This window comes from Paenibacillus algorifonticola (assembly GCF_050481745.1).
In the GTDB taxonomy this organism is placed as follows: Bacteria; Bacillota; Bacilli; order Paenibacillales; family Paenibacillaceae; genus Pristimantibacillus; species Pristimantibacillus algorifonticola_A.
This window is the reverse complement of sequence record NZ_JBCNGR010000015.1, coordinates 1-57,671: the sequence shown is the minus strand read 5'-3', so window position 1 is coordinate 57,671 and position 57,671 is coordinate 1. Positions and strand designations below refer to the sequence as shown.

Below are 57,671 nucleotides of genomic sequence, written 5' to 3'. Positions count from 1 at the left end.
TTATGAATGCGTTGGAGCAAAAAACGACTTCGCTCGTTTCGGAGAAAAGCAATGCCGAGCTGCTGATGCTAATGGCGAGCGAGAGCGAGCAGACGAAGCTGCTTGGCGATGCGCTGGAAACGATTCTTTCCGATACCTCGACCTACAAAGTGAGTGCTGTATTGGTCAAGCTGGACATTACGAAAAAAGACATGGTAGATACCGTCACCAATTTCCGCAAGCAGCTTAAAAAGGAAGTTCCAGCCATCCGCTCCATGATGATTGCTTATATGCGATCGGGTGCGAAGGAGACGGTGCAAATCGACCATGAGGGCCGAAAGCATACGTACAAGCTCTCGATTTTTGGTCGTGAGGTTCCAAAGGAATTGCTGACCTGGTCCAAAACGGCGGGCAGCAAAGATGTAAAGGTTGCGCAGTCAGGCGTGGTGACGATACCAGGCTCGGTCGTTTCCGCGAAGGCGACGCTGCGGGCAAGCCTGCTCGGCAAAGTGCTGTTCGAGAAGGAAGTGACGCTTGGCAAGGAAGAGCCTGAGGTGCCGGAGGACGACCTTCTAGCCGATTACCGCAAGGAAATGAATACGATCATTGCGCAGTGGTCGCAGTCGACGTCTGAGCAGCAGCAAGTGCTGCTAGGCCAGGCGGTAGAACTGCTGCAGACGACCTGGAAGCAGGAAAACACATTCGATGTTACACCATATATTACGGTGGACAAGGGCTATATCATTTTCAAGCCGCCGGTTGAAGCGATGCAAAACTATTTGACTCGCCGCGAAGCGGTATGGAAGGTGCTCGGCGAAAGCTTCGCTAAGCTGGAAACGGGCAGCAGCATTGACCAATACATTGTGAATACGCCATATTTCAATTTCAGCGAATATTTGAGCGGCTCGACATCAACAGCGGGAGCGCAGGAGGGGATTTTGCCTGTTGAAGCGCCCAATCTTGTAAATCCGGACGTCGGTCAGGCTGTTGCCGAAGCTGCGACAGATGCTGTAACAGAAGCGGTGCTGGAGGATACGCTTGAAACGGAGGTTTCGATTGTTTATCCGGTCGATCAAGCGGCGGCCCTTGTAAACCCTGCCCCCTCATCCTTCCAAGATCTGGACAGCGTATATGCATGGGCAGGCAAGGAAATTGAGGCGATAGCAGCCAAAGGCATTATTGACGGTGTGGAGGATTCGCGCTTTGATCCGGGCAAATTGGTGACGCGGGCGGAATTTGCCAAAATGCTCATTCGGTCGCTCGATTTTAAAAATGATTCCACAACCAGCACGTTCAAAGACGTGCCTATAACCCAGTGGTATGCGTCATATGTCGGCGCAGCCGTGGAGAAGGGCCTTGTACAAGGCCGAAGCGGCAATCGCTTCGAGCCGGAGGCGACCATTACACATGCTGAAATGGCGACGATGATTGCAAGGGCGGCGAAGCTGTCCAAGGGACTAGAAGAGCCTTCCGACGTAAAAGCCGCACTTGCCGAAGTGAAAGATGCGGACAACCTTCATCCATCGTTGAAGGCGGGCGTTGCCTTTGCGGCGGCGAACAGCTTGCTTCCACTGGAGCAGGGCAGCTTTCCGGTCAATGCCAATACGACTCGCGCCGAAGCAGCGGTCATGCTGTATCGTTTGATCAATCTATAGCTCAATCTATAGCTCAATCTATAGCTCAAGCTATAACCCTAGTTTTAACCTGCAGCATGATGGCCCAAATGCCGGATAAAGGTGATCGCACCTTTGTCCGGCTCTTTTCGCGTAAGAGAGGATGGATACAGGATGAAAAAACGCATTTGGAAGACGATTTTAATAACCGTTGCAACGATCACTGTTCTGCTTATCGGTACGGTCGGTTTCTTCTATTGGAAAATCAGCTCGATCAGCTTGGAGGATATCCAGCAGCGGCGTGCCGCTTTAGTGGCTGGGCAGGATGGCATGGCGCCAGCCTCTGAAGGGGCGGGCAATCAGGCGGAGCTGCCGTCTTCACTGGATAGTGCGGTTGGCAAAGCGGAGCAGATCGCAGGCAAGACCATCAAAAGCGATGACGCGCTGGATGTGGCTGCTATTTTGCTAAACTCCGGGCTTTCATTCCGCGAAATGTATATTTTGCTGGGGCAATCGGATGAGGAGCTGACGACGGAGGAAAAGCAAGCCATACGCGATTTGCTGCTGGCAAAGCTGACGACGGAGGAAATTGACGCCCTGCGCTCCATTACGAAGCAATATGGCAAGTATTTGGCGATTGTGGATACGAACTATCCGATTGAAGCGGTTGGCGAGAAGGACGATGCAAAGCGCAAGGCGATTTTGGAAAAAGCGAAGCAGGCCAAGGAGGAAGAAGAGGGCAAGCAAGCTGCAGAGGCGAACGGTCAAGAGACGGCATCCTCCCAGGCAGGCTCGGCTGGCAAGACGGACGGAACTGCAACAACGGATGAGCCAGGCAAGCCGTCAGGCGGGAAAGCGAATACGGCTACGGACAACAAGACAGCAAGCCAGACGAAGGATACTCAAAGCAAGACCAAATCTCTGAACAGCAAATATGAGTCACAGCTTTCGGCATTAAAAGGAAAATGCGTCAGCAATGCCAATCAGCTAATGACACAGGTTGTTGCGGCGATAAACAAAAGCTCGGAACTGGATGAAAAGGCGTTGCAAGGGGAGCTGCTGGGGAAAATTGCTGCTGCAGAGGCTTCTTGCGATAAACAATACCAAGCATTAATTAACAAGGCTGAAACAGAATATAAGGAAGCTGGCATAGCCTTTGCTAAAAAATCAACGTGGACGCAGGAATATCAATCCATTAAAGCGGAAATTCGCAGCAGCGCCATCAACAAACTGAACGCTGTTCAAGCAAGCGGATAAGGGTCACCGACTAGGAAGGATTTTGCGAAGGGTCGCCGGATGAAGTGCGGTCGCGCACAACGCGTTCAAGCAGCATCCGGACAAGCTCTAAATCCTCCTGCTCCAGCGGAACGCCGTCCCAATGAAGCTGCTCATGATTGAAAAACTCCTTGGCGTTGTTGCTCGGTTCCTGTTGATCAGGATAGTCCGTTAATCCTAGCAAATAATCGGATGTCGTATTCAATTTCTTCGCAATGCTTTGAATGGTCTCCAAAGTAGGCTGCCGATAGCCGGATTCATAGCCTGCATAGGTACTCTTAGCCACGCCTACGGTATCCGCTAGTTGCTGCATGGAGTATTTTCTTTTTTTTCTGAGTTGTTTAAGGCGTTTAGCAAACATGAGGACCTCCTATTAACCTTCGGTAACTACAAACATTTTACAGATATTAAAAACCAATTACAACCGATGCCAGCAGTGCCGAAAGGCGTGAAAGGCTAGATTTTTCAACGGCTGATCATTTAGGCCTATGTCTAGATTAACAACCTCAGAGCAGCAACACAAGTCTTGTAATTTGAACAATTTCTTGAATAAATATATTTTTTGAGCATAGTGAAAAATAAAGTATATATTATTACAAATTATGACACGATATTCGATTTTCGACACGGCTTTTTGTCGCTAATGGTCGTTTAATGCTTGCGAAAAAAATAGCCTGAAAAACGAAACAACCTGACATTATGCCTTCTGGCGTCAGGTTGTTTCGTTATTCTACATTTATTTATTCAAAAAATATTGGTGGGAAACGATTATGCTCGCCTTCTTCGTCCAGCCAAGATCAGGCTGAGAATGAACACAAGCACGACTGCGCCAATTAAAGCTGGAATGAAATAGAAGCCGCCGATGACCGGACCAAGCTTGCCGAAGATCAAGCCTCCGAGCCATGCGCCGATAAAGCCTGCAATAATATTTCCAATGATCCCTCCGGGAACATCACGTCCTACAATCATTCCTGCGAGCCAACCGATAATGCCTCCTATAATTAACGTCCATAAAAAACCCATATTGATCACTGCCTTTCTCTTTGTGTTTTTGCTGTTCACCAATGTGTAGCTTGTGTCAGCTGTTGTAGTATCTTATGTTATCTATGTAACCATAATTACGCGTCGCTAATCACAAATCATTCAGGAAGGTTTTGGTTAAACTAATCGGAGCCTAGTCTATTGACATGAAACCAAAAGGTTTCGTATAATCCGAAATGAAACCAAAAGGTTTCGTATGTATAGACATGACTTGAAGGAGGAAGCGGGATGGCGGATGAGGGGCTGCTGAAAAAGCTGCGTTATAAAGAGGGACAGGCTGCGAAGGTATGGAATGCCCCGGAGGGCTATGCGCCTGGAATTGCGGACAATACGAGTGGTGCAGGCCCATATGGCTTTGCCCAGCTTTTTGTTCATCATGCTGCGCAGGTGAGGGAACAGCTGCCGATCATTTTGCCGCAGCTTGAAGAAGACGCAGTATTCTGGATCACGTATCCTAAGCAGAGCGCGAAGGCAGGGGCAGATATAAACCGCGACAGCTTGGCGGCGCTAGTCATGGAGCTTACACCATATAGGCCTGTGAGCAATGCCGCTGTGGACGAGGTGTGGTCAGCACTGCGATTTCGCCATACGGACAAAGTAAAGAAGAAATAACTGTCCTCACGGACACAGAATCCGCTATTTGTGATAGAAAGCGAACTTATTTAGGGCAGCGGACAGGAGCGCCGTTATTTGCCCGGCAGAGCCGTAAAATGAGGTTGAAAAGCACAAATAAGCGCGCTGGTGTCCGACAGAATACGGAAATGTATGATTTTGCGTATATAACGGATCTGGTGTCCGCAAGGACTTAGATGATAAAGCGATTATATGAGGAGACGATTAATAATGAGCAGCGAAGCGGCAAATACGCTGCCGGATATCCGGCAGACGCTGGTGCTTAAAGCACCAATAGACAAAGTGTGGAAGGCAGTTGCGACGTCGGAGGGCATCGCCGCATGGTTTATGCCCAATGATTTTCAGCCGGAGGAAGGTTATGAGTTTCAGCTGGAAGCTGGCGCGTTCGGAAAGTCTCCCTGCAAGGTGACGGTCATCGATCCGCCGAATCGTCTCTCCTTCAATTGGGGCAAGGACTGGACGCTCTCCTTCGAGTTAAAGGCAGTAGGAGAAGACACGGAGTTTACGCTCATTCACAGTGGCTGGAATGCGGATACGGTGACGGAGTTTGGACAGCCGCATGAAATCGTGCGCGGCAATATGGACAAGGGCTGGACGGGCATTTCGCAAAGGCTGGCTTCGTATGTCGAGGCACAATAGCAGCGAGGCGGCGGAGCCGAAGGCTGAGGTGTTCCAAGCGATTGCCGATCCTACCCGCCGCAGCCTGCTTCGGCTGCTTGTAGATGAGGAGATGCCAGTCACGGTCATCAGCAGCCATTATGAGATGAGCCGGACTGCGGTATCAAAGCATTTGCGAGTTTTGGCCGAGGCAGGATTGGTCAAAGAGCGCAAGGTTGGCCGGGAAACCCGCTACCGGCTAGATGTGGAGCCCTTGCAGCAGCTAAAGCGATGGATCGCCTTCTATGAGCTTTATTGGGAAAATAAGCTGGGTGCGCTTAAGCGTTGCGTAGAGGAGGATGGCCAGGGGGAGGGAGCGGATGCTTTTCCGGCTCCAGCAGTCGTGAAAGCGCCAGCTGCGAAGCGGGACTGAAGCAAAAGTTCTGCTCGTCTGGCTGCCCTGGCTGCTGGATCCGGCTTCAACGGAGCCAGTCTAACCAAGCTTGACTGAACCTCCTTAAAAATGCTCCAATAGCCACTCCAATAGCCTGATGCTTCCGTCTTTTGGTCTCTGGGGATATGTACAAACGATAGATGAGTTGACAATTTCCTGATTTTTCGTCATACATATAAAGAGCAAGGAAGTGCATGGGAAGCAAGGAACCGGAGGTTATGGACAATGGGCAGGAAAATTATGTTTACAGGTGGAGGCACGGCAGGCCATGTGACCGTTAACTTGGCGCTGATTCCCCGTTTCGCGGAAGCCGACTGGCAGATCCATTATATTGGATCGGAAAACGGCATTGAGAAGCAACTTACTGCTCCGCTGGAGCAGCTTACATATCATGGTATAGCGACAGGCAAGCTTCGGCGCTATTTGGACTGGCAAAATGTGAAGGACCCTTTCAAGGTCATTAAAGGGGTTTTTCAAGCTTATCGGCTCATTCAGCGGGAGAAGCCGAACGTGATTTTTTCCAAGGGCGGCTTCGTTTCCGTTCCGGTTGTGCTGGGCGCGTGGCTTAATCGGGTGCCGGTGCTTATTCATGAATCGGATCTGACCCCGGGACTGGCGAATCGCATTGCGATCCCTTTCGCGACGGGCGTGTGCACGACTTTTCCCGAGACGGCGCAGCATTTGCCGTCAGGCAAGGCGCATTACGTTGGCGCAGTCATCCGCGATGAGCTGGGGAAGGGGGTTGCCTCGCGAGGCAGAGCCTATTGCGGTCTGCTGCCTGCCTCCGAAGCAATTGATGCAGCAGCCTCAGGAGCAGCAGGCAGCTCACAGACGCTAAGCAAGACGCCGCAAGGGCAGGCGTCAAAGGAAAGCGCCGCCTATTCGGCTAACCCTGCCAAGCTGGTCGTGAACATTTCGGGAAAAAGCGTGAGAGCAGAAGAGTCTGCCGCAGAAACAGCGAAAGTATCAGCAGCGTCAGCAGCAGACGAAAAGGTGGCATCGCGCGCAGAAACAGGCGGAGCGAAGCCCGTCCTGCTCATTATGGGCGGCAGCCTGGGGTCGCGGGCGATTAATAAGGCGGTGCGCAGCGCGCTTAGCGAACTGACCCGCAAATTCAGCATCGTGCATTTATGCGGCAAAGGACAGGTTGAGCCTGCCCTTGAGACGGCGGATTACAAGCAGTACGAATACATTAATGAGCAGCTTCCCGATGTGCTGGCGATGAGCGATATGGTGCTTTCCCGCGCGGGCTCTAACGCTATATTTGAGTTTCTGCATTTGCGCAAGCCGATGCTGCTCATTCCGCTTACGAAAGCACAAAGTAGGGGCGACCAGCTGCTTAACGCAGATTCGTTTAAGTCTTCTGGCTTTTGCGAGGTGCTCCATGAGGAGAAGGTTACGTCGGAAACGCTGCTGGCGGCGATTGAAGACGTCTACCAGAACCGCGCCGCATTCATTAAGCGGATGGAGCAGGAGGAGCGCCGCGACACCTTGTCGCAGCTGTATGAGCTAATTGTATCGTCCGCACGGAAATAACAGGCAAATCGCGCAGCGCGGAGCGGGCATTTCGGCGATGAAATACAGGCCATATTTCAATAATCCATTCGATTTTAACCGGAAACGATGATATGATGTTACAAAAGAATGTCGGAGGGATTACCCGGTGGAGTATATTAGCACAAGAGGAAATGTTGGCAAAATCGGATTTATCGACGCTTTTCTAATGGGACTTGCAGATGACGGAGGCTTGCTCGTTCCGAGTGAAATTCCTGTTTTTTCAGCTGAAAAGCTTAAGGCGTGGCAGAACCTGTCTTATCAGGAGCTGGTGCTGGAGATTTTCGGTTATTTCACGAATGATGAAATTCCGGCGGAAGATTTGCGGGCGATGGTGAATGCCAGCTATGGAACATTCCGCGATCCAGACGTAACGCCTGTTCGTCGCTTGAAGGACAACCTGTATTTGCTGGAGCTGTTCCACGGCCCAACCTTTGCATTTAAGGACATTGCGCTGCAATTTATGGGCGAATTATATACGTATGTATCCCGCAAGCAGAACAAGACGATCCATATTCTTGGCGCGACATCCGGCGATACGGGCGCATCGGCGATTCAAGGCGTACGTGGCAAAGAAGGCATCAAAATTTGTATTTTGCATCCGCATGGCAAGGTCAGCAAGGTGCAGGAGCTGCAAATGACGACAGTGCCGGACGACAACGTCTTGAACCTGTCGGTCGATGGCAATTTTGACGACTGCCAGCGCATCATAAAAGATTTGTTCGCTGATTTGGAGTTTAAGTCCGCGAACCATCTTTGTGCAATTAACTCCATTAACTTTGTGCGCATTTTGGCGCAGACGGTTTATTATTTCTATGCTTACTTCCAGGTTGCGAAGCAGCAGGATGTGCAGGAAGTGAATTTCAGCGTGCCGACTGGCAACTTTGGCGATATTTTCGCGGGTTATCTTGCGAAGCGTATGGGCCTTCCGGTGAACAAGCTGATATTGGCAACGAACGAAAACAACATTTTGGAGCGTTTCATCAAGGAAGGCGTGTATATGCCGGGAGATTTCCGCAGCACGTACAGCCCTTCGATGGACATTCAAGTGGCAAGCAACTTCGAGCGTTATTTATATTATGTGCTGGGTGAAAATTCGCAGCTGATTACAGAGCTGATGAACCAGTTCCGCAAGGAAGGCAAGCTCGTTATTTCTGGAGACGATTTGCAGCGGGTGCAGGCCGAATTCGGCGCTCATGGCGTTGGCGGTCAGGAATGTCTCGATACGATCAGCAAATACAACGCCGAAAGCGATTATTTGCTTGACCCTCACTCCGCTTGCGGCGTGGCGGCAGCTGATCAATGTGCAGAAAGCGGCGATGTAACGATTTCGCTGGCTACAGCGCATCCAGCCAAGTTCGACGAGGCGATTCGCCTTTGCGGCATTGAACAGGCATTCCCTGAGCAAATTTCGTCCTTGTTTGAGAAAACGCAGCGTCAGACTCGCGTAGAAGGAACGCAAGAAGCGATTGTCAGCGAGCTGTTGAAATTTTATAATGCATAATTCGCGCATAAAAGGCGGGGAGCAGCCGATCAGAGCCTATCTGATCGGCTGTTTGTATAAGGAAGGGAAACAGAGGAGGCAGCTGCTCAATGGACTATAGTGGAAAAATAGTGCTGGTAACCGGCGCCGCACGAGGTATAGGCCTAGCGGTTGCCGAAGCCTATGCGGGGCGGGGAGCGTTCGTTATTGCGGCAGACCGCGACAGCGAAGGAGCCAAGAAGGCGGCGCTTCGTATACAAGAGCAGGGTGGCAAAGCTGCCGCCTATACCATTGATTTGGCTCACCCAGCGGAAATTGAAGCGATGTTCGCTTTTATAAGTGAGGCCTACGGCGGCCTGGATGTGCTGATTAACAACGCGGGTTATGCGGTGTGGAAGTCGCCTTACGACCTGGCGGTTGAAGAATGGGATGCGCTGCTTCATACGAATTTGCGCGGCACTTTTATGTGCGCAAGGGAAGCCGCTAAGCTGATGCGTGGCAACGGAGGAGGAGCCATTGTCAATATGGCCTCGACCCGTGCCCTAATGTCTGAGCCGAATACAGAGGCATACGCGGCTTCCAAGGGCGGCATTGTGGCGCTGACGCATGCACTGGCAGTTTCTTTTGGTCCTGACCACATTCGCGTGAATGCAATCAGCCCCGGCTGGATCGAAACTGGCGATTATGAAGCGCTGCGGCCAGAGGATCACAGCCAGCATCCATCTATGCGGGTCGGCAAGCCAGAGGACATCGCAAAAGCCTGTTTTTATTTGACCGATCCGGGCAATGATTTCGTTAACGGCATTAATCTCGTCGTCGATGGCGGCATGACGCGAAAAATGATTTACGAGGAGTAGCGCCATTTCGTATCAGCATCGCAAGCCCTAAGTCTAAACTACTATTGCAACTTGCCTAGCGTGGGCGTAGAATAAGACAAAATCAAGCAGGAATAAAGGAAGGAGATGGGGATATGGAACGAAAGCCGAGGCAACCGAGGCAATGGCGCAGCCGGGTTTGCCTGTCCAGTCCGAAGCACGTTTCTGTTCCCATTCCTGTGAAACACCAAGGCATTTGATGCTTTGGTGTTTTTTTATGCCTTTTTTCAAAATATAAGACCTTATAAGTTTCATCCTTATATCCGCTTAGAATTCTAAGGCAAAGCTCTCCGCACGTCCCGGAGGGACGACGAAGTCGTTTTTGCTTGAAATATAAGAAAGTATAAGTTTTCTCTTTATACTTCGCTTATATTTCTCGGACTGAAACGCGCCGCGCTGCCAGAGGACGGTGACAGCCGTTTCACCTTGAGTCGCGCGTTAAATGGCTCAGTCCCCAATGTTCTGCTTCTTGTGAACGTTAATCTAACTGGAGGTGCATGATCAATGATGAACAACAAGTATAAGAGAGTGCTGATTAAGCTGAGCGGTGGAGCGGTTGCGGGTGGAAGCGAGTTTGGCTTTGAACCCGAAAAGCTGGAGCATATCGCAAGAGAAGTGCTGTCCGTTGTGAAAATGGGTGTTGAGGTGTCGCTCGTTATTGGCGGCGGCAATATTTTTCGCGGCAATATGGGCGAAAGCTGGGGCATTGAACGGGCAGAGGCGGACAATATCGGTACGCTGGCGACCGTGATTAACAGCCTTATGCTCAGAGGCGTGCTGAAAGCCAGAACAAAGAAGGAAGTGCGCGTTATGACGGCGCTGCCTGTCAGCAGCGTTGCCGAGCCTTATATCCGTTTGCGGGCGGTGCATCATTTGGAGAAGGGGTATATCGTCATTTTTGCGGGCGGCAACGGACAGCCGTATGTGACGACGGATTATCCATCGGTGCAGCGGGCGATCGAGGTAGGGTGCGATGCCCTGCTGGTCGCCAAGCAGGGTGTAGACGGCGTGCTTGACGCCGATCCCAAGCTGCACAAGGGTGCACGAAAATTCAAATCGCTGCATTACAATGATGTGCTGGACCAGCAGCTTAAGGTAATGGACCAGTCGGCATTTATTTTGGCACGGGACTACAACCTGCCGATTCATGTGTTTAATTTCGACCAGCCGGGCTCGATGAAGGCGATTTGCCATGGCAGCCATGTTGGAACGCTGATCAGCAACAGCTCTGTGCTGGAGATGGATGCCTGAGCTTTACATCGCCCTCATCTTCATCCCCAAGGAATGAATAGCTAAATAGCTAAACAGCCGACAAGCTGCAACCTTCCAATTGGGAATGCCGTCCATATAGATAGCTTGTAAATGGCCATTGGGGGTAGTGATGAAGATGTTCAACCTAACGACGACAAGGAAGTTTAATAAGAGCGGGAAGGCTTGGCGCAGCTTGCTGGCGCTTACGCTCCTAGCAGCGCTTGTATGGACGGGTGGCCCGCACAGTGCGGCGATTGCCAGCGGTGAGCATGCAGCAGCAACCCTGTTGCAAAATCAAGGGCAGGAGCAAGCCGCTGAGGCCGCCCAAGCCGTCCCCAAAAGCTTTACGCAAATAGAAGCGGCCCATAACTATACGATTGCGCTGCGCAGCGACGGCACAGTTTGGGCTTGGGGGCGCAATCTGTGGGGAGAGCTTGGGCTGGAGGGAAATCCGGGCTTTCGCAATACGGTAGCTCCTGTACGTTATTCCGGACTTTCCGATATTGTCTATATTCATATCAATAAGAGCGATCAAAACTATATGGCGGTAAAGGCAGACGGAACGGTCTGGACCTGGGGCCACAATGACAGCAGCGGGAAAGAGACAAATGGGCTTCGGCAGGTGGCGGGAGCAGCTGATGTAGCGAAGGTGGCAGGCGGCTACGGCTATGATATAGCTTTATTGAACAATGGCACGGTCTCCACATGGACGAAGCAGCAAGATGACACCGGAAAGCTCAGCTTTGGGAAACCAGCTGCCGTGAAGGGCTTAAATCAAGTTGTGCAGGTAGCATACGGTTATCCTAAGGCCTACGCCGTGAAGAAGGATGGATCGGTATGGAGCTGGCAGCCTGTGGCGACGCCCCGAGATGGCGCGGAGACGTTTAAGCCTACAGCTCCTGCTAAAATATCCAGCTTGTCTGGCATAACCTCCATCGTCGCTTATAGCGGCGGCGTAATGGCATTAGATACGAAAGGAAAAGCGTGGAGCATTGCTGAAAATGGCAAAAAACAAGCGCTGTATCCGATACTGACGCTGAAGGAGATAAGCGGGAGTGCAGGCAGCCTGCTTATGCTGACGACCGATGGCCAGGTTTTTGCATATGGATATACCGCAACTGGCAAGCAGGGCAAAGTGCGAGGGCTCACCCGGATCAAGCATATCTCAGCGGGGGAAGACCACGGCGTTGCCATTGATGAGGATGGCAAGGCATGGGGCTGGGGCCACAACAAGTTTTATGAAGCGGGCGGACCATCCGTACGCAGCGATGGCATGGTTTATACGCCCATGCTGGCAAGGCCGGCCGTTGATACGATTATAAATGGGCAATGGCTAAGCAGCATATACCCTGCCCTGCCGCAAGGCGAGACGGTATATGTGCCGATAAAAGACGTGGCCAAAGAATTGGGCATGACGTTGAGCGCCGTTCTTACTAAAGAAGGCTACAGAATCTATACGCTTAAATATAAGGAACGCTCTGTAACCTTCCGCGTGGGGGATACCCAGGCGAAAGCAGGCAATACGACGTTTGAGCTGCCAGAGGCGCCGATTGTTTATTCTGGTGCGACGGCCGTTCCTTATCAGCTGCTTGCGCAGGGGCTTGGTCTGTCGGTTCAATGGAACGAGAAGCTTAGCCAGTTGACGATATCGGATCAGTCTGACGAATAATGGAACAAAGCTTCTAACAACCTTAAATACCCCTCGGCCCACCTTGCTTCGTGGACCGAGGGGTATTTTTTGAAATATAGGAAAGGATATGAAATCCCCATCCTTTCTCTATATTTCTCGGAATGAAACGCGCTGCGCCGCCAGAGGGCGGCGACAGCCGTTTCACCTTGAAATATAGGAAAGGATATGATTTCCCTTCCTTTCTCTATATTTCTCGGAATGAAACGCGCTGTGCCGCAGAGGACGGCGACAGCCGTTTCACCTTGAAATATAGGAAAGGATATGATTTCCCTTCCTTTCTCTATATTTCTCGGAATGAAACGCGCTGTGCCGCCAGAGGGCGGCGACAGCCGTTTCACCTTGCATAACCCGCTATATAATTTGCTGATTCGGCAAGCAGGGTAAAGCGTGCGTCCTGTCGAAAGTAATGGGATACAGCAGCGTTCATGCTGCAAGACATCCACTCACGATACAACACATTAATAGTGCAAGACGCTATTGCTGAATCGCTCTTCTCCTGTACCAACAAGCTCTGTCGCTGATTTCTCAAACTGCTCTAATTGTTCAAGCGCCTTCAATTTGCTGCTGCTGCCATTCATAAGCTGAGCCATAATTGCTTCGCCGGGGGCGACGACGGCTATGTCTCCGTGATTTCTCTCCCCGATGATTGCACCGTCATGAATAACGGCGTTTTCGCCAATGATGGCTCTATGAATAATAACATTGCGCCCAATTATTGCACCGGGCATGATGATGCTTTCGGCGATGCCGCTGCCTTTTCCAATACTGACTCCTGCGCCCAGCACCGAGCGTGAAATCCGGCCTTCGATTGTGCAGCCAGGGTGGGCAATGCTGTTGCTCAGCACAGCTTGTGGGCTGACATAGGGTTTTCTTACCGGCTGAACCTCTTTGGACCTAAGAGGCCAAGTTTCTGTCGTTAAGCTCATCTCGCCGTCAAGCAGCTCCATATGCGCTTCCCACAGGCTTTCTATGGTGCCGACATCACGCCAGTAGCCCTCATAGGGATAAGCGTTCAAGTTTTCCTCAGCAGCCAAAATGGCGGGAATAATATCTTTGCCAAAGTCATGGCTTGAATGAGGGTTCGCGGCGTCCTCCAGCAGGATGCTTCTTAACTCTTGCCAGCGGAATAAATAAATGCCCATAGAAGCAAGGTTGCTTTCCGGAGTTGCTGGCTTCTCTTCAAACTTCACAATGCGGGACTGCTCGTCCGTATGCATAATGCCGAAGCGATGAGCTTCACGCCATGGCACCTGCTTGACGGCAATGGTGGCCATTGCCTTGCTTGCCTTGTGAAATTCCAGCATGGGTCGATAATCCATCTGGTAAATGTGGTCCCCTGACAATACAAGCACATGCTCCGGATGATGCTCGTCTACATAAGCAATATTGCGAAGAATGGCATCAGCCGTTCCCGTGTAGCAGCCTGAGCTTGATACTTTAGACGCAGGCAGCATCGTTATTTCGCCAGAATGCTTCGTCGTTGCTGAGCGAAGCCAAGCTTCTCCATCGGTAATGTGGTCATGAACCGAGTCAGAGCAATATTGGGTAAGCACGCCAATGGTGCGAATGCCTGAGTTAATGCAATTGCTCAATGGAAAGTCAATCATGCGGAAGCGATCGCCAAAAGATACGACGGGCTTGGCCATTTGGCCTGTAAACGGTGCTAAACGACTTCCTTGTCCTCCAGCTAGCAGCATAGCGATGCAATTGGTGTTATGCATTAGGCTTTTCCCTCCAGGCCGTCCGTGACGGGTTGTTGTAAGGTATTTTTAAACGACTGAAGGGCGCTTGAAACGGTTGAGTCAAAATCAATTTTTAAGGTTAATATTAGCTTTCGTGTGCTTTACTATACGTTCATTACGAACATAAAGCGGGTGAAATGGATGGAAATCTCCACATTGTCCGAAGAGGAAATATTTCTGTTTCATGAAGGAACATGGGCGCACAGCTACCAAAAAATGGGTGCCCACCAATCAACCGAGCATGGAATTGAAGGCATTCGCTTTAATGTTTGGGCGCCGGAGGCACGGGAGGTTCGTCTGGCGACGGATTTTAACGGCTGGCATGGCGGCAATGAGCCGCTAAACCGGCTTAACAGGTCCGGCATTTGGACAGGCTTCTTCGCGAATATGCCGATGGGCGCTTTGTATAAATATGAAATCATAGCCCAAAATGGTGAGAGGCTGCTCAAAGCTGATCCTTATGCCGTATATGCCGAAGTAAGGCCGCAAACCGCTTCGCGCGTCTGGTCGCTGAACGGTTATTCTTGGCAGGATGAAGCGTGGATGCGCGGGAAAAAAGCGCCATACGCCCGTCCGATGAACATTTACGAGGTGCATCTTGGCAGCTGGCGCAGACATAAGGATGATACTCTGCTTTCCTACAGCGAGCTGGCTGATCAATTGGTCGCTTATGTAGCGGACATGGGTTATACCCATCTGGAGCTGCTGCCGCTGACCGAGCATCCGTACGATAAATCATGGGGCTATCAGCCGACAGGCTATTATGCCGCAACATCCCGCTATGGTGAACCGCAGCAATTAATGGAGCTGGTAGACCTGTGCCACCAAAGCGGTATCGGTGTCATTCTGGACTGGGTGCCGGGGCACTTTGCCAAGGATGCGCATGGCTTGCGCCGCTTTGACGGTTCGGCTTTGTTTGAAAATGAAGACCCGCTCATTGCCGAGAAGCCCGGCTGGGGAACACTCGCCTTCGATTACGGAAAGCCGGAGGTTCGCAATTTTTTAATTTCAAATGCATTGTTTTGGTTCGATCTGTTTCATATTGATGGTTTGCGCGTTGATGCGGTCACCAGCATTTTGTATCATGATTTTGATAAAAAACCAGGCCAGTGGCGTCCGAATGAATTCGGTGGCAAGGAGCATCTGGAAGGCATCGCTTTTTTGCGCCAGCTGAATAAGACGGTTTTTCAATATTACCCGCATGCCCTTATGATGGCCGAGGAGTCGCATGCTTATCCCGGCGTTACGAAGGCAGTCGACGAAGGCGGGCTTGGTTTTAACTATAAGTGGAATATGGGCTGGATGAATGACACACTCAGCTATGCCAAGGAGCATTTTTTCAACCGTAAAAACATGCATAATTTGCTGACCTTTCCGATCTGGTATGCCTGGCAGGACAATCATGCGCTGCCGCTTTCTCATGATGAGGTCGTGCATGGAAAGAAGTCGCTGCTCAACAAAATGCCCGGCAGCTATGAGCAGAAATTTGCCGGGCTGCGGCTGTTCTACGGCTATATGATGACGCATCCGGGGAAAAAGCTGCTGTTCATGGGCGGTGAATTTGCCCAGTTCATCGAGTGGAAGGACGACGCGGAGCTGGACTGGCTGCTGCTGGATTATGAGCCGCATCGCCGGATGCAGGCTTATACCCGCAGGCTGAACCAGCTTTATGCCCAGGAGAAAGCGCTGTGGAAGCTGGACCATGATTACAAGGGCTTTGAATGGATTGAACACGAGGATCATTTGCAAAGTGTTCTTTCTTATCGCAGATTGGCTAGCCCGAAAGGGGATGCGCTTATCATGCTGTGCAATTTTACCGATTTCGCCCATCCGGTTTACCGAATTGGCGTACCGAGCGCAGGCGATTATGAAATCGTGCTGAACAGCGATGAGCCTGCTTATGGCGGATCGGGTTTTCAAGCGGAGCTGCTGCGGGAAGGCGGATCCCTTGCATCCCAGCGCATCAACTGGCATGATAAGAAAAACAGCGTAGAGCTGCCGCTGCCGCCGTTATCTATCCTTATTTTGCGGCGGGTAAAGGTGAAGCGTTCCCGCTAGATCAGCATTGCAGTATTATGAAACCAAAGAGCAGGGGATGAAAAGCATGAACGTATTGTTTGCGGCTGCGGAATGCGTGCCATTTATGAAGACGGGCGGCCTTGCTGATGTAGCAGGCTCTCTGCCTGAAGCATTGAATGAGAAGGGCGCGGATGTCCGCGTCATTATGCCGCTTTACGCTTCGGTAAAGGACGTATATCGGGCGCAGATGAAGGAGCTTGGATTCATCTATGTATCGGTAGGCTGGCGCCATGTTTACTGCGGCATCAAGGAGCTTGTCCATGAAGGCGTCGTTTATTATTTTATCGACAATGAGCATTATTTCCGTCGCGGCTCGGCTTATGGCTATGGGGATGACGGCGAGCGCTATGCTTTCTTCTGCCGGGCGGTGCTTGATGCTTTGCCGGTTATGGGCTTCATCCCGGATGTGCTGCATTGCCATGATTGGCATACGGGCATGATCCCTGCACTGCTCAAGCATCATTATTGGCATCGGCCGGAATATTCCCGCGTGAGGACGGTGTTCACCATTCATAATTTGCAATACCAAGGCAACTATCCACATCATGTACTGGGCGATTGGCTGGGGCTGCAAAATGAGATGTTCACTCCGGACGGAGTCGAATATCATGGTTCGGTGAGCTTTATGAAGGCGGGTATTCAGCTTGCTGATCGGGTGACGACAGTCAGCCCGACCTATGCCAATGAAATCCGCACAGCTGAATATGGTTATGGCATGGATGGCACGCTGCGGGCGAAAGGCGAGCGACTCCTCGGCATTGTTAATGGCATCGATGCGCGCAGCTACAACCCGGAGACCGATCCATTCATTCCATTCCCATACAAGGACAGCCTTAAGCTGAAAAAGCAAAACAAAACGGCACTCCAGCAGGAGCTCGGACTGCCGGTCAACGGTTCGATTCCCCTCATCGGCATGGTCGGCAGGCTTGTGGATCAAAAAGGGCTGCCGCTCGTGCTGGAAGTGCTGGACGAGCTGCTGCAAACAGAGGATATTCAGCTTGTGCTGCTTGGCACCGGCGAACCCGAGATGGAGCATGCGTTCCGCGCCGCTCAGTACCGTTATCCGGCTAAAATGGTTTCCTGGATCGGCTTTGATGATGGCGTAGCCCGCCGTATTTATGCGGCATCCGATATGTTCCTCATGCCGTCGTTATTCGAGCCATGCGGAATTAGTCAGCTTCTGGCGCTGCGTTATGGCAGCTTGCCTATTGTGCGCGAGGTGGGCGGACTCAAGGATACCGTCCAAAGCTACAATGAATGGACGGGAGAAGGCAATGGCTTCTCATTCACCGATTACAATAGCCGGGATATGCTTAATACGATTCGTTATGCGATTCATATTTGGTGGAATGAGTCGCATCGAAGCAAGCTGACCTCCGCCGCCTTTGCTGGCGATTACAGCTGGGGAGCATCGGCCGAGCGTTACATCGCGCTTTATTCAGAGTTGAATGATAGAAAATGACATGGTGCATAAAAAGGGACAGGCTACCCGAAAAATCCGATGCCTGTCCTTTTTTGCTGCCTATGCAAGTCCTATTCAACCTGCTTTAAATGTTCCGGTACAAAATCCGGTAGCCCATTGGCTCAAGCTCAATGCGAAGCTGCTCCTCGAATGTCGCCACTTCTTCCTCAGTAAGCGCATCATGCCAGCCGCCAGCCAGCATCGGGTGGGCGAGGAATACATTTTCCTCTGTATTGTTCATCCAAACCGTGAAATGCTGCTTATTGTTCATCCGCTCATAGACGAAGGTGCCTTTCTCGCTGCTTGCTTGCAGGAAGCGGAAGCGGCCGCAGCGCAGCGCCTCATGTTTTTTGCGGAGCGAAATGACGATGCGATAAAAATCATGCAAATCCCGATCCTGCTTCGCCTCGTCCCATTCCATGCATTTGCGGCAATCCGGGTCGCTGCCGCCTTGTATGCCTATCTCATCGCCATAGAAGACGCAAGGAACGCCCATCGACGTCATCATAAACACCGCTGCCAGCTTGGCTCGCCGTTTATCGCCGCCCATTCTGGTCAAGGAACGCGGGATGTCATGGCTCGACAGCAGGTTAAGCAGCGCTTCGTTCGTTTGCTGCGGATAACGAACGAGCAGTCGGTTCACCTCTTCGGCAAAATCCGATGCATGTCTGCCGTTGTTCGAGAAAAAATCGAGCACGCTGTTCGTAAAGGGATAGTTCATCGACGAATCGAACTGGTCCCCTTGCAGCCAGCGCATCGCATCTCCCCACACCTCGCCGATAATGTAGGTCTCATGCTTGACTGCTTTGACTGCGCCGCGAAATTCCCGCCAGAAGTGATGATCGATTTCGTCGGCGACATCGAGCCGCCAGCCGTCAATGTCCGCCTCGCGTATCCAATGGACGGCAACATCGAGCAAATATTTTTTCACCTCAGGATTGGCGGTGTTAAGCTTGGGCATGTTGCCATAAAAGCCGAACGTATCATAGTTCGCTTTGCCATCTTGAACAGCGACCGGAAAATGGTTCAAATGAAACCAGTCTTTGTATTTGGACTTATCGCCGTTTTTCAGCACATCCTGAAAATGGGGAAATTGCTCGCTCACATGGTTGAACACCGCATCCAGCACGACGCGAATGCCGCGCTTGTGGCACTCATCGACCAGCTTCTTGAGCAGCTCAAGATTGCCGAACTGCGGATCAATCGTATGATAATCAACCGTATCGTATTTATGATTGGAGGGCGATGTGAACAGCGGTGTCAAATAAATCGCATTTACGCCCAAATCGCTAATGTAATCCAGCTTATCTAATATCCCCTGCAAATCGCCGCCAAAATGCGAATGAATATCTGGCGTCTCTCCCCAAGGCCTTACGTAATCATGGTCGTTTTTCTTGTCTCCATTATTAAAGCGGTCTACCATGATTTGATAAAAAACCGCGTTTTTTGCCCAGTCTGGCGCATCAAACAAGTCGACCTCATGAATGTAGGGCACCTCGAAATAGCCGCCTGGAGGCGTCGGCTGCTGCGCATAAAATCCGGTCTCGACCTTCCACATCGTCTCTGTGCCGGCATGCAGACGGAAGCCATAGGAGAAGCGTTTGTATTTGGGGATGATAACGCCTTCCCAGTAATCAAACAGCTGATCGGAGGCGATTTTTTCCATTACAATTTCCTGAAGGTTGCCGTTCCAGTCGTATTTGTCTCCGGCGACCATGACGACATCCTCTACATCATTTTTTTTCGTGCGCAGCCGGATGTGATAGGTGCTTAGATCATAGGCGTAGGCCCATTTGTGGCTTGGGGTGTGGTGAATGGCTTCTCTTAGCATAATTAGTTGTTTCTCCTCTCCTGCCCTGCAGTTGGACTAGCTAGCCGTGGAGCAAGGATTCTGCTCCGTCAATGTAAACCGTTGTGCCCGTAATGTGATGCGAATCATCCGAACCGAGGAATAGAGCAAGCTGGGCGACCTGCTCGGGTGAACCCGGCCCCTTCTCCAGCGGCTGGTCGCCCTCCGGGAAGTTGACCGGAATTTGCACCTCCTCCAAATAAGGCGAGCGTTTCGTGCTTTTATCAATATTCGTCTTAATCGAGCCGGGGCAGATGGCATTGACGCGAATGCGGTAATTCGCCAGCTCCAGCGCCGCCATCTGTGTGAAAGCGACCTGCGCCGCCTTCGTGCTGCTGTATGCGCTGAACCCGATATTCGAGAAGACGCGGTTTCCGTTAATGGAACTCGTAATCAAAATGCTGCCGCCCTTTTCCTTGAGCGCAGGAATGGCATGCTTCACGGTCAGAAATGTGCCGTTCAGGTTAATATTGATCGTCTTGCTCCAATCTTCCAGCTTCATCAGCTCAATGGGTGCCATGGAGCCGTTAATGCCGGCATTGGCGTAGACGATGTCAAGCTTGCCCAGCTTGTCTAACGCCACTTTATACGCTGCTTCGATCGCTTCCTCGCTTGAAATATCGGTTACGGCTGTTGCGCAAGTGACGCCGAAAGCTTCGGCCTCCTGCTTGACTTTTGCCAGCCCGTCCTCATTCACATCGAGCAGTGCCAAATTAGCACCTTCCTTGGCGAACAGCAGAGCCGCTGCGCGGCCGATGCCAGAGCCGGCTCCCGTTATTAGAGCAACTTTACCCGCCAGTCTGTCGCCGCCTGTCTTCATTTGTTCATTCGCCATCGTCGAAAACCTCCTGCAATGTATAATGATGTTCAGGGAACATGTTCTGCAAATGCGTATTCTGTTAAGATGATCTAATTTCTCTTACCCTAAACCAATCGGGTGTTCCCAACTATTTCAATTTTTAAAGGCTTTATCCGTGCAGCACTATTATTTACAAGTTGGAAACAAGTTCGATATATTGGCGATGCAAAATTGCATTATGCTGCGTTCTAATGGGTAATCTGGGTTAGATAGGCACAGGTAGGAGCGGTGAAGGATGACAAGTCAGATGATAGATAAAAAAATATTGGTGGTAGATGATGAAGCGAGTATCGTCAGCGCCGTTGCCTATGCATTCAGGCGCGAGGGTTATTTGGTCGAGACGGCTGGCGATGGTGAAGAGGCGTTGGAGAAGGTAGCCATCTTCCAGCCGCATGTCATTATTTTAGACGTAATGATGCCGCGCATGAGCGGCTATGAAGTGTGCCGGAAGTTGGAAAACCGCCATGGTGTCGGCATTATTTTGCTCACGGTCAAAAATGACATCGTCGACAAGGTGCTGGGGCTTGAGCTGGGCGCCGACGATTATATGACGAAGCCTTTTGATTTGCGCGAGCTTGTCGCCAGAGCGAAGGCGCTGATGCGGCGCACCCAGAAGCTGGCGGGGCGTGAGGAGGAGCCGGACGTGTATGAGCTTGGCAGCATTCGCCTGAACATGCAGCAGCGGCTCATTACGGCTGGCGGTGCTGCTATTGAGCTGACGCCAAAGGAATTTGATCTGGCAGCACTGCTGCTGTCGCATCCCGAGCGGGTTTATACCCGGGAGGAGCTGCTTGATCTGGTCTGGGATATGGAATACGCGGGCGGAACGCGCACAGTAGACATTCATATTCAGCGGCTGCGCAAAAAGCTGGGCGATTCGAGCCAGACGCTGCTCCAGACCGTATACGGTATCGGCTACAAAGCTTCAAAGGCAGGGGCGTCAAGAGCTGGGGCATCAACGGTAGGCAATGGATCCAGGAATGCTCAGGACGCTTCGGTGGAGTCAGTCTCGTTGATAATAAAAGCGAATGACCTGGGGCAATCCGGTGAGCCTTCATGAGAATCAGCTTGAAGCTGCGGATGAGCATTGTGCTGGTCGTGCTGCTGGCGCTCACTGTAAGCGTACTGAGCATGATGGTGCTGAGCGGGATCAAGCGCGATCAGCAGGAGCGTACCGAGAAGCTGCTGGCCAAGCAAAGCGAGGTAGCGGCACAATACGTTCGGCAAAGCTTCGCTACTAGCGAACCGCCGCTTGCCCTTGATGCCTTCATGCCGTTGAGAGGGCAGCGGCTGGCGCTCTACATTTCAATGATCAGCGGGATGCAGACGACGCTGTATGATCCGCAGGGCATAGAAGCCGGCAGCTCCATTCCCGTTGGCGGGGAGAAAGGATTAAACTTGTCCGACACGCTGCAATATGCTTTGAATGGCAAAATCGCCTATCAAACGGCGGGGGATACCCTTATTTATTTTGCCCCTTTGCAGAGCGAGGACGGATTGCTTGGCGTGGTCAGCTTCCATTACTCGTTGAAAAATGACCATCAGTTCGCCCAGACCATCCGCGAGCTGTTCCAAACGGCGGGCATTATTGCCGTGGTGGCAGGGGCTGCCATGGGTTATGCGTATTTTTATAGGCTGGCCGCGGTCATTTCCCGGCTGAGAAGTGCAGCGGGCAACATTCGCGAAGGGCGATATTTGCAGCAAAATTCCGTACGCAGGCGCGATGAGCTGGGCGACTTAAGCCAGGATATTTTTTTCATGAGCAGAGCAATTGAACGGCATATTGAGGAAATGAAGGAGGAGCAGCGTAAGCTTACGCTCGCTATCCTGAAGCTTCAGCAGTTGGAGCAGCAGCAGAAGCAATTTATCGGCAACATTAGCCATGAGTTCAAGACGCCGCTCACGTCGATTCGGGCGTATGTGGATTTGCTGGATATGTACCGCGATGATCCGCAGCTCATTGATGAGGCGATTCAAAGCATGGGCAAGGAGTCCGGGCGGCTGTACGATATGGTTGAGAAGGTGCTGCATTTGGCGGCGCTGGAAAAGTATGCGTTTGAGCAGCAGGCAGAGGTGTTGCAGCTCGATGAGCTGCTGCTGGATTTGTGCATGCGCATGCAGGGCAAGGCGGCAAAATTTGATTTGACGCTGCAAACGCAGCTGGAGCCTGCCGTCATCTGGGCGGATCGGGAGAGCCTGATGCAAATATTCATCAACTTAATCGATAATGCCATTAAATATAATCGTCCTGGAGGACAGATTGAGATCGTCCTGCATGTGGACGGAAATCGGGCCAATGTGGTGGTGCGGGATACGGGCATCGGCATTCCGGCGGAAGCGCATGACAAAATTTTTGAGCCGTTTTATACGGTCAACCGCGACCGCTCCCGGATTTCGGGAGGAACGGGGCTCGGCCTGTCGCTCGTTAAGCAGCTTGCCGAGGCGCAAAAGGGTGAGCTTGTACTCGTTAGGTCGGGCGAGGATGGAACGACGTTCAAGGTCTATTTTCCACTATATAAAGGGTTAAAGGTGTGAAGGTTTACAGGCCCGAAACAAGCTGGAGATGAGGCGGAAACATCCGCGGATTACAATAAGCGCATAGCAATAAGGGAGAGGGGAAATAAGAGATGAAACAAACCTATTTCAAATGGATAAATACAGGTGCGGCTGCCTCTTGTGTGGTGCTGCTGCTGGTGGGCTGCGGAGACGGTAATGCGCCGACACGCGAAACGATCCAAAAGCCGGATAAAACAATTACCGTCGTTGAGCCGGGCCAATCGACCGATACGAAGGTCGCTGTCAGCCAAATAACGCAAATAGATAGAACGCGGGGAATTAGCTTTATTACCGAGGAGCAGCTGGTCATCGTCAAGCGCAATGAGAATGAGCAGAAAATAGCGGTGGAAGGGGAAATGATGTTTCCCAACAATTTGTATGTGCACAATCTGGCAACGAAGCAGGAGGAGGCCTTGCATGAGCAGCCTGCGCATCAGGGATTTGCCAAGCCGTCTCCGGATGGGAAATATTTATTTTATAAGCTGAATAACGAGGAAAGTGCCCACGGCTACATGATGAATTTGGAAACGCGAGAGTCGGTGGAGCTGGGCAGTGATGTGATCGATACGACGACAGGCATGTGGATGGACGATACGCATGTGCTGTTTATGACGATCGAGGGCAAAGTCATCAAGGCGAGCGTTGAGGGCACATTGGAGACGATTCTGAGTAGCGATCATCGGATATTTACGGCGGTGCCTGGCGAGGGCGGCATTTATTATGTGGTGAATGAAGTGCTGTATTTTCTTCCTGATGGCAGCAAGCAGGCGGAGAAGCTGGCGACGGACGTCGTCTGGGTCATTCCCTCCCCAGAGCGCAAGCAGCTCGCTTTGGTGAAGCGGACATCGAATACGACGCGGACGCTGATGATTACGGATGCCAGGGGCAATGAGCCGATTGAGCTGGGCAGCGCGACGCAAGTATTTGGCACAAGCTGGTCGCCGGATGGCAAGAAGCTGGCCTACAGCCTGACATCGGAAGGAACGGACGGCGACAACGGCGTATTTGTGGCGGATGCCATTAGTGGCGATACGGTGCCGATCAAGCTGGATGTCCAATATTTATCCGATGATCTCGGCTGGAGCCCTTCCGGCAAAAAAATCGTCGCCGCGACTTATTCGCAGGAGCAGAACGATTTTATGACGTTTGTGATTACGTTGAAATAAAAGCAGCAACATTATATTTATGAAAAACAAGGATGTCCGTAATAGCTAGCAGCTACTTAAGGACAGTCCCAAATCATGCATGCCTCGTTTTAAAATGGATTCACCGAAGCGGGAATTCCTTACTTTCGTATGAAGATTTTTAAAGCAAAACGATGGACCTAATGGCGGAAATATTGACTTAAGGCGCTATAAAGGGTATTATTACACAATCTTGAATACGAACAGTAAGGGTGAAAATCTTGAATTCGAAACTGCAGATTAAGAACGTTATTTTAGCCGACAAAGATCTTGCCTCAGGGTTATATCAGTTCATCATGACACTTAGTGAAGGTTCCAAGGCGCGTTTGTTCTACAGCCAGAAGCCAGTATGGAGATTAACAGGCGTTACGCGTATGCTGAACGTGCCTTGTCCATTGTGCCGGAAAGACTACTACTGCAATTGCTTTGAGAAGAACATCGCTCATTTCAATCAGCAGATCATCGAGAAGGATCTTATTCCGGAACCGACGAATAGCTAATACTTGTTTGAAAAAGATTACAAAAACAGGCATCCCCGCCTCTGGCTGGCGGATGCCTGTTTTTTTGCGCTTTACGTCTAAATTTCCTTCGGCGTCTTCAAGCCAAGAAGCTCTAAGCCTTCCTTAAGCACATCGGCAGCCACCTGCACCAGCTTAAGCTTAACGATCCGCTCCCCAACGTCCCCGGCGAGCACCTTGTCATGATGATAAAAACGATTGAATGCCTGGGCGAGCTGAATCAAATATCTGGCGAGAATGGACGGCTCATGCCGTCTGGCAGCGTCACCCAGGGCGGCTGTGTAGCGCAAAAGCATCTTCATTAGCAGCCAAGCATAATCACCCGTCACATACTCATAATCAGCAGGCTGAGGTGCTGCTGCGATGTCGCTTTCGGCCGCTTTTGCCAATATCCGCTGCGTTCTGGCGTAAGCATATTGCACGTACGGGCCCGTCTCCCCTTCAAAGTTCAGTACATCCTCCAGCACAAAATCGACCGCAAGCATTCTCGTATTTTTGAGATCACCGAACACGACGGCGCCAATGCCAACCGCTTCGGCTACCTCGGCCTTGCCCTCAAGCGCTGGATTCTTTTCCTCTATTTTCTGCAAAGCCCGCTGTACCGCTTCATCCAGCACTTCTTCCAGAAAAACGACCTTGCCGCGGCGGGTGGACATTTTTTGCCCGTCCAGCTTCATAAGCCCGAACGGGATATGCTTGCAGGCGGCTGCCCACGCAAAGCCCATTTTCTCAAGCACGAGAAACAGCTGACGGAAATGCAGCGATTGCTCCGAGCCGACAACATACAGCAGCTCGCTGCCCTTCATCTCTTCATGGCGATAAATCGCGGTCGCCAAATCACGTGTCGCATAGATGGATGTACCATCGGATTTGCGAATGAGGCAAGGCGGCAGCTCGTGGTCATCCAACCGGACGACCTGTGCGCCTTCACTTTCCTCCAGCAGCAGCTGCTCCTGAAGCTGCTGGACGACGGCGTCCATTTTATCGTTATAGAAGCTTTCGCCAAGAAAATGGTCAAAGCTCACGCCGAGCCGGGTATACAGCTTATTGAACTCCTTCAGGCTGTCAGCAATAAACCGGCTCCAGCAGCGAATCGCTTCAGCATCGCCAGCTTCCAGCTTGGCGAACCAGCTGCGCGCCTCATCCTCCAGCTCGGGGTGCTGCGCTGCTTCTTCGTGAAAACGCACATACAGCTCCAAATAGCCTCTAATGGGACCTGCTGCCAGCTGCAGCTCGTCGCCCCATTTTAGATAGGCGGTAATCATCTTGCCGAACTGCGTGCCCCAATCGCCCAAATGATTGACGCTGACCGTCTCATAGCCAACCTTGCGCAAAATATGGTACAGCGCATTGCCGATCATCGTCGAGCGCAAATGCCCAATACCGAACGGCTTCGCAATATTGGGCGAAGACATGTCGATTATGACACGCTCTCCATCCCCTATAGCTGCATGCATGAGGGCTCCGCTCTGCCAATCTGCAATAAGCTGCGCGGCTGCAAGCTTCCGATTCCATTTGAAATTCAAATAGGGGCCAGCAGCCCGAACGCTCCAGCTGGCATCTACCAGCAGGGGCTCAAGCTTTGCGGCAATGGTAGCGGGACTTTGCTTCATCGTGCGGGCCAATGTAAAGCAGGGGAAAGCGGCATCGCCAAGCTCCTCATCGGGCGGGTATTCCAGCAAGGGCCGAATATCCGCTTCGGGCAGAGCCAACGCTTTCCCCAATGCCAACGCAATTTTGTCCATTAACAGCATCATCATCTTCCTCTCCAAAATATTCGTTCAGGCCAGAGCAGCACGCAAAAAAGGCCCCGTCTCTAAAAATAAGAGACGAGGCCTGTTATCCCCGCGGTACCACTCTTGTTGCCGCCTCCACACAAAATAAAGGAGGGGCATCTCGCCGTTGTAACGGTGCTGAACCGGACGCCCCTAGCACGATTGCTCGTTTCAGGCCGCCATCTCCCGGGTGCGCTTCACCTAACCGTCCATTGCCGGCTTCCACTGTCCCGGCTCGCTTGAAATGGCATTCATGTAGGTTACTCTCCCGTTCCTTGATGTTAATTAACAGCTATCATATCGGATACGATCAGAAAAATCAATCCGTTTTTAGTCGGCCAAGCTTGCAGCTATTCTTTCTCGTTTACGAGGCGCAGGCTCTCAATCGCCTGGCGTATAATCGAGCATGAGCGCTCCATCAGCCGCTGCTCCCGCGACGTCAGCTTGAGCTCGACGATTTCCTTAACCCCGCAGCGGGCGATGATGGCGGGGACGCCGGCGCATACTTGGCGCTGGCCATATTCGCCGTTTAATATCGCAGACACGGCAATAATGCGATGCTCATCGTTCAGAATAGAGCGGGTAATATGCGCCAGCGCATTGCCGATGCCAAAGCTGGTCGAGCCTTTGCGCGTATAGATTTCCCAGCCGGCATTGCGGGTCTGCACCGCGAGCGCTCCGAGCTTCACGTGCCCGAAGCGCTCGGGATGCTGGGCCAAAATATGCAGCAGCGGCTTGCCGCCAACCGTCACATGCGACCAGGCGGGAAACTGCGACTCGCCATGCTCTCCCAGCACATAGCCCTGCACGCTGCGGGCATCAACAGGGAAATGCTCACAAAGCAGCGTCTTGAGCCGCGAGGAGTCGATGGACGTTCCGGTGCCAATCACTTGGCAACGCGGCATGCCGGACAGCTCCCACACGACATACGTCACAATATCCACAGGATTGGCGGCCGCTACAAAAATTCCGCTGAACCCGCTGTTCATAATGCGCGGAATCATCGTTTCATAAATCTCGCGCACCGTATGCAGCACATCCAGCCGATCATCGCTGTCAACGGGATATGCCCCCGCGCAGAGAAGGATAACGTCCACATCTCCGCATTGCTCCAGCGTTCCAGCGACAACCTTCGTTCGGCCATGGACAAAGTCCATGCTGTGAGACAAATCGAGTGCCTGTGCGTAGGCCCGGTCAAAGGTGCGGTCAATGAGCAGCAGCTCATCGCAAATCGACTGGTTAATTAAGGCATACGCGCAGCTTGAACCGACCTGACCGACTCCTACAATGGCGACCTTGCGCGCTTTGTTTGCCATCCTTTTGCATCTCCTCTGCCGTTAACCTCGTTACGCTATTATATGCGGCATCCAGCCCATGATGTGACGGCTATGTTCAATCAATGTTTGTCTATGTCACATGGAAGCAAAAGCGTGAAAATATGCACATTTTGACCTGCCAATCGGTGGCGGATAGAGCTTTACTTTTTAACATATCCACAGAGTTATGCACATTATCAACAGAGTTCAAATAGAGTATTTTCCGACACCTCCAATACTTATCCACAAGTGAACGGGGAGGATTGTCCACACTGCACAGGTCGGAAGTCCTAAGGTTGAATATAGATAAACCGCTTATTTTCGTACATTTACAATCTAACTTTCAGCTGTCATGATAGGGAAAGTATATGTGGGCAGACACAGATGGAGGAATGGAATTCATGTGGCTTGTATTATCCTTGCTGGCGGCGACGAGCTTCGGGCTGCGGGGGATTTTGTATCATTGGACGAGCCAGCAGGCGCTTAATCGCAATGCGCTGCTGTGTGGTGTATTTTTCTCAGGGGCGCTGATCACACTTGTTTGTACGCTGGCGACTGGAACCTCTTTCACCGTTTCATCGCTTATTGGCGTGCAGATGGGACTGCTCTCTTTCGGCGCAAATGCGAGCATGTTCAAGGGCTTTGCCGTGGGCAAAGCCTCTATTGTTGCGATTTTGACCGCGCTTCCTTCGGCAATTGTCGTCGTTGTCGCCTTCGCGGTATGGGGCGAGACGCTCAATATGGCGCAGCTCAGCTCCTTTATTATCATTATTGCGGGTATATTGCTGGTGCGTTACTCCAATGATATTACCCGTGGCAATTTGCAAGGAGCGCAATGGGGGCTGCTGGCGATGCTGCTGTTTGCCGGAAACGATTTGTCGGGAAAATGGTCGACGATGATGGATGCGCCGTTGTTTCCGACGCTTGTCTGCATGTTCAGCAGCGGATCGATCTGCTTTGGGCTTTGGTGGCTGCGTGATCTGCGCTCCGTACGTGCTGCTGCTGCGGCAGCAAGCCAAGCAGCGCAGGAGATAGCGGCAGGTGCCGCAGCAACGACTCTTAATGCTGGTATCACGAGTGGAGCAAGAAACGGGACTGCGAGTCCCAGCACTCAGCCAATCGTGAGCGCGGCAGCTCAGGCGGCCAACCGGGCAGGCACAGCAGACAAACGCAGCTGGAGCTTCCGCCGCACGTTTTCCGTCGGAATGGCGGTCGGCATTACCAATGCAGTGGGCATGATGTTTATTGTGACGGCCTTTGATGTGGGGAAGGCGGGGCTGGTGTCGGCCGTAACGGCGCTTAATGTGCTAATTGTGCTGCTTTATACGCGGTTTGTTGTGAAGGAGCGGTTCTCCAAACTGGAGACGATCGGGATATCGACCGCATTCGCCGGCATCCTGCTTATGCGTTTGTATGGTTCTTAAAGTAGAGCGGCCGGCGCTGAATACAGGCGAGTTAAGTACGAAAGGTCTATAACTTTAGAAAACTCAGTGAAAGTGTTATAATACAACCGTTCACTTATTTTAATTAACGGGAGGTTTCACTTACTATGAAAGATTTTGAATTGTACAACCCAACCAAGCTCATATTCGGAGCAGGGAAGGTACAGCAGCTTGGAGAGCTGGTCAAGCCATACGGGACGAAAGTTTTGCTCGTATACGGCGGCGGAAGCATCAAGCGTTCGGGGCTTTATGACGAAGTGATTTCCCAATTAAATAGCATTGGCGCAACCGTTCATGAACTGTCTGGCGTGGAGCCGAATCCGCGTCTGACGACGATTAATAAAGGGATCGACATTTGCCGCAGCGAAAAAATCGAGTTTGTGCTCGCCGTTGGCGGCGGCAGCGTGCTGGATGCTTCCAAGGCGATTGCAGCCGGGGCGCTCTATGATGGCGATGTGTGGGATTTCACGATCCGCAAAGCAGTTATCCAAGAGGCATTGCCTATCGGCACTGTGCTGACGCTCGCCGCTACCGGCTCGGAAATGAACGGCAATGCCGTTATTTCCAACTGGGAAACGCAGCAAAAACGCGGTCTCGGCAGCAAGCTTGTATATCCGAAATTTTCGATTCTCGATCCGAAGCTGACGTTTTCCGTGCCGAAGGATCAGACAGCGAACGGCATCGTCGACATTATGTCGCATGTATTCGAGCAATATTTCTCCCTGACAACCGATACGCCGCTGCAGGAGCGCTTTGCAGAATCCATTTTGCAAACGGTTATTGAAAATGGTGAAAAAGCAATCGAAAACGGCTCCGACTATGACGCCAGAGCGAATTTGCTGCTTGCCGGCACCTTTGCGCTCAACGGCACGCTGCCGATTGGCGTCGTGACGGATTGGGCGTCGCATGGCATTGAGCATGAGGTAAGTGCGATTTATGATATCGCGCATGGCGCAGGACTTGCGATTATCTTCCCGAACTGGATGAAGCATGTGTATCAAGAGCGTATTGACCGCTTTGTGCAATATGCGGTACGGGTATGGAACATCGATCCGAGCGGCAAATCCGATGAGGAAGTGGCCCTTGCAGGTATCGAAGCGACACGCGCCTACTTTACGCGCATTGGCGAGCCTGCAACACTTGGCGAGCTGGGCATAGGCGGCGAGAACATTGACCGGATGGCGGCGGAAGCGACTGTATTCGGCCCAATCGGCTCCTTCAAGAGCCTGGACAAGGAAGCGGTCAAGAGCATCTTGACGGCGAGCCTGTAAGCCAGGAGGTCAAAGCTTTTATAAAGCATTCAGGTATTGCTGCGTAAGCAGCACGCCTGAATGCTTTTTTTCTGGCCAGCAATGGGGCTATATCATCTCCAATCCTTGAAATTTCAATGATGGAATAGAAAATCTCTATTATCCGTGCCGTTGACCGCTGCATATATGGAGTGATAAATTAAATTCATATAAAATAATCGGAATAATCGGATATTAGAGGAGGCTTTTTTAGATGGGAGATCAAGCAGCAGCGTATCGTTTTGCCCGCAACTTGCCCGCACGATCGATAGGCGGAACGAAGGTGACAGACCCGCAGCATGTTCATTTGTCCTACGGTTTTCCGGCAACGGATTTGCTGCCGGTTGAGGAGCTGCATGCAGCAGCGGCGGAAGCCCTTAAGTGGGACCGGGCGGATGCGCTCCATTATTCGGGAGCGAAGGGGCCGGCACGCGTCAGGGATTGGGTGCTGGCACGTTCCCGCAAGTTCGGCATTCATGCTGGGGCGGAAAACTTTATTCCGACCTTTGGCGCCATTCAAGGCATTGACCTGACCGCGCGCATATTGCTAAACCCGGGGGATGAGGCTTGGGTAGAAGCGCCGACCTTCTTTAATGGCTTGCAGGCATTCCGCGCAGCGGGTGCCGTCATCAAGTCGATCCCCGTCGATGAGCAGGGGCTTCAGGTCGAGCTGCTGGAGGCAGCCTTGAAGCAGGCGGCTGAACGCAAGGAGCCGATACCAAAGCTGCTGTACTGCATGCCGAACTATCATAATCCGACGGGGGTGAGCCTGTCGCTTGAGCGCAGGCGGAAAATTGCGGAGCTGGCGGTGGCCTACAATTTCCTCGTTTTGGAGGATGATGCTTATGCCGAGCTGAACATTAGCGGTGAGACGCTTCCTGCGATCTATTCGTTTGCGCCGGAGCAGGTCATCTATGTCAGCACTTTCTCGAAGACGCTGGGCCCTGGACTGCGCCTCGGCTGGGCAATTGCCGCACCGGAGGTCATCACGCATATGGCGACGCTGTCGCTGGGAAGCCAGCTTAATCCTTTTACCCAAGAGGTCGTTGGCGAATTGCTGCAGCATTATGGATTTGATGAGCAGGTAACAAAACTTACCGAGCGCTATAGAGCGCAGCGCGATACGATGATTCAAGCGCTCAGGAGGGAGTTTGCGGAGCATATTGCGGTGCAGGCGCCGGATGGCGGATTTTTCGTCTGGGTGACGTTTGACGAGCAGGTGGATGTGCGGCAGTTTGCGCCAGCAGCGCTTGCGAAGGGCGTCAGCTTTGTAGCGGGAAATGCTTTTTTCGCCGACGGGGAGGGCTCCCACCATCTGCGGCTGTGCTTCAGCTTCTGCAGCAAGGAGCAGATCGAACGCGGCATTAAGGCTTTGGCAGAAGCTTATTTTGAAGCTTTGCAAGGCCAAGCAGCGCAGCAAGCTGTTCCCGAGCTGCAAGCCTAGATCCAAACCTAGATCCAAACCTAGATCCAAACCTAGATCCAAACCTAGATCCAAACCTAGATCCAAAAATTAGCTGGCGATCCGCATCATCTTCAGATCCACCTTGTTCGATTCCCGACATAAAGCGCGAAGCCTCGCCGTCAGCAGGAAATCTGCGAGGCGAAGCTTCGCGCTTTTTAAATATTCCCTGTACTCCTATCGATGTGATGGTTAGCTGGAATACAGCGAGCAGTAGGTACGGCTGAAATTGCGTGCCAGCAGGTCCTCTTTTCGAATGAAGAAATGAATGACGCCAGCATTTTGCCACTGGTAGCCGACTAGTTCGTTGCTGTTTATTTCCAGCAGCATAATCATATCCGCGATTTCCGCTTCTGCCCGCTCCCGGCTTCCACGGAGCCTGTCCATCAAATGCTTCATCGCCTTCTCGCTGTCATTTTCGGTCGTCTTATCCGCCAAAATGAACAGTGCCGCTTCCTCCTCAGCATCGTGATGCTGCCCGGCCGGATAGCCGAACATCGTTCCCCAATTGGTTTTGCGATCCCCCTGCATCTCGGCGGCAAGCTCAAAATAGCGGTCGGTCGAGCCCTCCTCAAAATCAATGACCCCATAATCCACATAAGGCATGTTCGGCAGCTCGACCGCTGAAAAGGCTGAGGCTTTGTAAGGCTGAAACGACGTTTCATAAATATCCTCAAGAATCGTTGCCGTCTCGGGATGGCGTAGAGCAAGCTGCTGCGGGTATTCGACAAAAATAATGCGATGCTCGACGTTCCCAGCCCCTTCGTCCATGCCGATAAAGAAATACAGCATGCCCGCTTCCGGCAGCCAGCCCTGTCTGCACGCCATTCTGGAATTAGGTTAGTCGTCATAAACCAAGTCGTATTGAACCATTACCCCGCTGCGAGGAAAGCTTACCACATTGGACTGGCGAGAAAGATAGAGTTTGCCGATAAAAGGGTATATTTCCCTATGTGATGTTCTACCTAAATCAAAGTACGATAGAAATAAGGGGCTGATAGACAGATGGAAGAATTGAAAAGCCGGAGTAAGTCATGGGATGCCGAGACGCTGACGAATGTGGTCGGTCAAGTGACCATATTGAATAATAAGGGCGGCATCTCTCCAAAAGGAGTTATTGCTGCTCCGAGGGGCGGTACGGTGATTGCGGCTTATGCCTATCATGATAATCAAAGCGGTCTTTACGATGTCGTCTATATTCATCTGGATGAGAGCGGCAGTCTTATTGATACGCAGCATGAGCAGGAGGGCGTTTTGCCTGAGCTGTTCCATAGCCCGGATGGAGCGGTTTGGGTATCGCTTGGCACTACACATGGCAAGGAGCTTGATATAGCGCTGCCGCTGTACGGACGAAGCGATCATGCTGCTCCTAAAGGGAGCCGTCCTTTTCCGGGGAAATATGCCGCTTCGGCGGGGGTGTCAGCCTGGTTCCACGATGAGGATTGGTTTAGCAATAAGAAGCCGGACCGCCTGCTGCGGCTGGAATTTGCGGATGGCCGCATCCAGTCAAGCAAGGTTATCAAGCTGCCGATGCCCAAAAACAATAAAATCTCCCTTGATCCGGAGGGCAGGCTTCATCTGCTCGCAGTTCTGCATCGGGAGGAAGAACTGCTGCACCGTACGCTAGACAGCCAAGGGAAAGTGATGGATGAATACCGCTTGAACGGTTTCGAGGCGGATATGCTGGAAGTGCTGGAGCTGGGAAGCGAACGGGACATGCGGGTTATTTTTACGATAGGAAATGCTCTGAATCTCGGTGTTGTTGCGCTGGATGGGCGGCGGGAGAAGCATGCACTGCATGAACTGCCAAGCCCGTTTTACAGCGTCTGGGAGCCTGTGCGCCTTGCGGACGGGACGGATATCATCCGCTTTACTTTTGAAGAGGGCAATGGGTGGGCAATTGTGAAAAATACGGAGCTGCGCGCGATTTTTACGCATAGCGGAGAACGCGGCTACACGAATCAGCTGACAGGCGAGCTGCTGCCTATTCCAGCCAGCGAATCGCTCGTGTTAAACGATATTTGCCGCGTCAGCGATCAGGCGTACCGGGTCATTATTTATCCGATGATGAATGGTGCTGCCAAAGCCCAGCAGTTGTTTATCGCGCAATTGGAGCTGTAGGAGCTGAGGCAAGGGAATGGGATAGAGAAAGGGAAAGGGCAAGGGCAAGGGCAAGGGTAAGAGAAAGAGGCGCAGAAGTAAAGCGCTGAAATGGACAAGCGGAAAGGTGGAGAAGCGATGAGCATCATCACATATATGGAGGAAATCAAGGAGCTGCTCAAGGAGGTGCTGCCGGAACTGGCGGCATCGTTGAACGGGCCTGCAACGGAAGCGGAAATTGCCCAAGTGGAGTCGCGGCTGGGCCTTTCTTTTCCAGACGAGCTGCGGAGCTTGTATTTGCTGCATAACGGTGAGGAGAGTGAGGGGCCGGGCCTGTTCATGGGGCTAAGGTTTCTGTCCTTGGATGAGCTTGCGTCAGAGTGGCAGGTGTGGGCGGATTTGGAGGCGGACTTTGGCGAGGAAAGCGGCCATTATTCCGTTCCGCTTGGCTGGATAGAGGAACGATACATAAATCGCGGCTGGCTGCCGATCAGTGAGGATGGCGGAGGCAATCATCTCGGTGTAGATATGGCGCCTGCACCGAGCGGCGTAACGGGCCAGATCATTAATTTTGGCCGGGATGAGGAAACAAAATACGTAATTGCATTAACGCTCGGCGAGCTGCTGAAATTTATTCGCGATACGGTCAAGGAAGGGCAGTTCAGCATCAATCGGGAAGAGGAGTGGGTATTCTGGAACTATGGGCGGGAAGGGGATGAACATTTCCATGACGCCGTGCGTGCTTTGCCGCTGCCGCTAGGGCGTTCAGCTCTAGAAGCTGGCCATGGTGGACTTGAAGAGGATGGAGCAGTAGGAGCCAATTTGGCAGAGCAGTTGGAGCAGTCGCTAAGTGCCAACTGGCTGGCGCGCATTAAGGAAAAGTCCGGCTCGGTCGCTGCTTTTTTAAAGGCGAAGCAGCTTTATTTTATTAAGGAGGGGCTGACGGACGCGGAACCCTTCTCTTATTGCAGCGAGGTGCGGGAGCTGGTGCTAAGCGCCAATGAAATTAGCGATGCTGCGCCGCTCAGCGGCTGTACGCAGCTTAAGGTGCTGTACATTGGCGGCAATCCGATTATGGATGTGAGCGCGCTGTCGGAGCTTGCTTATTTGCAGGAGCTGTATTTGACGGGAACCAGTGTCGTGGATATTTCCCCACTGGCTAAGCTGCCAAAGCTTAAAAAGCTGGCGGCTGAAAATGTGCCGATTGTCGATTTTTCACCCCTTGCCCAGTGCAAAAGCTTGCGCCGCCTCGCCGTCTCAAACATCAACGGGGAGCAGCTCCGTGCAATCTGTGAATTGGAGCAGCTGCAGGAGCTTTCGATACAAGGCTTTGCGGATGAAGCGGCCAAGCAGCATATCGGTCTGCTCAGCAAGCTGAAAAAGCTGAAGTCGCTAGAGCTGAAGCAGCTGGAGCTTGATGATCTCGCATTCGCGGCCGCGCAGTTCAAGCTGGAATGCTTGAAGCTGGAGCATACATCCGTGGTGGATATGTCGGCTGTATCCGAGTGTAGAAGCTTGAAGGAACTTGAGTTGAACGGCTGCGAGCAGCTCGGCCAATTGGAAGTGGTGGCGAAATCGGCCTCGCTGCAGCAATTCGCTGGCAGCTTTGCACAATTTAATGTGCTGAAGGATCTTTTTGCCCACAAGGTAGATATGAGCAAAATGATCGGCAGCATGACGGACGAAGAAGAGCGAATTTGGCTGGCGTATAACAGGGTATAGGGTAGGGTACCACAACGGGCACAAGACTATTCTACCGGTCACAAGTTACCCTGCCGGGCACAAGGATAATGGAGATAGTAGACTTAAGCATAATGTGATCATAGATCGCGGTTGCAGCCAGGTGAGATTTTTGGCGGCAGCCGTGGTTTAATTTTGGGGATAATACTGCTTGATCAAGGTATCATCCCATACTTGCACTTCTATATATCTTTCCGGGCCTTTGTCTCCATGGGAATTCCACGCTTGGGGCAGACCGTAGATGTTTATGATATCGGCGATCTCACTGAGTGTATAGACTTGACCACGATAGGGCTTCCCGTCGTTGTATCGCATTGCAGGAAATAAATCGCCATATGTAAAGCTAAGGATGTCAGGTTCGAAGTCAGAGATGGAAAATGGGATAGCGTTGCCTTGTGGATACCAATCCAGCAGCCAAGGGCACTCTCCAAGAGTCATATAGTGAGGATATTTTTGCAAAGGCTTGCCTCCCTTAACAAGGAATAAATCTCTTGCCCTCTCTTCAAGCATACGCCGAATGTCTAGATAATCCGTGGAACGGCTACTTGCAAATCCCCTTTTCTGAGATCGAATTTGTTGAAGAACCTTTTCGGCCTCCTGTGGTTCTAGAGCGGATAGATTGCGAAATGGACCTGTAGATTCATCGTAATAATGATACAGCTTCATTTCCATCGTCATCATGCTTCACCTCACCTATTCCTAATCTAATTAGCTGGCTTAAGCATTAATATATCAAATGTATGGAAGGAAATCGTTATAGAGTATGCAAAAAAGGAGTTGGTCAGCTGCTCTTGTTGCTGGAAACACAGTTGCAAATACGACTGTGGCAGAGGCCGCTGTTACTGAGCTTACTATTACTTAAGACATTTTTACTGGGATCACTGTTGCCGGGACCGCGCGCAGTTTGGGACGTTCCCTCCTTTTTTTGGCGGACTGAGTTTCCGCTATTTTGGGTTTAAATCCGATTTCAGGCCTTAAGCGGACAGGAGATCCGTTATTGCCCTCATTATCCCGTCAAAATAGCTATTTGCAGCGCATTAGCGTCTTCTGAGTCCGCAGCCTATGCCATCACCCGTGAATTTGTTGAAATAGCGTCTTCTGAGTCCAAAGCCTATTTCATCATCCGTGATGCTGTTGAAATGGCGACCCTTGAGTCTGCAGCCTATGCCATAATCTGTGATTCTGGTGAAATAGGCGCTATAGGCCCTGCCCTGCTGTGTGCATCAAGTCTATCTTTATGCAGGGAGTAAACCGCTGAACTGAGGAGCATGAAGCTGCCCTTCGCACTTAGGTTCACATTCATGATGGATATCATTCGCGGTAGTAGCAGGAATAGGTTTGACGCTGGCTTCATGTCAGAGCTGATCTGGCTCTGATCTGGCTCTGATCTGGTTCTCATTTGGTTCTAATCTCGATCCGCTCTGGATCGGCTCTTGCTTGTTTAAGTTTACATACAAGCCCTAATATGCGATAGCTAATCTCATTCTAAAAGTCCCTTGACAGCCAATTACTCTAATGTTAGAGTAATTATATTCTAATATTAGAGTAAATAATTTAAGAGTAAAAAACGACTAGTGGGGGAATTAAAATGAGTATTGTATCTGTTGTGATTCAAGCTTTGTTGGGTTTTGGTTTTCTAATGTTTGGTTTTATGAAGCTGGGCTCGAAGCAAATGGTCGATGAATTCAAGCGTTACGGCTTGCCCTCCGGCGTTCGGCTGTTCACAGGCGTGGCTGAAATGGCGGCGGCGGCTCTTGTTGTGGCGGGTATTTGGTACAGCAGTTTGGCTGCTTGGGGCGGCTTGCTTATCGTAGTTATTATGGCGGGTGCCGTTGCTACTCATCTTAAAGTTAAAGATCCAGGCTCGAAAATGGGCATGCCGCTCGTATTGCTGGTGTTTGGCCTGATCGTATTGCTGCTCAACTGGAGCGCATTGGCGGGCTAATAAGTTAACGAATGTAATCGATTCGTTAAAGCTATGACATTTTCATCCTCATTCAAAGGAGATGCATTCAAATGAAAATACGGATTGTGAGTCCAGATGAGCAGGGCATAGGCGAATTTGACGGGGGCAAAATAAAAGAGCAGAAGCCAATCGGCTTTTCTGGCGAAGGCTCTATTTTCAACCGGCTCGGCCCTTTGTTTTATTGGGCATGGGGACATATTGAGGAGGCGGGCCAAATTGGCGAGCACCCCCATAAGGGCTTTGAAATTTTAACCTATGTGCTGGGAGGCAAGAGCTCTCATCGGGATTCTCTTGGTACGCATAGCGTTGTGGGCGAAGGCGGCGTTCAAGTCATGCAGACTGGCTCCGGGATGTGGCATGCAGAAGGCTCGGACGGCCCGGCAGAGCTGTTCCAAATTTGGCTGGAGCCGCATCTAAGCAAGGCGGTGAAACGGGAGCCGGTATATAGCAAATATACGCATGAGCAATTTCCGCGAACCTCCGAGAATGGGGTATCGGTGAAAACGATTTTGGGCGGGCAATCTCCCATTGAACTCGTAGCTGATGCAGCAATGGTTGATGTAGAATTGGAAGCCGGGGCACAGCAAACGTACAGCTATTTGCTAGGACCCAGCCGCATTGCGGGTGTATTGGTCATCAGAGGAGAAGGCACGATTGCAAGCGAGCAGGAGATTTCATTTGCAAATAAAGATTTTATAGTGGTACAGTCAGAGGATGGCGGAGAAATACGCATAAGCAATCCAGGTCAGGAACGGCTGCGTTTCAGCATCATTGACGTTCCGGAAGAGGTAGATTACCCGCTGTACAACAAACCGTGGTAACGGGTTTATTTTAGACGGGAAAGGAGGTTGGGTATAGATGTATCAAGCCGATGAGCGCACCGAGCTGGACTTGCGGCTGTTCCGTGTTTGGAGCAAAGCTTCTATGGCCGTATTCGGAAATGTCAAAAAAGATATCGCAAGCCACGGCATTGAGCCGGAGCAATTCATTATACTTGAGCTATTATACAGCAAGGGGCCGCAGCCAATTACGAAAATCGGCGAAACCTTCTCCATTCCAACCGGAAGCATTACTTATGTCGTAGACAAGCTGGAGAAAAAAGGATACGTCAAGCGGCATCCTAGCCCGACCGATCGCAGAGCTTCCAATGCCGCGCTTACCGAATCGGGCACGCAGCTGTTTAATGAAATTTTTCCCAAGCATGCGGAAATGATTTCACGCAGCATGTCATTCATTGAAGATTCGGAAAAAGAGCTGCTGATCGAGCTGCTCAAAAAAATCGGGCTTGGCGCAGAGCAGCTAAGCTGATGCTTGAATTACGGCAGAGCTATTTCCGTCTATGACCGGGAATGCCTCTGCCGTTATTTTACAGCTTAAGCCTCTGAGAGCATAGTTTCGAAAGGCTAGAGAAAACGAGAAAGCCCCGTTGATTATGAAGCTTGCGTTCATGATCAACGGGGCTATTTTTTCATAGGCTCATTAAGCGGGGCTTAGTTCAAGCTCATCATTATCATGGCTGTTAAACACATCGCGATCCAGCTCGCCTTCGGCTTGAGCAACGAGCACGGAAGTGACCGTCGTTCCCGTTGCATTGACAGCTGTACGGCCCATATCAATAAGCGATTCGACGGCGACGACAAGTGCCAGTCCTTCCAGCGGCAGGCCGACGGCAGTGAGCACGACAGTTGTCGAGATGGAGGCAGGGCCCGGAACGCCAGCAACACCGATCGACGAAATGATGCTGACGAGCACGATCAGAATATACTCGGTAACGCCGAGCGGAATGCTGTAAATATGCGAAACGAATACGGCAACTACGGCAGGCCATACGCCGCCACAGCCGTTGAAATTCATCGTGGCGCCAAGCGGAGCGACGAAGCTGGCAACTTTAGGCGATACGCCGAGGCGCTTCGTAATGACCTCCAAGTTGATGGGCAAAGTTGCGTAGCTGCTGCGCGTCGTAAACGCGACCGCAATGGTCGGATACGCCTTCTTGAAAAACCGCAGCGGATTCAGCTTGGCAACGAAGGAGATCAGTCCGCCAAATACGAGCACGAAATGCAAAATGAGGGCAATGTAGGTGACGATAATAAGCATGCCAAGCGGCTTTAAGGTTTCAAGGCCATATTTGGCGGCCATCACGGCGATTAGCGCATAAACGCCGTATGGCGTGAAGCGAAGCACGAATTTGACGACCTGATGCAGCACCTCGGTGAGCGAGGCGAACAGCGCTTTAACCGGCTGAACGGCATCGGGCTTCTTCGCGCCAACCTTGACGATGGCAATGGCGATGAAGATGGCGAAGATCAGCACCGGAAGCACCTTGCCGGTTGCCGCTTCATTAATCGGATTGGAAGGAACCTGATCCAAAATAACCTGGAAGAAGCTCGGCACTTCCCTGGCCTCAAAGCCTTCCGGCGATGTCGCTTCGAAAGTGCCTGCAGGGTTCAGGGCTACAGCGACGAGCAGGCCGATAATAGCGGCAACACCCGTAGTTGCGAGAAACCACGACACGGTCTTGATGCCGATTTTTTTCAGGAAAGCGATATTGGTGATGGAAATAATACTGTTGACGACGAGCACGAAGACGAGCGGAATAACGATCATGCGAATCAAGCTGATATAGATGGAGCCGATGGTGCCAACCCCTTCAAATTGCAGCTCGAATTTATTGAAAATAATGCCGGCGACAAGCCCAAGGCCAAGCGCCAGCAGCACCCTCGTGCCGAAGCCTACGCGTTTCTTTGCGAGATAATAAAGCACGGCGAGAATGACTGCCGATACGAGCAGCGATATCCAGTTGTTCTGAAAAGCGGCTACTAAATTGTTTTCCATGTCCAACATCCTTTCAGCTATGACGAGTAAGAATATTATATAATTCCTACCTGTTTACTTAGTATTATAGTACGAAATGTAATATAGCACTCGTCTTTCGTTCCTGTCAATTATAAATTTGGCAAAAAAGAGGGAAACCGCTTACTTGCGGCTCCCCTCCTCCAATTCTTATTATGCTTATATTTCTACGCGAAACGGAAGCTTTGCCGCCAGAGGCCGGCAAAGCCGTTTACGCTTGAAATATAGGAAAGAATATGACATATCCATCCTTTCTCTATATTTCTACGCGAAACGGAAGCTTTGCCACCGGAGGCCGGCAAAGCCGTTTACGCTTGATCGGCTGGCGTCGCTTTTTTATAAGCGGCCGGTGTTTGCCCGGTTACTTTTTTGAACATGCGGTGAAAATGGGGCAGACTTTCAAAGCCGCAGGCGTCGGCAATGAGCCGAACGTTGTCGTCGCTTGCCAGCAGCAGCTCCTTGGCGCGAATAATGCGCTTCGCCGTCACATAATCGGTGACATTCATGCCGGTAAGCTGCTTAAATACGCGGGAAAAATGGGCTGGCGTGACCGCCGCCATTTGCGCCAATACGGACAAGCCGAGCGGGCTCTCAGGATGCTCATCGATATAGTGAAGAATGTTCCGCATCCACAGCGGGCCGATCAACGGGCTATCCGCCTTGGCATATTCGCGGCTGCTTGCTATTATCCGGCGGTTCATCAGCAGCAATATATGCTCCAGCTGCAGCAATATCGCCTGCCGATAGCCGGGCTGCTGCTCGCGCTGCTCCAGCTCGAGCTCATCAATGAGCTGCACCAGCTTAAGCTGCTCCTGTGTTGTCGGTTCAAATTTGTAGCGCTTATGCTTTTTGGCATGGTCGAAGCAGCGCAAATACGAGAAGGTATCTCCGAATGACGCCGTCTGGACGAATAAGGTGCTGAAAAAAATCGCCGTCGACGTCACCGGCTCCTCCTTGTCAGGAAACGAGCGATGGATCGTATTGCCCGGAATAATGAATAAATCGCCGGGCTTCATATCGTAAAAGGTTTGGTCAATAAAAAAAGTGCCCTTGCCCTCATAAATATAGACGAGCTCATACCAGTCATGCAGATGATCGGGCAGCTCCGTCTGCCAATGCTTGCGGTCACGGTAGACGAAATCGAAAGGGAATGAGCTGCCAACCTCGAACGGCTTGCGAAACGGCTTCATAAGCGAAACGACTCCTCCTTGCGCCAATCTAGGCCAAGCGCGTTATGTTTCTATAGTCCAGCATAGCAAAAATCAAAATACAGTACAAATATGCAGGAATACGTTATTTTTAATATCATTATTGGCATTTATAATAAGAGCAAAGGGATAAACAGCAGTGGGAGCAGGTTTCGGCATTAGTGCGGATACTGCTTTGAAAACGTTAACAATTACACGTTCCTATTAAATTATAGGAAAGGATATGATTTTGCTAACCTTTCTCTATATTTCTCGGACTGAAATGCGCTGCGCCGCCAAAGGACGGCGAAAGCCGTTTCGCCTTGTGTGAAAATATCGTTTTATAGGGGGCAGCAACGATGAGAATTGATGCGCATCAGCATTATTGGGCAATTGAGCGGGGCGATTACGGCTGGATTACAGCAGAGGTTCCCGTGCTTTACCGCGATTATGGGCCGGAGCATTTGCAGCCGAGCCTGAATCGGCATGGCATTAGCTATACAATTGCGGTGCAAGCCGCTCCAACGCTGGCGGAGACCGATTATTTACTCGCCTTGAGCGACCGCACGGAGTCGATTGCGGGGGTTGTCGGCTATCTCGATTTGTTCGATCCCGAGCATTTAAGCCATTTTGAGCGTTTTGTTCGTCATCAGCGGTTCGTGGGGTTCCGCGTGATGATTCAAGAGCTGCAGGATGCGGGTGTGATTTTGCAGCAGACGTTCGTTGAAGCACTGAAGCAGTATGAGCAGCGGGATACGCCTATTGACCTGCTCCTCACCTCGCATCAGCTTGATTCGCTCGTTCAGGTTATGAAGCAGGTGCCGAATTTGCGCGGTGTTATTGATCATTTGGCGAAGCCGCGGATCGCGGCGGGCGAGCTTGACCCTTGGCGCAGCCAGCTGACGGAGCTGGCGCGTTATCCGAAGCTGTATTGCAAGCTGTCGGGAATGGTCACAGAGGCGAGCCACGATAGCTGGCGGCCGGAGCATTTTATCGCGTATATTCGCCATGTGCTGGAGGTTTTTGGCCCGGACCGGGTCATGTTCGGAAGTGATTGGCCGGTGTGCCTGCTGGCGGCGGGTTATGATGAAGTTGTGGATGTGCTGGAGCAGGCGCTGCCAGCCTCGTGGGGAGAGGCGGAGCGAAGCAAGCTGTTCGGACTAAATGCAAAGGAGTTTTATAAACTATGAGCCAGTTAAATAAGACGTTTCTAAGGCAGGAAGACCGTGAACGCTATGAGGCGGTTCAAGCAGGAAAAATAACGGTGCTGCAAATCGGCGAAGGCAACTTTTTGCGCGGCTTTGCCGATTGGATGCTGCAGGTATGCCATAAGCAGGGGCTGTTCGGCGGCGGAGTCGCGGTGACGCAGCCGCGTCCGGGCGGCAAACCGAAAATAGACGCTTTGGCCAAGCAGGATGGCCTTTATACGCTGGTCATTCGCGGATTGGAAAATGGCGCGGCTGTTGAGCGCAAGGAAGTCGTCACCGTATTTGCGAAAGCATTTGATCCCTATTCGGAGTGGGAAGCGCTGGTGCAGCTTGCGGAAAGCAAGGATTTGCGTTTCGTCGTCTCTAATACGACAGAGGCGGGACTTGCCTACAGGCCGGAGCCGCTGCAGGAAGGCCAGCCGATTCAGTCTTACCCGGGCAAGCTTGCTTATTTGCTGTATCGCCGTTTTCTCGCATTCGAAGGCGCATCGGGCAGCGGCTTGATCTGCCTGCCTTGCGAGCTGCTTGAGCGCAATGGCGATGAGCTGAAAGCTTGCGTCCTGCGCTATAGCGAGGATTGGGGCTTCCCGCAGGCGTTCAAGGATTGGGTGGAGCAGGACAATCGCTTCTTGAACTCGCTTGTAGACCGGATCGTGACGGGCTACCCTGATGAGCAGCAGGCGCAGCAATGGTTTGCGGAGTGGGGCTATGAGGACCCGATGCTGACGACAGCGGAGCCGTACCATTTTTGGGCAATTGAAGCGGAGCCGGAGCTGCATGAGCAGCTGCCGCTGCGCCGGGCAGGGCTGAACGTGCATTTTGTAGAGGATTTGAAGCCGTTTCAGCTGCGGAAGGTGCGGATACTGAATGGCGCCCACACGCTGATGACGCCGCTTGCGCTCGTCCATGGACTGGAGCAGGTGCGCGAGGTGATGGAGCATGCGGAGTTTGGCCCCTACGTGCGTGAAGCCGTAGAGATGGAGATTATTCCTGCTCTGCCGTTGCCGGAAGATGAGCTGAAAGATTATGCCGCTGCGGTGTACGAGCGGTTTCTCAATCCGTTCATTCGCCACCGACTTGCCGATATTGCGATGAACAGCATCAGCAAGTTCAAGGTCAGACTGCTGCCATCGCTGCTGGATTATGCAGATCGCGGTCAGCCAGTGCCAGCACGTCTGGTGCGCGCTTTTGCCGGATTGCTCCGCTACTATAAAGTAGAGAGCGATGGAGCAGGCGCATATACAGGTACGGATTTGCTCGGCACCGTCTATACGGTACGCGACGATGCCGGAGCATTAGCGGCGCTTGCAGCGGCGTGGGCTTTCGAAGACGCTGGTCAAGGCTCAGCAGCAGCGGCGGGCTCGGCACATGCACAAGCAGAGCGGCTGCTGGCGCTAAGCGAGCTATGGGGACGCGACTTGCAGGCAGTGCCAGGCTTGGTGGAAGCGGTAGCTTCACAATTAGAGGAACTGGAGCGTGGTGCACATGAATAACTGGGTTCGGCTTAATGAGAAGGATCAGGTCGTTATTGCGCTTACGCCGCTTTCTCAAGGGGATAAGCTGACACTTGAAAATGGCAGGGAGCTGGAACTGCTCGAAGACGTGCCGAAAGGGCATAAAATCGCCGCTGCTCCAATTCCACAGGACGCGCATGTGCTCAAGTTTGGCTATTCCATCGGCATCGCCAAGTCGGATATTCCAGCAGGCAGCTGGGTGCATACGCATAATATTGGGACTGGGCTAAAAGGCTTTCTGGAATATTCGTATGATCCGGCAAAGGGCCGCGAGGAATCGGCAGCGCCAGCTGCGAGCTCGGCGAATCGTGCGAGCCAGACGTTTCAAGGCTATGTGCGGGATGGCGGCGAGGTCGGCATTCGCAATGAAATTTGGATCATTAACACGGTCGGCTGTATTAACAAAACCTGTGAAATCGTAGCGCGGCGGGCAGATGCGATGTATGCGGGCCGCGTCGATGGTGTTTATCATTTCGCCCATCCGTTTGGCTGCTCGCAGCTTGGCGACGATCTACAGCACACGCAGAAGCTGCTCGCTTCGCTTGTGAACCATCCGAATGCGGCAGGCGTGCTCGTAATGGGACTCGGCTGTGAAAATAACCAGATCGACCTGTTTAAGCAGGCGATTGGCGATTACAATCCGGAGCGCGTCAAGTTTATTAAGTCGCAGGAGGTCGAAGACGAGCTGGAAGCTGCGCTTGAGGAAATCGACGCTCTTGTCGAATTCGCAGAGCGCTTCAAGCGGGAGCCGGTACCGGTTGCGAAGCTCAAGCTGGGGCTCAAATGCGGCGGCTCAGATGGCTTGTCGGGCATTACGGCGAATCCGCTTGTCGGAACGGTATCCGATCGCTTGATTGAAGCGGGCGGAACGGCGATTTTGACCGAGGTGCCGGAAATGTTCGGCGCGGAAACGATATTGATGAATCGCGCAGACAATGAGCAGGTTTTTGGGAAAATCGTGCATTTGATTAATGATTTTAAGCAATATTTTATCCGTCATGATCAGGAAATTTATGAAAACCCTTCGCCGGGCAACAAAGCTGGCGGCATCAGTACGCTGGAGGAGAAGTCGCTTGGCTGCACGCAAAAGGGCGGTCACGCGCTGGTGAAGGACGTTGTTCCTTATGGCGAGCGTGTTTCGCATACGGGCCTGAACTTGCTGGAAGCGCCGGGCAATGATCTCGTATCGGTAACGGCATTGTCCGCAGGCGGCGCACATATCGTGCTGTTTACGACAGGTCGGGGAACGCCATTCGGCGGTCCGGTGCCAACAGTGAAGATCGCGACGAACAGCGAGCTGGCAGGCCGCAAAAAGAACTGGATCGATTTCAACGCGGGACAACTGCTCGAGGGCAAGACGATGAACGAGCTGACCGATGAGCTGTGGGATCAATTGCTGGCGCTCGCTTCTGGCGAAGCGAAGACAAATAATGAACGCAATGGCTTTAAGGAAATTGCGATTTTCAAAGACGGCGTTATTTTGTAATCGGAGGGAAAAGGATGAAATATCGACAACTAGGAAAAACCGGACTGGATGTATCGGTGCTCAGCTTCGGCGCATCTTCCCTCGGTTCTGTATTCAGGGAAACGAATGAGGAAGAAGCGATTCGCACCGTTCATAGCGCCTTGGATGCAGGGATCAACTATATCGACGTCTCGCCTTATTACGGAATGACAAAGGCGGAGACGGTGCTCGGCAAGGCGATAAAGGAGCTTCCGAGAGATCAGTTTCTGCTCTCGACTAAAGCGGGCCGCTATGGCGTGGACAGCTTTGATTTTTCCGAAACCCGGATTATTAGCTCTCTTGAAGAAAGCTTGCAGCGGCTCAATACGGATTACGTTGATTTTATGTTCCTTCACGATATTGAGTTTGTTTCGCCTGAGCATGCGGCACAGGGCATTCCAGCGCTGCAAAAGCTCAAGGAGCAGGGCAAAATCCGACACTATGGCATTTCCGGCCTGCCGCTGCAGCTATTCGAGAAATGGCTGCCGCATACGGAAGTCGATGTTATTTTATCCTACTGCCATTATTCATTAAATGACACGTCGCTGCTCGGCCTGCTGCCGCTCATTGAGCAGCATAATGTCGGTTTGGTGAGCGCATCACCGTTGTCGATGGGCCTGCTTGGCACAAGAGGCACGCCGGATTGGCATCCGGCAAGCGCTGAGCTGAAGGCCGCCTGCCTGCGCGCTGCCGAGCATTGTGCAGCGCAAGGGACAGATATTGCGAAGCTGGCGATGCAGTTTGCCGTAGCGAATGAGCGAATTCCGACGACGCTGGTTAGCACAGCGAATCCGGAAAATATCCGCCGCAACGCGGCATGGATAGAGGAGCCTATGGATGAGCGGCTGCTAAAGGAAGTGCTTGAATTGCTGGCACCGGTTGCAGATGTAAGCTGGATCAGCGGCTTGCCGGAATATAATGAGAAAATCGGCGTCGGCGGGCAAAGGAGCGCGACATCATGAAAGCCATTGTATGTGAGCAGCCAGACCGCCTCAAGCTGACGGAGCAGGAGCAGCCTGCTTTTGGCAGCGGCAGCGGTGAAGGTACATTCGCAGCTGGTCCGGAGGATGCTATTATTCGCATTCGCCGCATCGGCATTTGCGGGACAGATATGCATGCCTACAAAGGCAATCAACCTTTCTTTCAATACCCTCGTGTTCTCGGACATGAGCTGGCGGCTATTGTAGAGGCGGTTGGCGAAAATGTAGTCGGGCTTATGCCAGGTGATCAAGTCAGTGTCATTCCGTATATGCACTGCGGTACTTGCATCGCATGCAGACGCGGCAAAACCAATTGCTGCACCGCCATGCAGGTGCTGGGCGTTCATAGGGATGGAGGCATGCGCGAGCTGATTGTGGTTCCCGCCACCCATCTGATTAAGACGGATGGCCTGACGCTGGATATGGCGGCCATGCTGGAGCCGCTTAGCATTGGCGCCCATGCCGTGCGCCGGGCGGAGGTGGAAGCGGGCGAGACCGTGCTCGTCATCGGAGCAGGGCCGATAGGGCTTGGCGTTATGGCGTTTGCCAAGCATAGGGGAGCAAGGGTCATTGCGATGGATATAAATGAGGAGCGGCTTGCTTTTTGCAAGGATTGGGCTGGTGTAGATGAAACGGTTCATGCTATGCAGCAGCCGAAAGAGCGGATCGCGGAGCTGACAGCGGAAGAATTTCCAACGGTCGTATTTGACGCAACGGGCAATGCCCGCTCTATGACGGATGCCTTCGGCCTGACAGCGCATGGCGGCAAGCTGGTTTATGTTGGACTCGTGAAAGCGGACATTGCCTTTCATGATCCAGAATTTCACAAACGTGAGCTGACGCTGATGGGCAGCCGTAATGCAACTCGTGAGGATTTTGACACTGTGATCGAAGCGGTAGCCAGCGGCAGTGTGAAGGTGGATCGGTTAATTACGCATCGTTCGTCCTTTGAAGGCTTGATTAGCGTGTTCGACGAGTGGCTGAAACCGGAATCGAAAGTCATTAAAGCGATGATAGAGCTGTAACCTAATTCTTGCTATTGCCCATATAATGCGACTTATGCTAAAGTAAGCTTAGCTTTTCTGATCCTGTGTGAGCTAAGCTTACGTAGATGGCATGAGCTGTGCAGGAATGATAATGAAGGGAGGGCTGCGGCTCTTCCTTTTTTTAAATATAAGAATTTATAAGTTTTCCCTTATAAATACGCTTATATTTCTCGGACTGAAACGCGTCGCACCGCCAGAGGACGGAGACAGCCGTTTCACCTTGTATGAATAGGCCTTTATAAATAATAGTAGAGGTATAACTGGCAATAGCAGAGAGGGAGCTGAAGGATGAGTATTGTAAATGATTTATTGTCATATAATGAAAAATTTGTTGAGGAAAAGCGTTATGAACAGTTTCTGACCGACAAGTTTCCGGCGAAAAAGGTAGCGATTTTGACGTGTATGGATACTCGTCTTGTTGAGCTGCTGCCACAAGCGCTGAATTTGCGCAATGGCGATGCCAAAATCATTAAAAACGCAGGTGCGATTTTGACTCAGCCGTTCGGCAGTGCGATGCGTTCTATTTTAGTCGCTGTCTATGAGTTGGGTGTAGAGGAAGTGCTCGTTATCGGGCATTACGGCTGTGGCATGAACAATTTGGATACGCAGGGCATGGTCAATAAATTCAAGGAAAACGGCATTTCTGAAGTCGTTATCGAGACGCTCGAGAGCTCCGGCATTAAGATGGACCGTTTCTTGAAGGGGTTCGACAAAGTAGAGGAGGGCGTTATGGACAGCATCGGTATTATTCGCAACCATCCGCTGATGCCTGCCCATATTCCTGTGCATGGCTTCGTTATTGATCCGGAGACAGGACGCCTTGATCTGGTGGATGAAGGCTATAAGAAGGACTGATTTATTCGGAAAAATAGCATACAAACAAGCCTCTGTCGCATGAAGCGAGAGGGGCTTGTTTTTGTATACTTAAGTTGGGCGTACGTGGTGTTAAGCTTGACTCGTCTTCGCGGCTGTCGTGATCATCCACGGGATGCCGAATTTATCCTCCAGCTGTCCGAACAGCGAACCCCAAAATTCTGGACTCAGCTCTTTTTTCACCGTTCCGCCCTCTGACAGCTTATTGAAAGCCTCATGGGCTTCCACTTCGCCTTCGAATTCCAAGCTTAAATTAATGGCACTTCCATGGGTCAGCGTCTGGTAAACGGCATCGCATAGCATGAAGCTAACACCAGCGGCCTCCATCTCAAGATGAAGAATTCTGTCCTTTGCATCCTCTTGCGTATTCGGCAAATCCCCGAATTTCATAATAGAGATGATTTCCCCTCCAAGCGCCTGAATATAAAATTCAGCCTGTGCTTTAGCATCCTCCGAGAAAAAATAAGTAGTGAGCTTCGCCATTGTTCAGCATCCTTCCCATTTATGAAATGTATAGGCTTGTACTCTGTTCAGTATAGCCTGTTTTTCGAAAATTTCTTTATATTTGTTTGGGAAGTCGTCAAGCTGTTTCGGCAGGAGCGTTCATATTATAACGAATGGGTCGGCGAAAAAGGTCGTGATTCCGACGGCTTTGACGATTAGGAACAGCTGCTCGGACATATAATAACTGGGTGAAAAAGGCTCATCGCTGCATGAATGGTTTGGATTCCCTTGCGGTTACCCTTCTTCAGCCTGTTTACGAGCAGGCCCCGTTATGCTATAATGTGGGCACAAGTTAATATTCGGTCGGAGAAACGGAGACACCGCAGAAACCTTTTGCATTGCGCTAGATGTTGCGCAGCTTAAGGTGTTTGCGGTTTTTTCGTTTTCCTTTTTTAATTAGGATATTGGACAAGGACTAGCTGAAAAGGTGGAATAGACGATGAGCAAACAGACAGGATCGGCAAAACAAGGTGCTTTTAGCGCATTAAATCGGGAACAGCTTTATCGCAGTCTAGGCGAGGAAACCTTCGATTTGCTCGTTATCGGCGGCGGCATTACGGGAGCAGGCATTGCGCTAGATGCCCAGACCCGCGGTATCAAGACGGTGCTTGTAGATATGCAGGATTTTGCGGCAGGAACATCGAGCCGTTCGACGAAGCTTGTTCACGGCGGTCTGCGATATTTGAAGCAGCTGGAAATCGGCGTTGTAGCGGAAGTTGGCAAAGAACGTGCGATTGTGTATGAGAACGGTCCGCATGTGACGACGCCCGAATGGATGCTGCTGCCTTTTTATACAGGCGGCACCTTCGGCAAGTTCTCGACCTCGCTCGGCCTGCGCGTATATGATTTTCTGGCAGGCGTTAAACGCGGCGAGCGCCGGAAAATGTTCAGCGTAGACGAGACGATGAGCAGAGAGCCGCTGCTGAAGCGCGAGGGCATGAAGGGTGGCGGTTATTATGTGGAATACCGCACCGATGATGCGCGTCTGACGATTGAAGTGATGAAGAAGGCTGTGGATATGGGCGCTCTGGCGATCCCTTATGTGAAGGTGGAATCGTTCATCTATGAGGACGGCAGAGTTGTTGGCGCTAATGTGCGCGACCTGCTGTCTGGAGCCGAGAGCAAGGTGCGTGCCGTTAAGGTTGTCAATGCGACAGGCCCATGGGTCGATACGCTGCGCGAGCAGGATGGCTCGAAGCAGGGCAAAACGGTTCATTTGACTAAAGGTGTGCATTTGGTTTTTGACCAATCGCGCTTCCCGCTGCATCAAGCGGTGTATTTCGATACGCCGGATGGACGTATGGTGTTCGCAATTCCGCGTGACGGCAAAACGTATATCGGCACAACCGATACGAACTACAAGGCAGATAAGGCGCATCCGCGCATGACGAAGCAGGATCTGGACTATATTTTGCAGGCGGCGAATTTCATGTTCCCTTCGATCAAGCTGAAAGCCTCCGACGTGGAATCGAGCTGGGCTGGCCTCCGTCCGCTTATTCACCAAGAAGGCAAAGATCCTTCGGAAATTTCGCGTAAGGATGAGGTATTCGTCGCAGGGTCTGGGCTGATCTCAATTGCAGGCGGCAAGCTGACGGGCTATCGCAAAATGGCGGAAAGCGTCGTGAACACGGTAAGCGCGCAGCTCACAGCGGAAGGCCGCAGCGGCATTCGCCCAAGCGGTACGAAAAATCTGCCCTTGTCGGGCGGCGACTTTGGCGGCTCCTCCCATTTCCCAGCCTTCGTTGCCAAGAAAACGGAGGAAGGCGTTCGTGCGGGGCTGTCTCGTGCAGAGGCGGAGCGGCTTGCCCGCCATTTTGGCACCAATGTGGACCGGGTCATTGGCCTTATCCCGCAATACAAAGACCAGGCAACAGCTAGCGGGCAAGAGCTTCCGCTCAGCCTGCGCATTGAGCTGATGTACGCTCTGGAGCATGAGCTGACGACGAAGCCGGCGGATTTCTGGATTCGCCGTACAGGCAATCTGCTGTTTGACCGCGCTCGCGTTCTGCAGTGGAAGGAAGCAGTGCATGCCGAGATGGCCGCGCTGTTCGGCTGGTCGGAAGAGACGAGCGCAGCTTATGCTGCTGAGCTTGCGCAGGAGCTGCATTATGCAGTGACGCCAGTGGGGCAGGAATAATAGCGGTAATATAGCGTCGAAACGGACAGCAGCTAGTGTATGCACAAGCCGCGGCCGCCTACTAAATAAGCTTCCTTTATACACCATTCGTGTATGAAGGGAGCTTTTTTTTGATTCCTTTTTATTGAAATTGAGGTTGTTCTATTAATAAACGAGCTTAAAAAGTCGATATATATTTTAATATTATAGTATAAGTATGTAAATTAGTCCTGTTATATATCATTTAGACTGTAACATTATTCCCTGTACTATAACTTTATGGTACAGCTGGAGCTTAGGCAGATTGAAGGAGATGACAAAATGGCCTTATTTTCCGTTAGCTATGAAGAATTGCGAATACTTCCTTTTGACATGAGATTGCATCATGTGCTGCTCGTCAAGAAAGTTCATGATCACGCCAAATTGACGTTTACGGGCATCATTCCGGAGGAAAAGGAAGATTATTATGTTCGAATGGCGGATGATCAAACCCCTATCGAGCTTCTTTATACCGAAAAAAGCGGGAAGCAGCATCGGCTGTTTCATGGCATGATCATGAAGCTCCACGTTCGCGTAGAAAACCACGTTTATTGGCTGGAGGCGGAAGCCGTGTCGCATACACACGCGATGGATCTCAAGCCGCAAACCCGCTCCTTTCAAAATCAAGCGATGCTCCTCCCCGATCTCATGCAGCAAATCAGCAGCTATTATCCCAAAGGACAAACGTTCAATACGTTCGATGAAAATAAAAAGCTCGGTGCCTATACGCTGCAATATCAGGAAACCGACTGGCAGTTTTTGAAGCGTCTCGCTTCCCGCTATCATTCGGTGCTCGTTCCTGTCACGACCGAGGACTGCATCCGCGTGTATGTGGGCATTCCAGAATATCGGGACGCAGGAAAAATCGAGGCGACGCATTACCGGATGTACAAGGATTTGGTCGCTTATAAACAAGAAGCATCGATGGAAAATTCCGGCCTTAGCGAGCAGGATTACATTTGCTACGAAATCGTGCTGAACAATCGGGTGCTTGAGCTGGGCGATAAAGTGACGTTCAAAGGGCATAAGCTTCATGTATTTGAGGTGCGCACGGAAATGCAGCAGGGGCTGCTCAGCCATCGGTATACGCTTTGCTTGAAGAGCGCGGCTTATCGCCGCAAGCGGCATAATGCCAAGCTGATTGGCGCGTCGATTTCGGGGAAAGTGATGGAGGTAGTGCGCGATGAGGTGAAGGTGCAGCTAGATTACGATCAGAACTGGAGCCTTGCCATTGCCAGCCCATTCCCTTATTCCACGATGTACGCGTCGGACGATCAGACAGGCTGGTACTGCATGCCGGAGAAAGGCGACAGCGTGCGGATTTATTTTCCGAATGCGAAGGAGGCCGAAGGGATTGCACTCAGCTCGGTGCGGAAGAAGGTGCCGGAGGAAGCGATGAGTGCGGGGGCATCGTCAAGTTCAGGAAGTGGCGGCGCATCCGCATCGGCTGGATCAACAGGTGGGAAAAGCCAAAGTGTAACGACGACGGTCGTCCAGCAGGAGCAGCTGCAGCCGGTCATTAACTATAACAAGGACTTGAAGGACGATTTAATGGCGAATCCGAACACGAAGTTTTTGCTGACGCCAACAGGGCAAAAGATCACCTTCGAGGAAGACAAAATCACCATCACCGGCGCGACCGGAGGGGCCACGATTACGCTGACAAGCGCAGGCACGATCATTTTGAACTGTGAAAATAAAATTATGCTGCAAGCGAGCAAGCAGATAGAGATGGTTGGCGAATCGATCATGATGGTGGCGAACCAGATCGAAATGTCCACGAAGGATGGCAACGGGGGAATTACGATTGACCAAGGCCAGGTCGTCATTAAAGGAATTGAAGTGCTGATGAATCAGTAGGCAATGAACACCATAGATAGGAGTACAAGCGATGCACGATATGGAAGTGTGGCAGCAATTTTTAGAAGAGGATGTTATCCCGCAGCGCAATGCGCAAATTCGGGCGTTGCATCATTATTATGTGAAAAATAAAGCGTGGATCGCGGCTGAGTTCAGCGCGCTGTTTGACCGATTTTGCCAAGCGGTGCTGGCTCGGCAGCAGGAAGGGCTTTTGCAGAAATGCGCCTATATCCACATCTCCTTGCTGCGGACAAGCCTGAACGAAGGTCATCCCGTCTATATGCTGGAAGCGAGCGATAGGGAGACGGATGGTAAGGTGGGGCTAGGCCCTTTTCGCTATGAGGCGGGGTGGATTTATGGCTTCGCAGAGGCTTGGGATCAGGGCTGCGAGGAGCGGCGCAAGCGGTATATGAACCGGATTGAGCGCCATTCGTTTGAGGTTTGGATGAAGGAGCAGCTGTATCCGTTTCATGTATATATGGTGCATGCGGCGCGGTATGCGATGGATGGGGTTCGGGAGCTGGCTTCTTTTCAGGAGATCGAGAAGGATGATTCGTTTGAGGTGCGCGTAGGCGAATACCGGGATCAAGAGATTAGCGAGTCGGTCTATTGCGTGAAGGAGCGGCAGCGGACGTCGATTACGTGCAAGGGCTGGCTGGAAAACAAGCTGGATCAGGACTATATCTATGAGCATATTGCTGGCGTGAACCTGATGCGAGGGGAGTACGAAGGAATCGACGTGAATTATACGAGATTTGAAGAGGTGACGCTGACGGGCAGCACGCTTGCGAATAGCCGCATGCTGGGCACGAGATTCGAGCGGTGTGTGTGCGATCAGGCGGATTTTCAGGATTGCCTCGTCTATGATGCCGATTTTCGCGATTGTGACCTGACCTATGCGCGGTTCGATGGCGTCCTCGGCAATCGGGACTATGTGGCAGAAGCGCATGGTCTCGTGTTCGGGATGAACGGCGTGCAGTTCCAAGGGGCAGACCTGACGTATGCGAGCTTTCGGGGTGCGAAAATCGCGGCAGATTTTACGGGAGCCGAGCTGCTTGAGGTGGATTTCACGGGAGCAGATTTAACAGGCAGCCGCATGCTGGAGCGGGATGCGCTGCGGGTAGAGCTGACGGAGGAGCAGCGGCAGATGATCAGCTGGGTAAAGGAGCCGGTGCATGAGCATGCGTAGAGAGTGGGGAGGAGAAGGGGAATGGCACCCGCATGAGCTCGAGAACGCGATGGAATATTTCGTGCTGGAGCATGATCGGCGCTTGCCGTCGAACGGGGCGAACCTCGCTTTTCCCGAGCGGATGCTGAGAGGCTACCGCTATGCGGAGCAGCAGGAGATGGTGTACGTCAAGAAGGGAAGCCGGCTCAATCCGGGCTGTATGATTGAAAATCCGCTGCTGCTCGTAGGCGCTGAGCTGCGGGCGGTCGTCAGCCGAATGGTTCCGAATATTGGCTATAAGAGCGTCATCGTCATGGATCTGGAGCAGCAGGGACAGTTTTTTTATGACTGGATGGATGTGCAGGAGGTTCCTTGCTTAGCGCCAGAGCGGACCGTGACGGAAAACGGGCGAGTGAGCAAAATGTGGGTAGATCCTTGGGCGCTGCAAGATGCTGCGATTTTCCAGATTCCATACTACCGCAGCCGTGTGCTGGTGGCGCGTGTAGATATAGCGGAGGGGCTGCTGCGGAAAAGCTTGTATGGGCTGAGTGTGAGACGAATTGAGTTGGTGGGGGGAATCGGTTGAAATGGGGCATAGAGAAACCGTCTTGAAAAAAGCGACACTTAAGGGCTTGCTGGAGTCTCCATGGCGAAGCGAGGATACATATGTGACGGCAGGGGCGTATATGCATTGCTCCTACGGTTCACACGAGGAGGTGCTGAATAAGCCGGAGCCGAATGGCATCTATATTAACGGCAGCCCGATGCTGACCGTAGAAGATTGCAAAGTATCTGGCTCCACGCCGAATACGATTGTGGGTATCCCATTTGATCGAATGGGGAAAGAAATCGATGGGAACTTTTATTCCTTTGGCTTTTGCCGAAGTGATCTGCATCCGATGAAGCTGGCGGAATCAGCAGGTGCCGGGCCGTATGCGGATCCTTCCTATATGGTAGATCCAGATCCGGACGAGCCGACCTTTAGCCGACCGATTTACCCTTGTGCGCCCAAGCTGATGGAAGCTCCGGCTCCATCGGGAGCACCATTTAAATCTGCGCCGCCGATGGGGCTGCCAAGCGGATTGCCATCGCTTAGTGCGATGCTGGAGAAGCTGAAAGGGCCGCAATGGACAAACGGCAGCCCGAGCGTATCGATTCAAGGGGCAGCTGCGTTAACGAGCAAATCCTGTTTGTTTTGCCAGTATGGAGGACAAATTCGGTTGCTGACCAATGGGATGGATCCGGCACCTCCGGAGTTTTCCGTGAGATAAGGGGAAGGAGGGAGGTGACAGCATGGAAGTGAACTATGAAGGAGACGGCTACCAGCTGGTATGGCCTTATAAGCTTAAGGCCGTGCGCAGCTTTCGCATCGAGCGGAAGTTCAATGCACATGCGAAATGTACCTTTACAGCGGAAATGACGGAAGCAGAAGCTGAGGCCTGTATAGGCAGAAGCAGCTTCGAGGACAGCCTAATCATGCGCAGGCCCGCTGAGCCCAAGGCGGAAAGCTGGTTTGCCGGGGGCATTACGCATGTAGACATTGAAATGGAGGATGGCATTCCTCACGTCAAGGTCGAGGCGCTGTCGCGCACATATGCAATGGATTTGGAGCCGAAAAATCGTTCATATCAAAATAAGCATCTGACGTATACGGATGCGATTCTGCAATTGGTCAAGAACTATCCCCGCGGGGATGCGCAAAATATGGCGACGAGCGACCAAGCGACTCTTGGCTCCTTGATGGTCCAGTTCGAGGAGACGGATTGGCAGTTTTTGAAGCGGTTGGCGTCGCGGGTTGGGACGGTCATTTTGCCCGATGTAGTAATGGATACCCCTCGCGTGTATTTTGGCGTCCCCGACTTGTCCTGGGGGAAGGAGCTGAAGGCGAAGCGCTATACGGTTCTGAAGAATCGCGCCGCCTATGAAGAGCTGAAAGCCCATGCGGAAGGCAGTGATGCGGATCTTATTCACGAAGCAGACTTCGTCAGCTACCGGATAACCAGCGAGCAATTTTGCCAGGTTGGGGACGATGTCGTATTCAAGAAGCAGATGTGGGTCGTAGCGGAGTCGATCATCAGCTATGCCTCAGGGCTGCTGACCTATGAGTATGTGCTGGTCCGGCGCCAGACGCTGAGGCGGAAATCCCGGCAAAATGAAGGGATTCAGGGTGTCTCCTTGGAAGGGCGCGTCGTGAAGCGGGCGAACAATATGGTTAAGGTGCATTTGGACATCGACAACGCACATGATGAGCAGGGAAACTGGTGGTTCCCGTATTCGGGGGAAGGCAACAATATGTTTCATGTGCTGCCCGATGAGGGTGCACGGATTAAGGTGTATTTTCCAAGCGGTGTGGAAAAGAAGGCAATGGCGATCAACTCGGTGCGAGGCGGAAGCGAGGAGATGAAAAGCCGGACGGTGTTCCAGAAGCCGACGACGAAGGTGTTCGAATCGCCGGGAGCGGCCAAGATGCAGCTGGGGGACGATGGGGTTCTTTTTGAAAAAGGAACGGTCAGCCTGCATTTGGACGGCGGAAACATCACGGTGAACGCCAGTGAAGATGTACTGCTGGTTGCGGGCAATAAGGTAGAGCTGGGCAGCGGGAGCGAGAAGGGGATTCTTGAATCGATTCGAATGCGAGCTACGAGTCAGGTTGCTTTGCAAACGAATGCGGACCATTATGTGCTGATCAGCGATAACCGGGTCGGCATCAAGAGCGGCAAGCTGGATTTTCAGAAGGTGGAGGTGCCGTTTACTGAGCTGCTGACGGATGAAGAGATTGAACAGATGTATCTGGATGAGCAATTTTCCGAGCAGTTGGCTGCGAATATGGAGCAAGAAAAGCAGAAGTATAACGGGGCTCCAATATCGGAGGAATATTTGTACCAGAAGGTTCATCCTGCGACGAAGGAGCAAATGAAAAATGATCCGAACTTAGGTGCTAAAGCAAAGGACTGGATCAAGACGCAATCGACGGAAAAGCAGCAAGAGTTTTATCAGAAGAGGTATGGTCCTAAGTCGAGTGAACCAAGCAAAGA

Annotated in this window: 48 protein-coding genes and 1 other annotated feature (1 of these 49 running past the window's edge); of the genes, 36 read left to right on the top strand and 12 right to left on the bottom strand. The window is 51.8% G+C overall.

The features are described from left to right. Both ABEW34_RS14885 and ABEW34_RS14880 read left to right on the top strand, forming a co-directional pair. Positions 1–1,634 carry the 3' portion of an S-layer homology domain-containing protein gene (locus ABEW34_RS14885; RefSeq protein ID WP_430159986.1) on the top strand. 496 nt of this gene lie to the left of the window's left edge, so only the last 1,634 of its 2,130 coding nucleotides appear in the window; the start codon falls outside the window, past its left edge; its stop codon occupies positions 1,632–1,634. A gap of 132 nt (positions 1,635–1,766) precedes the next feature. Then, positions 1,767–2,849 (top strand): hypothetical protein, encoded by a 1,083-nt coding sequence (locus ABEW34_RS14880; protein WP_430159985.1) that lies wholly within the window; start codon positions 1,767–1,769, stop codon positions 2,847–2,849. A gap of 10 nt (positions 2,850–2,859) precedes the next feature. Here ABEW34_RS14880 and ABEW34_RS14875 read toward each other — a convergent pair whose 3' ends face one another. Both ABEW34_RS14875 and ABEW34_RS14870 read right to left on the bottom strand, forming a co-directional pair. After that, the gene (locus ABEW34_RS14875; protein WP_056033790.1) at positions 2,860–3,228 is read right to left on the bottom strand and encodes a helix-turn-helix domain-containing protein; all 369 of its coding nucleotides are present in this window, start codon (positions 3,226–3,228) and stop codon (positions 2,860–2,862) included. 407 nt (positions 3,229–3,635) lie between these two features. Beyond that, positions 3,636–3,890 (bottom strand): GlsB/YeaQ/YmgE family stress response membrane protein, encoded by a 255-nt coding sequence (locus ABEW34_RS14870; RefSeq protein WP_430159984.1) that lies wholly within the window; start codon positions 3,888–3,890, stop codon positions 3,636–3,638. Between the two features lie 246 nt (positions 3,891–4,136). Here ABEW34_RS14870 and ABEW34_RS14865 point away from each other — a divergent pair, with 246 nt between their 5' ends. From ABEW34_RS14865 to ABEW34_RS14830, 8 genes are all read left to right on the top strand, one after another. Beyond that, positions 4,137–4,520, top strand: a complete 384-nt coding sequence (locus tag ABEW34_RS14865) for a hypothetical protein (protein ID WP_430159983.1) — start codon at positions 4,137–4,139, stop codon at positions 4,518–4,520. A gap of 231 nt (positions 4,521–4,751) precedes the next feature. Further along, the gene (locus tag ABEW34_RS14860) at positions 4,752–5,180 is read left to right on the top strand and encodes an SRPBCC family protein (protein WP_430159982.1); all 429 of its coding nucleotides are present in this window, start codon (positions 4,752–4,754) and stop codon (positions 5,178–5,180) included. Continuing rightward, positions 5,164–5,571 carry an ArsR/SmtB family transcription factor gene (locus ABEW34_RS14855; RefSeq protein WP_430159981.1) on the top strand — a complete coding sequence of 136 codons (408 nt, stop codon included), beginning with the start codon at positions 5,164–5,166 and terminating at the stop codon, positions 5,569–5,571. Before ABEW34_RS14860 ends, ABEW34_RS14855 begins: the two co-directional genes overlap by 17 nt. Positions 5,572–5,817: 246 nt before the next feature. Then, the gene (locus tag ABEW34_RS14850; protein ID WP_430159980.1) at positions 5,818–7,128 is read left to right on the top strand and encodes a glycosyltransferase; all 1,311 of its coding nucleotides are present in this window, start codon (positions 5,818–5,820) and stop codon (positions 7,126–7,128) included. A 127-nt stretch (positions 7,129–7,255) separates the two neighbouring features. Next, positions 7,256–8,650, top strand: a complete 1,395-nt coding sequence (gene thrC / locus ABEW34_RS14845; protein WP_430159979.1) for a threonine synthase — start codon at positions 7,256–7,258, stop codon at positions 8,648–8,650. A gap of 89 nt (positions 8,651–8,739) precedes the next feature. Beyond that, the gene (locus ABEW34_RS14840) at positions 8,740–9,486 is read left to right on the top strand and encodes an SDR family NAD(P)-dependent oxidoreductase (protein ID WP_430159978.1); all 747 of its coding nucleotides are present in this window, start codon (positions 8,740–8,742) and stop codon (positions 9,484–9,486) included. A 525-nt stretch (positions 9,487–10,011) separates the two neighbouring features. Further along, positions 10,012–10,755 carry a UMP kinase gene (gene pyrH, locus ABEW34_RS14835; RefSeq protein WP_056033930.1) on the top strand — a complete coding sequence of 248 codons (744 nt, stop codon included), beginning with the start codon at positions 10,012–10,014 and terminating at the stop codon, positions 10,753–10,755. A gap of 130 nt (positions 10,756–10,885) precedes the next feature. Continuing rightward, positions 10,886–12,424: a stalk domain-containing protein gene (locus ABEW34_RS14830; protein ID WP_430159977.1), complete on the top strand. Its 1,539-nt coding sequence runs from the start codon at positions 10,886–10,888 to the stop codon at positions 12,422–12,424. A 479-nt stretch (positions 12,425–12,903) separates the two neighbouring features. On the opposite strand, the gene ABEW34_RS14825 is transcribed toward ABEW34_RS14830, so the two are convergent. Beyond that, positions 12,904–14,166, bottom strand: a complete 1,263-nt coding sequence (locus tag ABEW34_RS14825) for a glucose-1-phosphate adenylyltransferase (RefSeq protein ID WP_430159976.1) — start codon at positions 14,164–14,166, stop codon at positions 12,904–12,906. Between the two features lie 162 nt (positions 14,167–14,328). Between ABEW34_RS14825 and glgB the strand changes: the two genes are divergently transcribed. Further along, entirely contained in the window at positions 14,329–16,245 is a 1,917-nt protein-coding gene (gene glgB / locus ABEW34_RS14820) for a 1,4-alpha-glucan branching protein GlgB (protein WP_430159975.1), read from the top strand. Positions 16,246–16,291: 46 nt separating this feature from the next. Further along, a complete protein-coding gene (glgA, locus tag ABEW34_RS14815; RefSeq protein ID WP_430159974.1) occupies positions 16,292–17,728 on the top strand; it encodes a glycogen synthase GlgA in 1,437 nt (478 codons plus the stop codon). Between the two features lie 85 nt (positions 17,729–17,813). On the opposite strand, the gene ABEW34_RS14810 is transcribed toward glgA, so the two are convergent. Both ABEW34_RS14810 and ABEW34_RS14805 read right to left on the bottom strand, forming a co-directional pair. Continuing rightward, positions 17,814–19,559, bottom strand: coding sequence for an alpha-glycosidase (locus ABEW34_RS14810; RefSeq protein ID WP_430159973.1), 1,746 nt, complete (start codon positions 19,557–19,559; stop codon positions 17,814–17,816). 40 nt (positions 19,560–19,599) lie between these two features. Next, the gene (locus ABEW34_RS14805; RefSeq protein WP_430159972.1) at positions 19,600–20,412 is read right to left on the bottom strand and encodes an SDR family oxidoreductase; all 813 of its coding nucleotides are present in this window, start codon (positions 20,410–20,412) and stop codon (positions 19,600–19,602) included. A 274-nt stretch (positions 20,413–20,686) separates the two neighbouring features. On the opposite strand from ABEW34_RS14805, the gene ABEW34_RS14800 reads away from it, so the two are divergent. The 4 genes from ABEW34_RS14800 to ABEW34_RS14785 all read left to right on the top strand — a co-directional run bounded on the left by ABEW34_RS14800 (position 20,687) and on the right by ABEW34_RS14785 (position 24,676). Then, entirely contained in the window at positions 20,687–21,496 is an 810-nt protein-coding gene (locus ABEW34_RS14800) for a response regulator transcription factor (RefSeq protein WP_430160047.1), read from the top strand. Further along, a complete protein-coding gene (locus tag ABEW34_RS14795; protein WP_430159971.1) occupies positions 21,493–22,971 on the top strand; it encodes a sensor histidine kinase in 1,479 nt (492 codons plus the stop codon). The genes ABEW34_RS14800 and ABEW34_RS14795 overlap by 4 nt, the downstream gene beginning before the upstream one ends. Before the next feature lie 92 nt (positions 22,972–23,063). Next, positions 23,064–24,158 carry a hypothetical protein gene (locus tag ABEW34_RS14790; protein WP_430159970.1) on the top strand — a complete coding sequence of 365 codons (1,095 nt, stop codon included), beginning with the start codon at positions 23,064–23,066 and terminating at the stop codon, positions 24,156–24,158. 239 nt (positions 24,159–24,397) lie between these two features. Further along, positions 24,398–24,676, top strand: a complete 279-nt coding sequence (locus ABEW34_RS14785; RefSeq protein WP_046233598.1) for a hypothetical protein — start codon at positions 24,398–24,400, stop codon at positions 24,674–24,676. A 77-nt stretch (positions 24,677–24,753) separates the two neighbouring features. Here the strand turns inward: ABEW34_RS14785 and argS are convergent, their stop codons facing one another. Both argS and ABEW34_RS14775 read right to left on the bottom strand, forming a co-directional pair. Continuing rightward, positions 24,754–26,454, bottom strand: a complete 1,701-nt coding sequence (gene argS, locus ABEW34_RS14780) for an arginine--tRNA ligase (RefSeq protein ID WP_430159969.1) — start codon at positions 26,452–26,454, stop codon at positions 24,754–24,756. A gap of 62 nt (positions 26,455–26,516) precedes the next feature. After that, positions 26,517–26,754, bottom strand: a binding site (T-box leader). Positions 26,755–26,819: 65 nt separating this feature from the next. Further along, positions 26,820–27,785, bottom strand: a complete 966-nt coding sequence (locus ABEW34_RS14775) for an L-lactate dehydrogenase (RefSeq protein WP_430159968.1) — start codon at positions 27,783–27,785, stop codon at positions 26,820–26,822. Between the two features lie 401 nt (positions 27,786–28,186). Here ABEW34_RS14775 and ABEW34_RS14770 point away from each other — a divergent pair, with 401 nt between their 5' ends. From ABEW34_RS14770 to ABEW34_RS14760, 3 genes are all read left to right on the top strand, one after another. Further along, complete coding sequence (locus tag ABEW34_RS14770) at positions 28,187–29,209, top strand: EamA family transporter (RefSeq protein WP_430159967.1); 1,023 nt, start codon at positions 28,187–28,189, stop codon at positions 29,207–29,209. Positions 29,210–29,334: 125 nt separating this feature from the next. Then, positions 29,335–30,498: an iron-containing alcohol dehydrogenase gene (locus tag ABEW34_RS14765; RefSeq protein WP_430159966.1), complete on the top strand. Its 1,164-nt coding sequence runs from the start codon at positions 29,335–29,337 to the stop codon at positions 30,496–30,498. A gap of 232 nt (positions 30,499–30,730) precedes the next feature. Further along, a complete protein-coding gene (locus tag ABEW34_RS14760) occupies positions 30,731–31,960 on the top strand; it encodes a PLP-dependent aminotransferase family protein (RefSeq protein WP_430159965.1) in 1,230 nt (409 codons plus the stop codon). A gap of 210 nt (positions 31,961–32,170) precedes the next feature. Here the strand turns inward: ABEW34_RS14760 and ABEW34_RS14755 are convergent, their stop codons facing one another. Next, positions 32,171–32,806, bottom strand: coding sequence for a DUF1963 domain-containing protein (locus ABEW34_RS14755; protein ID WP_430159964.1), 636 nt, complete (start codon positions 32,804–32,806; stop codon positions 32,171–32,173). A gap of 177 nt (positions 32,807–32,983) precedes the next feature. Here ABEW34_RS14755 and ABEW34_RS14750 point away from each other — a divergent pair, with 177 nt between their 5' ends. Together ABEW34_RS14750 and ABEW34_RS14745 are read left to right on the top strand one after the other, a co-directional pair. Continuing rightward, complete coding sequence (locus ABEW34_RS14750; RefSeq protein ID WP_430159963.1) at positions 32,984–34,099, top strand: hypothetical protein; 1,116 nt, start codon at positions 32,984–32,986, stop codon at positions 34,097–34,099. A gap of 117 nt (positions 34,100–34,216) precedes the next feature. Then, positions 34,217–35,800: an SMI1/KNR4 family protein gene (locus tag ABEW34_RS14745; protein ID WP_430159962.1), complete on the top strand. Its 1,584-nt coding sequence runs from the start codon at positions 34,217–34,219 to the stop codon at positions 35,798–35,800. A 147-nt stretch (positions 35,801–35,947) separates the two neighbouring features. Here ABEW34_RS14745 and ABEW34_RS14740 read toward each other — a convergent pair whose 3' ends face one another. Then, the gene (locus ABEW34_RS14740; protein WP_430159961.1) at positions 35,948–36,499 is read right to left on the bottom strand and encodes a hypothetical protein; all 552 of its coding nucleotides are present in this window, start codon (positions 36,497–36,499) and stop codon (positions 35,948–35,950) included. A 907-nt stretch (positions 36,500–37,406) separates the two neighbouring features. On the opposite strand from ABEW34_RS14740, the gene ABEW34_RS14735 reads away from it, so the two are divergent. From ABEW34_RS14735 to ABEW34_RS14725, 3 genes are all read left to right on the top strand, one after another. Then, positions 37,407–37,763: a DoxX family protein gene (locus ABEW34_RS14735; protein ID WP_430159960.1), complete on the top strand. Its 357-nt coding sequence runs from the start codon at positions 37,407–37,409 to the stop codon at positions 37,761–37,763. A gap of 71 nt (positions 37,764–37,834) precedes the next feature. Beyond that, complete coding sequence (locus ABEW34_RS14730) at positions 37,835–38,605, top strand: pirin family protein (protein WP_430159959.1); 771 nt, start codon at positions 37,835–37,837, stop codon at positions 38,603–38,605. Positions 38,606–38,642: 37 nt separating this feature from the next. After that, positions 38,643–39,092: a MarR family winged helix-turn-helix transcriptional regulator gene (locus ABEW34_RS14725; RefSeq protein WP_430159958.1), complete on the top strand. Its 450-nt coding sequence runs from the start codon at positions 38,643–38,645 to the stop codon at positions 39,090–39,092. A gap of 171 nt (positions 39,093–39,263) precedes the next feature. On the opposite strand, the gene ABEW34_RS14720 is transcribed toward ABEW34_RS14725, so the two are convergent. Together ABEW34_RS14720 and ABEW34_RS14715 are read right to left on the bottom strand one after the other, a co-directional pair. Beyond that, the gene (locus tag ABEW34_RS14720) at positions 39,264–40,619 is read right to left on the bottom strand and encodes a dicarboxylate/amino acid:cation symporter (RefSeq protein ID WP_430159957.1); all 1,356 of its coding nucleotides are present in this window, start codon (positions 40,617–40,619) and stop codon (positions 39,264–39,266) included. A gap of 326 nt (positions 40,620–40,945) precedes the next feature. After that, complete coding sequence (locus ABEW34_RS14715) at positions 40,946–41,827, bottom strand: helix-turn-helix domain-containing protein (protein WP_430159956.1); 882 nt, start codon at positions 41,825–41,827, stop codon at positions 40,946–40,948. Between the two features lie 356 nt (positions 41,828–42,183). Between ABEW34_RS14715 and ABEW34_RS14710 the strand changes: the two genes are divergently transcribed. The 6 genes from ABEW34_RS14710 (at position 42,184) to ABEW34_RS14685 (ending at position 48,931) form a co-directional block, all read left to right on the top strand. Continuing rightward, positions 42,184–43,014 (top strand): amidohydrolase family protein, encoded by an 831-nt coding sequence (locus ABEW34_RS14710; RefSeq protein WP_430159955.1) that lies wholly within the window; start codon positions 42,184–42,186, stop codon positions 43,012–43,014. After that, complete coding sequence (locus tag ABEW34_RS14705) at positions 43,011–44,525, top strand: tagaturonate reductase (protein ID WP_430159954.1); 1,515 nt, start codon at positions 43,011–43,013, stop codon at positions 44,523–44,525. Before ABEW34_RS14710 ends, ABEW34_RS14705 begins: the two co-directional genes overlap by 4 nt. Then, positions 44,518–46,032, top strand: a complete 1,515-nt coding sequence (locus ABEW34_RS14700; RefSeq protein WP_430159953.1) for a UxaA family hydrolase — start codon at positions 44,518–44,520, stop codon at positions 46,030–46,032. The genes ABEW34_RS14705 and ABEW34_RS14700 overlap by 8 nt, the downstream gene beginning before the upstream one ends. A 14-nt stretch (positions 46,033–46,046) precedes the next feature. After that, the gene (locus tag ABEW34_RS14695; RefSeq protein ID WP_430159952.1) at positions 46,047–47,012 is read left to right on the top strand and encodes an aldo/keto reductase; all 966 of its coding nucleotides are present in this window, start codon (positions 46,047–46,049) and stop codon (positions 47,010–47,012) included. Continuing rightward, entirely contained in the window at positions 47,009–48,055 is a 1,047-nt protein-coding gene (locus tag ABEW34_RS14690; RefSeq protein ID WP_430159951.1) for a zinc-binding alcohol dehydrogenase family protein, read from the top strand. Before ABEW34_RS14695 ends, ABEW34_RS14690 begins: the two co-directional genes overlap by 4 nt. Before the next feature lie 309 nt (positions 48,056–48,364). Next, positions 48,365–48,931 (top strand): beta-class carbonic anhydrase, encoded by a 567-nt coding sequence (locus ABEW34_RS14685; protein ID WP_430159950.1) that lies wholly within the window; start codon positions 48,365–48,367, stop codon positions 48,929–48,931. A gap of 90 nt (positions 48,932–49,021) precedes the next feature. Here ABEW34_RS14685 and ABEW34_RS14680 read toward each other — a convergent pair whose 3' ends face one another. After that, positions 49,022–49,432 carry a VOC family protein gene (locus tag ABEW34_RS14680; RefSeq protein ID WP_430159949.1) on the bottom strand — a complete coding sequence of 137 codons (411 nt, stop codon included), beginning with the start codon at positions 49,430–49,432 and terminating at the stop codon, positions 49,022–49,024. Between the two features lie 460 nt (positions 49,433–49,892). On the opposite strand from ABEW34_RS14680, the gene ABEW34_RS14675 reads away from it, so the two are divergent. The 6 genes from ABEW34_RS14675 to ABEW34_RS14650 all read left to right on the top strand — a co-directional run. Continuing rightward, on the top strand, positions 49,893–51,590 hold the full coding sequence (locus tag ABEW34_RS14675; RefSeq protein WP_430159948.1) for a glycerol-3-phosphate dehydrogenase/oxidase: 1,698 nt from the start codon (positions 49,893–49,895) through the stop codon (positions 51,588–51,590). A 300-nt stretch (positions 51,591–51,890) separates the two neighbouring features. Next, positions 51,891–53,468 carry a contractile injection system protein, VgrG/Pvc8 family gene (locus ABEW34_RS14670; protein WP_430159947.1) on the top strand — a complete coding sequence of 526 codons (1,578 nt, stop codon included), beginning with the start codon at positions 51,891–51,893 and terminating at the stop codon, positions 53,466–53,468. 31 nt (positions 53,469–53,499) lie between these two features. Further along, positions 53,500–54,657, top strand: coding sequence for a pentapeptide repeat-containing protein (locus ABEW34_RS14665; protein ID WP_430159946.1), 1,158 nt, complete (start codon positions 53,500–53,502; stop codon positions 54,655–54,657). Beyond that, on the top strand, positions 54,644–55,222 hold the full coding sequence (locus ABEW34_RS14660; protein ID WP_430159945.1) for a hypothetical protein: 579 nt from the start codon (positions 54,644–54,646) through the stop codon (positions 55,220–55,222). The genes ABEW34_RS14665 and ABEW34_RS14660 overlap by 14 nt, the downstream gene beginning before the upstream one ends. Before the next feature lies 1 nt (position 55,223). Further along, positions 55,224–55,907, top strand: a complete 684-nt coding sequence (locus ABEW34_RS14655) for a DUF4280 domain-containing protein (RefSeq protein WP_430159944.1) — start codon at positions 55,224–55,226, stop codon at positions 55,905–55,907. A 22-nt stretch (positions 55,908–55,929) separates the two neighbouring features. Then, the coding region (locus tag ABEW34_RS14650; protein ID WP_430159943.1) for a hypothetical protein at positions 55,930–57,671 on the top strand (1,742 nt) is incomplete at its 3' end.

Excerpts from the sequence above, each read along its gene's own strand:
- ABEW34_RS14670 (WP_430159947.1), top strand. The coding sequence starts at position 51,891 with ATGGCCTTATTTTCCGTTAGCTATGAAGAATTGCGAATACTTCCTTTT.
- ABEW34_RS14665 (WP_430159946.1), top strand. The coding sequence starts at position 53,500 with ATGCACGATATGGAAGTGTGGCAGCAATTTTTAGAAGAGGATGTTATC.
- glgA (WP_430159974.1), top strand. The coding sequence starts at position 16,292 with ATGAACGTATTGTTTGCGGCTGCGGAATGCGTGCCATTTATGAAGACG.
- ABEW34_RS14770 (WP_430159967.1), top strand. The coding sequence starts at position 28,187 with ATGTGGCTTGTATTATCCTTGCTGGCGGCGACGAGCTTCGGGCTGCGG.
- ABEW34_RS14660 (WP_430159945.1), top strand. The coding sequence starts at position 54,644 with ATGAGCATGCGTAGAGAGTGGGGAGGAGAAGGGGAATGGCACCCGCAT.
- ABEW34_RS14760 (WP_430159965.1), top strand. The coding sequence starts at position 30,731 with ATGGGAGATCAAGCAGCAGCGTATCGTTTTGCCCGCAACTTGCCCGCA.
- ABEW34_RS14790 (WP_430159970.1), top strand. The coding sequence starts at position 23,064 with ATGAAACAAACCTATTTCAAATGGATAAATACAGGTGCGGCTGCCTCT.
- argS (WP_430159969.1), bottom strand. The coding sequence starts at position 26,454 with ATGATGATGCTGTTAATGGACAAAATTGCGTTGGCATTGGGGAAAGCG.
- ABEW34_RS14880 (WP_430159985.1), top strand. The coding sequence starts at position 1,767 with ATGAAAAAACGCATTTGGAAGACGATTTTAATAACCGTTGCAACGATC.
- ABEW34_RS14875 (WP_056033790.1), bottom strand. The coding sequence starts at position 3,228 with ATGTTTGCTAAACGCCTTAAACAACTCAGAAAAAAAAGAAAATACTCC.
- ABEW34_RS14855 (WP_430159981.1), top strand. The coding sequence starts at position 5,164 with ATGTCGAGGCACAATAGCAGCGAGGCGGCGGAGCCGAAGGCTGAGGTG.
- ABEW34_RS14720 (WP_430159957.1), bottom strand. The coding sequence starts at position 40,619 with ATGGAAAACAATTTAGTAGCCGCTTTTCAGAACAACTGGATATCGCTG.
- ABEW34_RS14690 (WP_430159951.1), top strand. The coding sequence starts at position 47,009 with ATGAAAGCCATTGTATGTGAGCAGCCAGACCGCCTCAAGCTGACGGAG.
- ABEW34_RS14870 (WP_430159984.1), bottom strand. The coding sequence starts at position 3,890 with ATGGGTTTTTTATGGACGTTAATTATAGGAGGCATTATCGGTTGGCTC.
- ABEW34_RS14685 (WP_430159950.1), top strand. The coding sequence starts at position 48,365 with ATGAGTATTGTAAATGATTTATTGTCATATAATGAAAAATTTGTTGAG.
- ABEW34_RS14735 (WP_430159960.1), top strand. The coding sequence starts at position 37,407 with ATGAGTATTGTATCTGTTGTGATTCAAGCTTTGTTGGGTTTTGGTTTT.
- ABEW34_RS14700 (WP_430159953.1), top strand. The coding sequence starts at position 44,518 with ATGAATAACTGGGTTCGGCTTAATGAGAAGGATCAGGTCGTTATTGCG.
- ABEW34_RS14705 (WP_430159954.1), top strand. The coding sequence starts at position 43,011 with ATGAGCCAGTTAAATAAGACGTTTCTAAGGCAGGAAGACCGTGAACGC.
- ABEW34_RS14675 (WP_430159948.1), top strand. The coding sequence starts at position 49,893 with ATGAGCAAACAGACAGGATCGGCAAAACAAGGTGCTTTTAGCGCATTA.
- ABEW34_RS14655 (WP_430159944.1), top strand. The coding sequence starts at position 55,224 with ATGGGGCATAGAGAAACCGTCTTGAAAAAAGCGACACTTAAGGGCTTG.
- ABEW34_RS14850 (WP_430159980.1), top strand. The coding sequence starts at position 5,818 with ATGGGCAGGAAAATTATGTTTACAGGTGGAGGCACGGCAGGCCATGTG.
- ABEW34_RS14860 (WP_430159982.1), top strand. The coding sequence starts at position 4,752 with ATGAGCAGCGAAGCGGCAAATACGCTGCCGGATATCCGGCAGACGCTG.
- ABEW34_RS14715 (WP_430159956.1), bottom strand. The coding sequence starts at position 41,827 with ATGAAGCCGTTTCGCAAGCCGTTCGAGGTTGGCAGCTCATTCCCTTTC.
- ABEW34_RS14810 (WP_430159973.1), bottom strand. The coding sequence starts at position 19,559 with ATGCTAAGAGAAGCCATTCACCACACCCCAAGCCACAAATGGGCCTAC.
- ABEW34_RS14775 (WP_430159968.1), bottom strand. The coding sequence starts at position 27,785 with ATGGCAAACAAAGCGCGCAAGGTCGCCATTGTAGGAGTCGGTCAGGTC.
- ABEW34_RS14725 (WP_430159958.1), top strand. The coding sequence starts at position 38,643 with ATGTATCAAGCCGATGAGCGCACCGAGCTGGACTTGCGGCTGTTCCGT.
- ABEW34_RS14825 (WP_430159976.1), bottom strand. The coding sequence starts at position 14,166 with ATGCATAACACCAATTGCATCGCTATGCTGCTAGCTGGAGGACAAGGA.
- ABEW34_RS14805 (WP_430159972.1), bottom strand. The coding sequence starts at position 20,412 with ATGGCGAATGAACAAATGAAGACAGGCGGCGACAGACTGGCGGGTAAA.
- pyrH (WP_056033930.1), top strand. The coding sequence starts at position 10,012 with ATGAACAACAAGTATAAGAGAGTGCTGATTAAGCTGAGCGGTGGAGCG.
- ABEW34_RS14740 (WP_430159961.1), bottom strand. The coding sequence starts at position 36,499 with ATGATGACGATGGAAATGAAGCTGTATCATTATTACGATGAATCTACA.
- ABEW34_RS14730 (WP_430159959.1), top strand. The coding sequence starts at position 37,835 with ATGAAAATACGGATTGTGAGTCCAGATGAGCAGGGCATAGGCGAATTT.
- ABEW34_RS14795 (WP_430159971.1), top strand. The coding sequence starts at position 21,493 with ATGAGAATCAGCTTGAAGCTGCGGATGAGCATTGTGCTGGTCGTGCTG.
- ABEW34_RS14745 (WP_430159962.1), top strand. The coding sequence starts at position 34,217 with ATGAGCATCATCACATATATGGAGGAAATCAAGGAGCTGCTCAAGGAG.
- ABEW34_RS14840 (WP_430159978.1), top strand. The coding sequence starts at position 8,740 with ATGGACTATAGTGGAAAAATAGTGCTGGTAACCGGCGCCGCACGAGGT.
- ABEW34_RS14765 (WP_430159966.1), top strand. The coding sequence starts at position 29,335 with ATGAAAGATTTTGAATTGTACAACCCAACCAAGCTCATATTCGGAGCA.
- ABEW34_RS14680 (WP_430159949.1), bottom strand. The coding sequence starts at position 49,432 with ATGGCGAAGCTCACTACTTATTTTTTCTCGGAGGATGCTAAAGCACAG.
- ABEW34_RS14865 (WP_430159983.1), top strand. The coding sequence starts at position 4,137 with ATGGCGGATGAGGGGCTGCTGAAAAAGCTGCGTTATAAAGAGGGACAG.
- ABEW34_RS14710 (WP_430159955.1), top strand. The coding sequence starts at position 42,184 with ATGAGAATTGATGCGCATCAGCATTATTGGGCAATTGAGCGGGGCGAT.
- glgB (WP_430159975.1), top strand. The coding sequence starts at position 14,329 with ATGGAAATCTCCACATTGTCCGAAGAGGAAATATTTCTGTTTCATGAA.
- ABEW34_RS14695 (WP_430159952.1), top strand. The coding sequence starts at position 46,047 with ATGAAATATCGACAACTAGGAAAAACCGGACTGGATGTATCGGTGCTC.
- ABEW34_RS14750 (WP_430159963.1), top strand. The coding sequence starts at position 32,984 with ATGGAAGAATTGAAAAGCCGGAGTAAGTCATGGGATGCCGAGACGCTG.
- ABEW34_RS14830 (WP_430159977.1), top strand. The coding sequence starts at position 10,886 with ATGAAGATGTTCAACCTAACGACGACAAGGAAGTTTAATAAGAGCGGG.
- ABEW34_RS14755 (WP_430159964.1), bottom strand. The coding sequence starts at position 32,806 with ATGGCGTGCAGACAGGGCTGGCTGCCGGAAGCGGGCATGCTGTATTTC.